Origin of the sequence: Bradyrhizobium australafricanum, from assembly GCF_020329495.1 — a bacterium.
Classification (GTDB): domain Bacteria; phylum Pseudomonadota; class Alphaproteobacteria; order Rhizobiales; family Xanthobacteraceae; genus Bradyrhizobium; species Bradyrhizobium australafricanum.
Window position 1 is genome coordinate 1 of the sequence record NZ_JAGKJL010000035.1, and the last position, 56,809, is coordinate 56,809.

General features: G+C 61.3%; 54 protein-coding genes and 2 pseudogenes (1 of these 56 cut by a window edge). 44 read left to right on the plus strand and 12 right to left on the minus strand.

Annotation, left to right across the window (positions count from 1 at the left end):
• On the minus strand, positions 1-179 hold a 179-nt coding region (locus J6525_RS27365; protein WP_225647044.1), incomplete at its 3' end, for an IS4/Tn5 family transposase DNA-binding protein.
• Positions 180-387: 208 nt separating this feature from the next.
• Between J6525_RS27365 and J6525_RS47010 the strand changes: the two genes are divergently transcribed.
• Complete coding sequence (locus tag J6525_RS47010) at positions 388-624, plus strand: transposase (RefSeq protein WP_225646972.1); 237 nt, start codon at positions 388-390, stop codon at positions 622-624.
• A gap of 34 nt (positions 625-658) precedes the next feature.
• On the opposite strand, the gene J6525_RS27375 is transcribed toward J6525_RS47010, so the two are convergent.
• Together J6525_RS27375 and J6525_RS27380 are read right to left on the minus strand one after the other, a co-directional pair.
• Entirely contained in the window at positions 659-1,369 is a 711-nt protein-coding gene (locus J6525_RS27375) for a molybdate ABC transporter substrate-binding protein (RefSeq protein WP_225646973.1), read from the minus strand.
• A 40-nt stretch (positions 1,370-1,409) separates the two neighbouring features.
• On the minus strand, positions 1,410-2,330 hold the full coding sequence (locus J6525_RS27380; protein WP_376708567.1) for a tripartite tricarboxylate transporter substrate binding protein: 921 nt from the start codon (positions 2,328-2,330) through the stop codon (positions 1,410-1,412).
• 205 nt (positions 2,331-2,535) lie between these two features.
• Here J6525_RS27380 and J6525_RS27385 point away from each other — a divergent pair, with 205 nt between their 5' ends.
• From J6525_RS27385 to J6525_RS27395, 3 genes are all read left to right on the plus strand, one after another.
• Positions 2,536-3,600, plus strand: coding sequence for an ABC transporter substrate-binding protein (locus J6525_RS27385; RefSeq protein WP_225646975.1), 1,065 nt, complete (start codon positions 2,536-2,538; stop codon positions 3,598-3,600).
• Between the two features lie 125 nt (positions 3,601-3,725).
• Positions 3,726-5,825, plus strand: a complete 2,100-nt coding sequence (locus J6525_RS27390; RefSeq protein ID WP_225646976.1) for a molybdopterin oxidoreductase family protein — start codon at positions 3,726-3,728, stop codon at positions 5,823-5,825.
• 80 nt (positions 5,826-5,905) lie between these two features.
• A complete protein-coding gene (locus tag J6525_RS27395; protein ID WP_225646977.1) occupies positions 5,906-6,685 on the plus strand; it encodes an enoyl-CoA hydratase/isomerase family protein in 780 nt (259 codons plus the stop codon).
• 59 nt (positions 6,686-6,744) lie between these two features.
• Here the strand turns inward: J6525_RS27395 and J6525_RS27400 are convergent, their stop codons facing one another.
• Positions 6,745-8,043: a hypothetical protein gene (locus J6525_RS27400; RefSeq protein ID WP_225646978.1), complete on the minus strand. Its 1,299-nt coding sequence runs from the start codon at positions 8,041-8,043 to the stop codon at positions 6,745-6,747.
• Between the two features lie 1,159 nt (positions 8,044-9,202).
• Here J6525_RS27400 and J6525_RS27405 point away from each other — a divergent pair.
• From J6525_RS27405 to J6525_RS27415, 3 genes are all read left to right on the plus strand, one after another.
• A complete protein-coding gene (locus J6525_RS27405) occupies positions 9,203-10,165 on the plus strand; it encodes an ArdC family protein (protein ID WP_225646979.1) in 963 nt (320 codons plus the stop codon).
• 99 nt (positions 10,166-10,264) lie between these two features.
• Positions 10,265-11,371: a DUF7146 domain-containing protein gene (locus tag J6525_RS27410; protein ID WP_376708568.1), complete on the plus strand. Its 1,107-nt coding sequence runs from the start codon at positions 10,265-10,267 to the stop codon at positions 11,369-11,371.
• Positions 11,372-11,687: 316 nt separating this feature from the next.
• Positions 11,688-12,626: a DUF2493 domain-containing protein gene (locus J6525_RS27415; protein ID WP_225646980.1), complete on the plus strand. Its 939-nt coding sequence runs from the start codon at positions 11,688-11,690 to the stop codon at positions 12,624-12,626.
• 427 nt (positions 12,627-13,053) lie between these two features.
• Here the strand turns inward: J6525_RS27415 and J6525_RS27420 are convergent, their stop codons facing one another.
• On the minus strand, positions 13,054-14,604 hold the full coding sequence (locus J6525_RS27420) for a Fic family protein (protein WP_225646981.1): 1,551 nt from the start codon (positions 14,602-14,604) through the stop codon (positions 13,054-13,056).
• A gap of 910 nt (positions 14,605-15,514) precedes the next feature.
• Here J6525_RS27420 and J6525_RS27425 point away from each other — a divergent pair.
• The gene (locus J6525_RS27425; protein WP_225646982.1) at positions 15,515-15,826 is read left to right on the plus strand and encodes a DUF736 domain-containing protein; all 312 of its coding nucleotides are present in this window, start codon (positions 15,515-15,517) and stop codon (positions 15,824-15,826) included.
• Between the two features lie 104 nt (positions 15,827-15,930).
• Positions 15,931-16,090, plus strand: a pseudogene (locus J6525_RS27430) (DUF932 domain-containing protein); the annotation flags it as partial.
• A gap of 172 nt (positions 16,091-16,262) precedes the next feature.
• On the opposite strand, the gene J6525_RS27435 reads toward J6525_RS27430, so the two are convergent.
• On the minus strand, positions 16,263-16,526 hold the full coding sequence (locus tag J6525_RS27435; RefSeq protein WP_312009864.1) for a helix-turn-helix domain-containing protein: 264 nt from the start codon (positions 16,524-16,526) through the stop codon (positions 16,263-16,265).
• A gap of 150 nt (positions 16,527-16,676) precedes the next feature.
• Here J6525_RS27435 and J6525_RS27440 point away from each other — a divergent pair, with 150 nt between their 5' ends.
• The 13 genes and pseudogenes from J6525_RS27440 (at position 16,677) to groL (ending at position 27,473) form a co-directional block, all read left to right on the plus strand.
• Positions 16,677-16,949, plus strand: a complete 273-nt coding sequence (locus J6525_RS27440; protein ID WP_225646983.1) for a DUF2285 domain-containing protein — start codon at positions 16,677-16,679, stop codon at positions 16,947-16,949.
• Between the two features lie 165 nt (positions 16,950-17,114).
• Positions 17,115-17,309, plus strand: a complete 195-nt coding sequence (locus tag J6525_RS27445; RefSeq protein WP_168855975.1) for a transcriptional regulator domain-containing protein — start codon at positions 17,115-17,117, stop codon at positions 17,307-17,309.
• A gap of 73 nt (positions 17,310-17,382) precedes the next feature.
• A complete protein-coding gene (locus J6525_RS27450) occupies positions 17,383-17,889 on the plus strand; it encodes a DUF2285 domain-containing protein (protein WP_225646984.1) in 507 nt (168 codons plus the stop codon).
• Positions 17,890-18,022: 133 nt separating this feature from the next.
• Positions 18,023-18,304: a helix-turn-helix transcriptional regulator gene (locus J6525_RS27455; RefSeq protein ID WP_168855973.1), complete on the plus strand. Its 282-nt coding sequence runs from the start codon at positions 18,023-18,025 to the stop codon at positions 18,302-18,304.
• 22 nt (positions 18,305-18,326) lie between these two features.
• A pseudogene (locus tag J6525_RS47980) lies at positions 18,327-18,692 on the plus strand (replication initiator protein A); the annotation flags it as partial.
• 51 nt (positions 18,693-18,743) lie between these two features.
• On the plus strand, positions 18,744-19,208 hold the full coding sequence (locus tag J6525_RS47985; protein ID WP_225647047.1) for a DUF2840 domain-containing protein: 465 nt from the start codon (positions 18,744-18,746) through the stop codon (positions 19,206-19,208).
• Positions 19,205-19,717 (plus strand): S26 family signal peptidase, encoded by a 513-nt coding sequence (locus tag J6525_RS27470; protein WP_225646985.1) that lies wholly within the window; start codon positions 19,205-19,207, stop codon positions 19,715-19,717. The genes J6525_RS47985 and J6525_RS27470 overlap by 4 nt, the downstream gene beginning before the upstream one ends.
• A 281-nt stretch (positions 19,718-19,998) precedes the next feature.
• Complete coding sequence (locus J6525_RS27475) at positions 19,999-20,616, plus strand: lytic transglycosylase domain-containing protein (RefSeq protein WP_225646986.1); 618 nt, start codon at positions 19,999-20,001, stop codon at positions 20,614-20,616.
• A 243-nt stretch (positions 20,617-20,859) separates the two neighbouring features.
• Positions 20,860-22,599 (plus strand): relaxase/mobilization nuclease domain-containing protein, encoded by a 1,740-nt coding sequence (locus tag J6525_RS27480; protein ID WP_225646987.1) that lies wholly within the window; start codon positions 20,860-20,862, stop codon positions 22,597-22,599.
• Between the two features lie 23 nt (positions 22,600-22,622).
• Positions 22,623-24,608 (plus strand): conjugal transfer protein TraG, encoded by a 1,986-nt coding sequence (locus J6525_RS27485; RefSeq protein ID WP_225646988.1) that lies wholly within the window; start codon positions 22,623-22,625, stop codon positions 24,606-24,608.
• 5 nt (positions 24,609-24,613) lie between these two features.
• Positions 24,614-25,060: a CopG family transcriptional regulator gene (locus J6525_RS27490; RefSeq protein ID WP_225646989.1), complete on the plus strand. Its 447-nt coding sequence runs from the start codon at positions 24,614-24,616 to the stop codon at positions 25,058-25,060.
• 305 nt (positions 25,061-25,365) lie between these two features.
• Complete coding sequence (locus tag J6525_RS27495) at positions 25,366-25,680, plus strand: co-chaperone GroES (protein ID WP_141341691.1); 315 nt, start codon at positions 25,366-25,368, stop codon at positions 25,678-25,680.
• Positions 25,681-25,826: 146 nt separating this feature from the next.
• Entirely contained in the window at positions 25,827-27,473 is a 1,647-nt protein-coding gene (gene groL, locus J6525_RS27500; protein WP_225646990.1) for a chaperonin GroEL, read from the plus strand.
• A 407-nt stretch (positions 27,474-27,880) separates the two neighbouring features.
• Here the strand turns inward: groL and J6525_RS27505 are convergent, their stop codons facing one another.
• Entirely contained in the window at positions 27,881-28,177 is a 297-nt protein-coding gene (locus tag J6525_RS27505; RefSeq protein WP_141341221.1) for a hypothetical protein, read from the minus strand.
• Between the two features lie 411 nt (positions 28,178-28,588).
• Between J6525_RS27505 and J6525_RS27510 the strand changes: the two genes are divergently transcribed.
• The gene (locus J6525_RS27510) at positions 28,589-28,885 is read left to right on the plus strand and encodes a cytosolic protein (protein ID WP_069275481.1); all 297 of its coding nucleotides are present in this window, start codon (positions 28,589-28,591) and stop codon (positions 28,883-28,885) included.
• An 825-nt stretch (positions 28,886-29,710) separates the two neighbouring features.
• Here J6525_RS27510 and J6525_RS27515 read toward each other — a convergent pair.
• Both J6525_RS27515 and bfr read right to left on the minus strand, forming a co-directional pair.
• Positions 29,711-30,514: a hypothetical protein gene (locus J6525_RS27515; protein WP_225646991.1), complete on the minus strand. Its 804-nt coding sequence runs from the start codon at positions 30,512-30,514 to the stop codon at positions 29,711-29,713.
• A 506-nt stretch (positions 30,515-31,020) separates the two neighbouring features.
• Complete coding sequence (gene bfr / locus J6525_RS27520; protein ID WP_225646992.1) at positions 31,021-31,503, minus strand: bacterioferritin; 483 nt, start codon at positions 31,501-31,503, stop codon at positions 31,021-31,023.
• A 1,201-nt stretch (positions 31,504-32,704) separates the two neighbouring features.
• On the opposite strand from bfr, the gene trbB reads away from it, so the two are divergent.
• From trbB to J6525_RS27575, 11 genes are all read left to right on the plus strand, one after another.
• Entirely contained in the window at positions 32,705-33,625 is a 921-nt protein-coding gene (trbB, locus tag J6525_RS27525) for a P-type conjugative transfer ATPase TrbB (protein WP_229161106.1), read from the plus strand.
• Positions 33,622-33,948 carry a TrbC/VirB2 family type IV secretion system protein gene (locus J6525_RS27530; RefSeq protein ID WP_225646994.1) on the plus strand — a complete coding sequence of 109 codons (327 nt, stop codon included), beginning with the start codon at positions 33,622-33,624 and terminating at the stop codon, positions 33,946-33,948. The genes trbB and J6525_RS27530 overlap by 4 nt, the downstream gene beginning before the upstream one ends.
• Positions 33,948-34,211 carry a VirB3 family type IV secretion system protein gene (locus J6525_RS27535; RefSeq protein ID WP_168859221.1) on the plus strand — a complete coding sequence of 88 codons (264 nt, stop codon included), beginning with the start codon at positions 33,948-33,950 and terminating at the stop codon, positions 34,209-34,211. Before J6525_RS27530 ends, J6525_RS27535 begins: the two co-directional genes overlap by 1 nt.
• Before the next feature lie 9 nt (positions 34,212-34,220).
• Positions 34,221-36,662, plus strand: coding sequence for a conjugal transfer protein TrbE (gene trbE, locus J6525_RS27540; RefSeq protein WP_225646995.1), 2,442 nt, complete (start codon positions 34,221-34,223; stop codon positions 36,660-36,662).
• Entirely contained in the window at positions 36,659-37,387 is a 729-nt protein-coding gene (gene trbJ / locus J6525_RS27545) for a P-type conjugative transfer protein TrbJ (protein ID WP_225646996.1), read from the plus strand. Before trbE ends, trbJ begins: the two co-directional genes overlap by 4 nt.
• Positions 37,387-37,764, plus strand: a complete 378-nt coding sequence (gene trbK-alt, locus J6525_RS27550; protein WP_225646997.1) for a putative entry exclusion protein TrbK-alt — start codon at positions 37,387-37,389, stop codon at positions 37,762-37,764. Before trbJ ends, trbK-alt begins: the two co-directional genes overlap by 1 nt.
• The gene (gene trbL / locus J6525_RS27555; protein ID WP_141341213.1) at positions 37,761-38,990 is read left to right on the plus strand and encodes a P-type conjugative transfer protein TrbL; all 1,230 of its coding nucleotides are present in this window, start codon (positions 37,761-37,763) and stop codon (positions 38,988-38,990) included. The genes trbK-alt and trbL overlap by 4 nt, the downstream gene beginning before the upstream one ends.
• Positions 38,991-39,057: 67 nt before the next feature.
• On the plus strand, positions 39,058-39,741 hold the full coding sequence (gene trbF, locus J6525_RS27560) for a conjugal transfer protein TrbF (RefSeq protein ID WP_141341212.1): 684 nt from the start codon (positions 39,058-39,060) through the stop codon (positions 39,739-39,741).
• A gap of 71 nt (positions 39,742-39,812) precedes the next feature.
• A complete protein-coding gene (gene trbG, locus J6525_RS27565; RefSeq protein ID WP_225647048.1) occupies positions 39,813-40,739 on the plus strand; it encodes a P-type conjugative transfer protein TrbG in 927 nt (308 codons plus the stop codon).
• A complete protein-coding gene (locus tag J6525_RS27570) occupies positions 40,739-41,944 on the plus strand; it encodes a TraB/TrbI/VirB10 family type IV secretion system protein (protein ID WP_376708569.1) in 1,206 nt (401 codons plus the stop codon). Before trbG ends, J6525_RS27570 begins: the two co-directional genes overlap by 1 nt.
• Positions 41,945-41,951: 7 nt before the next feature.
• Positions 41,952-42,194 carry a DUF2274 domain-containing protein gene (locus tag J6525_RS27575; protein WP_225646999.1) on the plus strand — a complete coding sequence of 81 codons (243 nt, stop codon included), beginning with the start codon at positions 41,952-41,954 and terminating at the stop codon, positions 42,192-42,194.
• On the opposite strand, the gene J6525_RS27580 is transcribed toward J6525_RS27575, so the two are convergent.
• Together J6525_RS27580 and J6525_RS27585 are read right to left on the minus strand one after the other, a co-directional pair.
• The gene (locus J6525_RS27580; RefSeq protein ID WP_225647000.1) at positions 42,164-43,123 is read right to left on the minus strand and encodes a LysR family transcriptional regulator; all 960 of its coding nucleotides are present in this window, start codon (positions 43,121-43,123) and stop codon (positions 42,164-42,166) included. The two genes, J6525_RS27575 and J6525_RS27580, sit on opposite strands and share 31 nt — an antisense overlap.
• Before the next feature lie 102 nt (positions 43,124-43,225).
• On the minus strand, positions 43,226-43,408 hold the full coding sequence (locus J6525_RS27585; RefSeq protein WP_225647001.1) for a hypothetical protein: 183 nt from the start codon (positions 43,406-43,408) through the stop codon (positions 43,226-43,228).
• Positions 43,409-43,468: 60 nt separating this feature from the next.
• Here J6525_RS27585 and J6525_RS27590 point away from each other — a divergent pair, with 60 nt between their 5' ends.
• Positions 43,469-44,155 (plus strand): GntR family transcriptional regulator, encoded by a 687-nt coding sequence (locus tag J6525_RS27590; RefSeq protein WP_225647002.1) that lies wholly within the window; start codon positions 43,469-43,471, stop codon positions 44,153-44,155.
• A 349-nt stretch (positions 44,156-44,504) separates the two neighbouring features.
• On the opposite strand, the gene J6525_RS27595 is transcribed toward J6525_RS27590, so the two are convergent.
• Entirely contained in the window at positions 44,505-44,786 is a 282-nt protein-coding gene (locus tag J6525_RS27595) for a hypothetical protein (RefSeq protein ID WP_225647003.1), read from the minus strand.
• Positions 44,787-44,831: 45 nt separating this feature from the next.
• On the opposite strand from J6525_RS27595, the gene J6525_RS27600 reads away from it, so the two are divergent.
• From J6525_RS27600 to J6525_RS27640, 9 genes are all read left to right on the plus strand, one after another.
• Entirely contained in the window at positions 44,832-46,376 is a 1,545-nt protein-coding gene (locus J6525_RS27600) for a sugar ABC transporter substrate-binding protein (RefSeq protein ID WP_225647004.1), read from the plus strand.
• Between the two features lie 663 nt (positions 46,377-47,039).
• On the plus strand, positions 47,040-48,485 hold the full coding sequence (locus tag J6525_RS27605; RefSeq protein WP_225647005.1) for an EAL domain-containing protein: 1,446 nt from the start codon (positions 47,040-47,042) through the stop codon (positions 48,483-48,485).
• A 190-nt stretch (positions 48,486-48,675) separates the two neighbouring features.
• Entirely contained in the window at positions 48,676-49,266 is a 591-nt protein-coding gene (locus J6525_RS27610) for a hypothetical protein (protein WP_225647006.1), read from the plus strand.
• A complete protein-coding gene (locus J6525_RS27615) occupies positions 49,266-49,979 on the plus strand; it encodes an invasion associated locus B family protein (RefSeq protein WP_225647007.1) in 714 nt (237 codons plus the stop codon). Before J6525_RS27610 ends, J6525_RS27615 begins: the two co-directional genes overlap by 1 nt.
• A 224-nt stretch (positions 49,980-50,203) precedes the next feature.
• Positions 50,204-50,863 carry a hypothetical protein gene (locus J6525_RS27620; protein WP_225647008.1) on the plus strand — a complete coding sequence of 220 codons (660 nt, stop codon included), beginning with the start codon at positions 50,204-50,206 and terminating at the stop codon, positions 50,861-50,863.
• An 89-nt stretch (positions 50,864-50,952) separates the two neighbouring features.
• Entirely contained in the window at positions 50,953-52,353 is a 1,401-nt protein-coding gene (locus J6525_RS27625) for a M20 family metallopeptidase (protein ID WP_225647009.1), read from the plus strand.
• Positions 52,354-52,375: 22 nt separating this feature from the next.
• Positions 52,376-53,692, plus strand: a complete 1,317-nt coding sequence (locus J6525_RS27630) for an MFS transporter (protein ID WP_225647010.1) — start codon at positions 52,376-52,378, stop codon at positions 53,690-53,692.
• Between the two features lie 55 nt (positions 53,693-53,747).
• Complete coding sequence (locus J6525_RS27635; protein WP_225647011.1) at positions 53,748-55,130, plus strand: MmgE/PrpD family protein; 1,383 nt, start codon at positions 53,748-53,750, stop codon at positions 55,128-55,130.
• Positions 55,131-55,687: 557 nt separating this feature from the next.
• Positions 55,688-56,809, plus strand: the 5' portion of a protein-coding gene (locus tag J6525_RS27640; RefSeq protein ID WP_225647012.1) for an MFS transporter. 201 nt of this gene lie beyond the right edge of the window; 1,122 of the gene's 1,323 nt are visible here — the first part of the coding sequence; it begins with the start codon at positions 55,688-55,690; its stop codon lies beyond the right edge, outside the window.

The window sequence follows — 56,809 nt, forward strand, 5'->3', positions numbered from 1 at the left end:
CAAACCAGCGGGATGCTTTGACCCATGTCGCTCCCGATTTGTGCGAGCAATTTGCAGAACCGGCGACCAAGCCGCTCATCCTTAAACTCGCATCCCGCAACTTCCCGATCAACCCACGTCTCGATACCAGTCGTCAATCGCTGAGCACGCGCCCCGGCACGTTCCTTCACCAAGCCCATCGAGCACCCCGCGCTTCCGAATCAGGTGCTCAACAACGAATCACAACAGATTCTACCGATTCAAGATTTCGCCCGCCGCGCCTCGCTCAAATCCGAGTCAAATGTGGGTAATTGAAAGCCGGTGAAGGCCGCCTTGCCGAGTGAGGCTTGTTGTTGAGAACTGTCCTTAGGCGCATGCCCACATGCCCAAGTCGAACGGCTCGAAGTAGTGGACACAGGCCGGCGGCGGCTCTGGTCCGAGGATGAGAAGCTCAAGATCATCCTGGAGAGCTTACAGGCGCCGCGCCAGGTCGCGGCGACGGCGCGGCGATATGGCGGTTCGCGCTCATTGCTGATCCGATGGCGACGGTCGCTTCGTCGCTTCGCCCCGAGCCGAAGGATGCCGCCGATCGAGGCGAGGACGCAGCGCGCTGGTGCACTCTGTCGACCTTGCGATAACGTTTGAACATTTTCATCGCACGTAGGTGGTCTGGTCTCATCTACGACGTCAAGCCAGAAACAAAGCCAGCCTGGCTGCGGCGTTCAGATGTTTCCGACGACGTCAGCAACGCGATCAGGCGTTGCGCCGGCGATGCCGACGATGCATGTGCGGGGATTGCAGCGGTGTACATGGTGGCGAGCCCGCATCCTGGCGGCAAGGGGCCGGACAGCACGACGCCTTTGGTGCTGATGATCTCGGTCGATTGCGTGCAGCCGATCGGCCGCCGGTCATTGGACTCGGCCAGATATCGCATGGCGGTCGCGCCGTTTGGAAAGACTCTCAACCGATCGGCGACGACATCAGCGATATCTATTTGTGCGAGCAACCTGGCGACATGAATTCCGGCGGTCGATGCCTTGGTATCCGGCACGAAGATCGCGTCAGCGGCGAGCAATGCCGCGCGCAGGCTGGCCGCGTCGTCGGCGCTGACCAATGGATCGCCGGCCCGAACGGCGAGGGCGGTTTCAACCCGGCCGATGTCCGTGATCGAGCTGCGCAAAACCAGCCCTTCGTCAGCCAGCTTCGCGATCAGAGCGGCGGTCAGGATGACGATGTCGGTCGGTACGCCGGCGCGCAATCTGTTGGCCATGGCGCCGACCGCGCCAAAATCGCCGGCAATGCCGAGGCCGGTCTCAGCTTCAAATGCTGGCGCGAGGCTGCGCACCAGGCTTTGCGCCGCCCCGCCGCTCAGGATGTTCAACGTCTTCATGCGCCATGTTCCCTTCGCCCGTGGACTCGCCGCCACGTGCCTATTGGAGCTTGTCCAATCTCTTGACGACGTCTGCCCACTTCACGATATCGGCGCGCAGGAATGCGTCGAACGCCTCCGGCGTCATGGTCATCGGCGCCGCGCCCTGCGCGGCCCAGAGCTTCTCGACCTCCGGCCGCCTGATCGCCGCGTTCACAGCCGCGTTGAGCTTGTCGACGATCGGCTTCGGCGTGCCCGCCGGGGCCATCAGGCCGAGCCAGATCGTTGCCTCATAGCCGGACACGCCCGCCTCGGTCACCGTCGGAACGTTGGGCAGCACCGTCGAACGAGTCTTGCCGGTCGTTGCGAGCACTCGCACCTGGTTTTCGGCGACATTCGGCGCCATCGCGGGAACGGCATCGATCATCATCTGGACCTGGCCGCCGATGACGCCGCCGCGGGCTTCGCCGCTATTGCGGTAGGGCACGTGCACGACGTCGATCCCGGCCATGGCTTTGAACTGCTCGCCCGCCATGTGATACGGCGTTCCCTGACCTGACGAGGCATAGTTCAGCTTTCCGGGCTGGGCCTTTGCGAGCGCGATGAATTCCTGCAAGGTCTTTGCCTGCACGGCGGGGTGGACCACGATCACGAGATCCGAAGTGTTCAACGACGCGATCGGTGTCAGGTCGCGCATCAGCTCATATTTGCGCTGCGGTACCAGCGATTCGTTCGCGGTCTGGGTGTTCGACATCATCAAGAGGGTGTAGCCGTCGGCCAGTGCCTTCGCGACCTCGAGCGTGCCGATCACGCCGCCGGCGCCGGTGCGGTTCTCCACCACGAAGGGCTGGCCGAGGCTTTCCTGCAAGATGCCGCCGATCTGTCGCGCGACGACGTCGGCCGGACCGCCGGGACCGAAGGGAACGATGATCCTGACCGGCCGTACGGGATAGTCTTCGGCGTCAGCATATGAGCCTGACATGGACACGGTCAGCAACGCCGCGACAAACATCAAAGCGTATCGCAGGCTCGCCATTGACTGAATCCCCCAACTTTAGTCTTGTTTCTTGATCAGAAGTCTAGCTGCAACCTGAAGTCTCTGTCGACGACAGACTCCGTTTTCGCGCATCGGAATAAGAGCGGGAGGACGGTGTACTCAAACTTCGCCATCGCGTGCGGGGAATCATATGAGGAAACATCCTGGGCTATCGCGCCGCGACATGCTGAAGGGCGCGGTGCTGGCTGGGGCCGCCCTTTCAACGCGCGTGCTGGCTGCTGCGCCGCCAGCCGAACCGGTGACGCCGACGTTGATCGAGGCGGCGAAGAAAGAGGGGCAGGTCGTCTATTACACCTCGACCGATCTGCCGGTTGCCGAGAAGCTGGCAAGGGCATTTGAAGCGAAATATCCCGATATCACCGTGCGCGTCGAACGCACCGGGGCGGAGCGTGTGTTCCAGCGGGTCGGCCAGGAATATTCCAGCAACATCCATGCCGTCGACGTCGTCAATTCCTCCGACGCCGCGCATTTCATCGTGTGGAAGCGCGACGGCATTCTCGCGCCCTATGTTCCGGAGGAGGTCGCGAAATACTACCCCGAGGAGCATCGCGACGCGGACGGGCAATTCGCAAGCTTCCGGGTCTGGCTTTCGATCATTGCCTACAACACCAATCTCGTGAAGGCCGAGGAGGCGCCCCAGAGCTTTGCCGATCTGCTCGATCCGAAATGGAAGGGCAAGATCGTCAAGGCGCATCCCGGCTATAGCGGCACCATCATGACCGCAACCTATCAGATGCAGCGCGATCTCGGCTGGAGCTTCTTCGAGAAGCTCGCCAAGCAGAATATCATGCAGGTGCAGTCCTCGACGGATCCACCCAAGAAGCTCGATCTCGGCGAGCGTGCTGTGATGGCCGACGGCAACGAATACAACATCTTTCAGATGAAGGAGGCCGGCCGCCCAGTCGAGCCGGTCTATGCCACCGAGGGGTCGCCGATCATCGTCGGCCCGAACGGGATCTTCAAGGACTGTCCGCATCCGAATGCCGCGAGGCTGTTCCAGTCGTTCGCGCTCGGGCGTGAGGGGCAGCAGCTCAATGTCGAGATCGGCGGCCTCAGATCCGTCCACGCGCAGGCCAAGGAGAAGGCTGGACGCAGGCCGCTAAAGGACATCAAGACGATGAAGGACGATCCGGTGGCGGTGGAGCGGGAAGGGGAATCGATCAAATCGCACTACACCCGCATCTTCCGCGTCTGATGCGACGGTTCAGGCCAACAGCTGCCCGTCCGGGCGCCTGCCGCATGGCACGTGCCCGGATTTCGCGCTGGCTGGGTCAATAATGCCCCTCGGCGGAGGCGACGTTTGATGTTACCAATTTGGCCATGAACCAGCATGCCAAGGTCGATATCCGCCATTCAACCTGTCCGCACGACTGCCCGTCGGCATGTGCGCTCGACGTCGAGGTGATCGAGGGACGCTCGATCGGCCGCGTCAGGGGCTCCAAACAGCAGACCTACACCGCCGGCGTGGTCTGCGCCAAGGTCGCCCGCTATGCCGAGCGGATTCACCATGCCGAACGGCTGATGTATCCGCTGCGCCGGACCGGGCCGAAGGGCTCCGGCCAGTTCGAGCCGATCTCTTGGGACGAGGCGCTGGACGAGATCGCGGCGCGCTTCGATGCGGCGGAGCGGGAGTTTGGCGCTGAGTCGGTCTGGCCCTATTACTACGCTGGCACCATGGGGCTGGTGATGCGCGACGGCCTCAACCGGCTGTCGCATGTGAAGAAGTATTCGCGCTTCTACGGCACGATCTGCGCAACCATCGCGCGTATCGGCTTTGCCGCCGGGACCGGCAAGATCGCCGGTGTCGATCCCCGCGAGATGGGCGTCTCCGACTTCGTCGTGATCTGGGGCACCAATCCGGTGAACACCCAGGTCAATGTGATGACGCATGCATCCCGCGCGCGGAAGGAGCGCGGCGCGAAGATCGCGGCGGTCGACGTCTACAACAACGAGACCATGAAGCAGGCCGACATCAAGATCCTGCTGCGGCCGGGCACCGATGGCGCGTTTGCCTGCGCCGTGATGCACGTGCTGTTCCGCGAGGGATTTGCCGATCGCGACTATCTCGCGCGCTATACCGATTGCCCCGACGAGCTGGAAGCGCATCTCAAGACCCGCACGCCGGAATGGGCCTCAGTGATCTCGGGCGTGCCAGTCGAGGAGATCGAAGCCTTCGCGCGGCTGGTCGGACAGACCAAACGCTCGTTCTTCCGTCTTGGCTACGGCTTCACCCGCAGCCGCAACGGCGCTGCCCAGATGCACGCGGCCTCGTGCATTCCCGCGGTGACCGGCGCCTGGCAATATGAGGGCGGCGGCGCGTTCTTCAACAACGCCGCAATCTGGCGCTTCGACGAGTCGATCATCGAAGGCCACGACGCGATCGATCCCTCGACGCGGGTGCTCGATCAGTCCAAGATCGGTCGCATTCTGACTGGCGATGCCGAGGCGCTCCGGGGCGGCGGGCCGGTCAAGGCGATGCTGATCCAGAACACCAACCCAATGACGGTGGCGCCCGAGCAGGCGCTGGTGCGCCAGGGCTTTGCCCGCGAGGATCTGTTCGTCGCGGTGCACGAGCAGTTCATGACCGAGACGGCCCAGATGGCCGATATCGTGCTCCCGGCGACGATGTTCATGGAGCACGACGACCTCTATTACGGCGGCGGTCATCAGCACATCTCGGTCGGCCCGAAGCTGATCGATGCGCCCGGCGAGTGCCGTTCCAATCACGAGGTGATGCAGGGGCTGGGCCGCCGGCTCAATGCCGTGCATGCCGGCTTCGACATGACGCCGCGCCAGCTGATCGATGCGACGCTGAAGAAGAGCGGGCACGGCGACATCGACACGCTCGAAGCCGAGCTGTGGCGCGACCTGCAGCCTGATTTCCGCACCTCGCATTATCTCGACGGCTTTGCCCATGCCGACAAGAAGTTCCACTTCAAGGTCGATTGGGGCAAGGTGCCCGTCGGCACCGGCGGGCTAATGGGGGCGTGGGACAAGATGCCCTCACTGCCCGACCACTGGACCATCATCGAGGAGGCGGACGCACAGCATCCGTTCCGGCTCGCGACGTCACCCTCGCGCAGCTTCCTGAACACCAGCTTCAACGAAACGCCGTCGTCGCAGGCCCGCGAGGGCGCGCCGACCGTGATGATTCATCCCGACGATGCGGCGACGCTCTTGATCGCCGATGGCGACGCGGTGACGCTTGGCAACATGCGCGGCGAGACCACATTGACCGCAAAACTGTTCGATGGCGTTCGCCGCGGCGTGCTGATCGCCGAGTCGATCCATCCGAACAAGTCCCATATCGGCGGGCGCGGCATCAACATGCTGACCGGGGCGGAGGCCGTGGCGCCGCTCGGCGGGGCCGCGTTCCACGACAACCAGGTCTGGATCCGGAAGGTATCGGTGGCCGCATAAATCCTGCTTGCAGTCGGCGCCGATCCTGCCGCAAATGTCGGCTGACACCGGCACATTGGCCAAGAAAACAGGCAGGAAACATGACCGACAACAGCGTTCTTCTCGAAAAGCGCGGGCAGGCGTTCTGGATCACCATCAACCGCCCGGACAAGCGCAACGCGCTCAATGCCAGCGTGATCGCCGGCATCGCGAAGGGCTATCGCGAGGCGCATGACGACAAGGACGTGCGCGTCATCGTGCTGACGGGCGCGGGCGACAAGGCGTTCTGCGCCGGTGCCGATCTGCAGAACAGCGGCGCGGCGTTCTCGATGGATTTCTCGCGCCCCAATGTCGACTACGCCGATCTGCTGCGGCTGTCGCAGAATGCGACTAAGCCCGCGATCGCGCGGGTCGGCGGCGTCTGCATGGCCGGCGGCATGGGACTGTTGTGCATGACCGACATGGCGGTCGCCGCCGATCAGGTGATCTTCGGTCTGCCTGAGGTGAAGGTCGGCGTGTTCCCGATGCAGGTGCTGAGCCTGCTGCAATCGATCGCCCCGCCGCGCCTCGTCAACGAATGGGCGCTGACCGGCGAGCCGTTCGACGCCGCGACGGCCAAGTCTGCGGGTCTTCTCAACTACGTCGTGCCGGCAGCCGAGCTCGATGCCAAGGTCGATTGGCTGATCGGCCGCATCGTCGACAAGTCGCCGACGGCGATCCGTCGCGGCAAATACGCGATGCGGGCGATCGCCTCGATGTCATTCGATGAAAGCATCGCCTACACCGAAAGCCAGATCGCGCTGCTCGCGATGACCGAGGACGCCAAGGAAGGCCTCAAGGCCTTCGGCGAGAAGCGCAAGCCGACATGGACCGGGCGTTAACGGAAACCCAATCGAGGGTTTTCCTTTTCGGAATCGCACGCCGACTTGAGTTTTGAGAATCAAGCGTGTCGATTGCTCGAAACGACTGAAGAATGAGGAGCGAGCACGCCTTCTGACAAGAGGGTCGTTCTGGCTCGCTCCTCGCGGCGCTTCTTGGCGGCCACGATCAATTGCTTCCGCGTGCGTTTGGCGTAGGTGGGTAGTTGTAGTCTCGAGCGATGTCGGCCGGCGGCACGCAGTTCAGCGTCCGTAAGATCGCTGTCTGCGCCTTCGGTGAAGCCGCCGTGGCGAAAGGACGTAAATGAGAGCTCGTTCCGAAGTCCCGCTGCTATGATTATCTTTTTAACGACATGCCGAAGGTAGCGCAGATCCTTGCGCTCGGTGATCCACGGCAGAGGAGTAGGCGACCTGCGATGAGCATGATCACGGCGAAACGCCCGTCCTGAAGCGACTGAGTCTTTGAGAGCATCAAGCTCCGCCATCAACTCGGGGAAGAGCAGCACACTGTTCTCATCGACCAAAGGCCACCAGGCTTCTTCGCCATTCTTTGGGTGCATAATCCTCACGCTGTTGGGGCGTTCTTTCGGTCGATAGTGCTCGATTTCGAAGACTCCGAATATATGTTCCTCGCGCTGCAGCCACTCCCAGGTCAGCAATGCGGCGGTTGCGATCGAGTGGTACCCCAGTCTCTTTGCGGCGTGCCTGAAGGCGACAAGCTCTTCCCAGGTCGCGGTAGGCGTCTCTCGCACGGCCTGACCAGGGGCGCGCGATTTTAAGCCCATCCGCGAGAATGGGTTGATGGCTGGCACTTTCGTTTCTTGCGCGCGCTGACCAACGAACCAGGCGCGCCTGCAGGCGGTCATGGCAGCGTTTGCGAAACGCCGACGTTCGCGCTTGACGATGTTTCCATCCGCGTCCTTGTATTGAACGACGAGCAGATTTGCATAAACCGCATCGACAAATGCTTTGGAAAAATCAGCAATCTGTTTCGAGCCCGCGCGGCTACCGTCGTTCAATTCGTGGTTGGCGAATAGCGCCAGGCCTTGGTCGTATAAGCGTTGGGTCTTGAAATCGATTTCACGCCATCGGTGGTTGGCTTTGAAAACGGCGACAAGCCAATCAAAAGTGCCAGGCACAGGAGACGCCGGGACCATGTCGGTCAATCCGCCCGAACGCCAGCTGTCGAAGGCAGGCAGCAGAATATTCTTGGTTCTGTTGAGAGCGGTTGCATAGTCTTCTCCCAGTGCTTCAGCTGTGACAGGGCAGCCTTCCTTGCGAGCCCACGTTGGCGGCTCGAAGAAATATCCGCGTCGACCATTCTTCAATGACTTTAGCCTGCAATAGCGCGGAAGCTTCATTGCAGCGCGACCTTAACGTCTTGCCAGGGAGGCCAAATCCTCGCCTTCTGATCTGTCCAAATTGGTAGTTCTACGGGGCGCGGCAAAATCATCAATCGCGGCTCTTGACCAGACCGGTTGCCGCGCCCGCCCAATTCCACGATGGCCGATTGGAGGCGGCGCCTCGCCGCGGCCTACGGCTCGCGCGAGTTCATGGGTATTTGCGAAATCCAAATAGGCGGCGGCCATGTCGGCAAGCATGAGTGCAGGCCAGGCGCCGATGAGTGGATAACGAGCAGGAAGAGCGGAGCGGGATGTCATAGGCGTTAGCTCGCGCGTCAATGCTGCAATGATCTCGGTGCCGAATTCAGTAGAATGGCGTCATCATCCCTGGATGAGGGTCCTTATTCGTGCGACGCCTCGGAAAGCACGGAACCGGATATCCAAAGTCAAATTCGCCGCTAGCTTGGGGCCTTCTGGCATGCTGCCCTCCAGTCACATGGATGCTCTCCCGGAGCACGAGAAGGCTGCGAGGAAAAGAGCCATCAACAATTGGTGCGGTAATCGGCGGGCCTTGAGTGCGAAAAAGTGCCGGGCATCGATTGATGCGAGTATTCAACGGTGCCTCAAGTCGTTGAGGCCCTGCTTGAGGTTTGAAATATTCGATGGCAATTCGTCGAGAGAAAGTTCGGCGGCGCGCGCGGATAATCCGCTCGTTGAGAGGCATATGATTCTTGCGGGCTGTCAGTTCGAATTCCGACAAGTCCTATCGCTGATCCGACGTTTGGGGGCTTAGCAAGCGCTCCTTTGTCGGAATGGCGGGGCCTCTGACGGTAGCTGCTCCAATCGACGAGATCCTTCTCGGGGGACAGATTGGAATGAGGGTCAGAGCATGAGTACCGAGCGCTACGTACTGCAGACTGACTGACGATGAATCCTCTTGTCGGTCCGGCTGGGCGTCGCCCTTTCGGGCCGGGCTGTCGGCTGCGCTGAAACCCCGGGCTTCGCCCGGTTTTCACCCTTCGGGCTTCCATCCCTGACGCGATGGAGGCACCGGAGACACCAACCTGCGCCGCGCAAGCGCGAAAACGAACATAGAGAGGGAGAGTGCGGTCGCTGGAGGCCGTGACGGGTTGAATGTTGCGAGAGAGGCTCGCGGCGCCCGTCGCGGAGACCCGCAATGTCCAAATATCATCCCTCGGTGCGCGCCAGCCAGAACCGGGTGAGCCTGCATGACGAAATTACCAACAGAATCATCGCCGAACTGGAGGCCGGCCATGTACCCTGGGTTCAGCCTTGGGACGCTGCGGCTGGGACGGCGCCGCTAGCCATGCCCGAGAATGCGGCGTCACATCGTCCCTATAGCGGAGTTAATATACTAATACTCTGGGGTGCAGCCCGGGAGCGCCGCTTTTCAAGCCAACGCTGGCTGACCTATCGTCAGGCGCTTGCAATCGGTGGCCATGTCCGCAAAGGCGAGCAGGGTACTACTGTCGTTTATGCCGATCGCTTCGTACCATCTGATGAAAAGCGCCGTGTATCCGAGACCGGCGAGGAGGCGCACGCTGTTCCATTCCTGAAGCGCTTTACCGTCTTCAATACCGATCAATGCGTACTCCCAGCGGAAATTGCGACCATTGCGCCGCCGTGGCGACCTGGCATGATCGAGCCGACGGTCGAGGCGTTGATCAGAGCGAGTGGTATCGATTTTCGCATCGGAGGCACTCGAGCGTTCTATGCACCGGTGGAGGACTACGTCCAGGTGCCGCCGCCAGCGGCCTTTTTCGAGCCGATCAACTGGCACCGCACGGCGCTCCACGAGCTTGGCCACGCTAGCGGCCATGCTTCCCGCCTCGATCGCGACCTTGGTGGTTCCTTTGACACCAAGAGATACGCCTTCGAGGAATTGATCGCCGAACTCTGTGCCGCATTCTGCTGCACATCACTTGGCATCGCGCCGACCGTGCGGCACGCTGATTATATCGGTTCGTGGCTCGAGGTTCTGCGTGAGGATAACCGCGCGATTCTGCGAGCAGCGTCGCAGGCGAGCAAGGCCGCTGACTATCTGCTCGGCTTCATTCCTGAAATCACGGCAGCCCCATCGACCAGCCAGGCCGGCGCGAATGAGGAGGTGGTGTCATGAAGCCCTGATGACGGACGAGAGGAAGAGGGACGCGAGAAACGCCATGACGGGTTGGAGGCCGAGAGAGAGGCTCTCGGTCGCTCGTCGTGGTGAACTCAGATGACAGAGACTTCCGAAAGAGCAAAGCCGTTTCGCTCCGGTGATATTTCCGAAGATAGAAGGTTGCCTGATGCTTCCGAGCTGGCGCATCGCCTGTCGCGTGATGCCGAGGCGGTTTGTCGACACTATCTCTCCAATGGCCGACGCCAAGGACGTTATTGGGTGGTGGGAGACTGCAGAAACACTCCCGGTCGATCCCTGTTCGTACGGCTGAACGAAACGCTCCAGGGACTTGCAGGCAAGTGGACGGATGCCGCCACCGGAGAGCATGGTGACCTTCTCGACATCATTCGGCAGAGCTGCGGATTGGTTCATTTTCGTGATGTGGCGAAAGAGGCGCGACGATTTCTCGGTATGCCGAGGCCCAATCCCCAACCGACATCGATTCCTGGTCGCGGGGCGATCCGAGCCAGATCCGCGGAGGCCGCTCGTCGCCTGTTTGCCAAGTCGCAGCCGATTGATCGGACCATCGCCCAACTTTACTTGCGAGAACGCGGTATCGAACCCGTCCATGACGAAGGCGCGCTCCGTTTCCATGCGCGATGCTATTATAGGCCCAACGAAGACTCGCAGATCGAGGTCGGCCCGGCGATGATTGCCCGAGTGACCGATCTCAAGGGGCAAATCACAGGCGTACACCGCACCTGGCTTCATCCCTCGGGGCGCAGCTTGGCACTCGTCGATACGCCGCGACGCGCATTAGGCAATCTCTTGGGCAACGCAGTGCGCTTTGGAGCGCTTGATGACGTCCTGGTGGCGGGCGAGGGGATCGAGACCATGCTGTCGCTTCGCTGCGTATTGCCGACCATGCCGATGGTGGCGGCCCTTTCGGCCAATCACCTTGCCGGCATCCTCCTCCCGCCGTCGCTGCGGCGGCTCTATATCGCTCGCGATGCGGACGCAGCCGGAAGGGCCGCGGCGATGACCTTGACGACCCGCGCAGAAGCCGCTGGCATCGAGGCGCGCACTTTGTCGCCGAGGCTCGACGATTTCAACGATGATCTACGCGCCATGGCCGCCGTGGAATTTCGAACAACGTTGTGCGAGCAACTCGTTCCAGAGGACGCCGTCCGCTTCTTGTCTTTAGCTGCGAGCAAGCGGGGATAGCGGCGGCGAGTTCGGTCCCGATACCTTCATGCCGATCGGCTCAAGCTCGGTGTCGCTGGAAGCGGTCGCACCCGGCCTTCTAGAGGGCGATCGGACAGCAAGCGCACCGACCCGGCAATGGCCGCGCCCGGCTATTTTCCGCCGGCCCTGTGGGCCTTTGCATCGCGAAGCAAAATAGCCGGGTTTTGGCCATCCTCCGCTCCGCTTCGGCGCCCTCGGCTTAGGCCTCCGGGGTTCTGGCTCGGTCCGCGTGCCGTCTGGTGATCGCCACGAAGGCCGCGATGGGTGCGGCCGATCCGGCAAAGGACCTCTCACTATGACGACCGACCATGACGACATCGAGTTCGAACCCCGACATAACGCGTCACCGACCGACCGCATTCTTAGTGAACTTCAGCTTTACGGGTACCGTCCGTTCCACGGCGAGCCCGACCCAAGGCCGTTGCCCGAAGGTAAAGCGATCGCTGGCGCCGTCGCCGATATCTTCGACGCCTTCGTGGCAACTTTAAGCGACACCCGACTTGAGCCCGATCTGGAAGGCCTGCTCTGGTCGACCGTCAATCTCTTACATCGCGCGGTGGGCCGTATCGAGCACGGGCTCGACGACAATGAGCAGGCGCAGCAGAGGAGCCAACGCGAGCAGAACGGCTCGGAAGTGCGATCCGTTGAGCTCGAAAGGTTGACCGCCGACGGCATTTCACTGGTCGAACGCCGCAACGCCATGGAGCTGTTCCGCGACCTGGCTACTGAGCAATTTGAGCTTCACACCGGCTCGCCCTGGCGTCCTCGCGCCGGATCACTGGTCAGCCATCGCACGCCCACTGCCGCGATGATCGACAGCCGCGACTTCCTAGCCGCCAAGCATCGCGCAGAAACCCAAGCGATGCTGCCATCGGGGCCCAAGATCGCCCTTACCGGCGGACTCGATTTCAACGACGTTTCGCTCGTCTGGGGCCGGCTCGACAAGGTCCACGCGAAGTATCCCGACATGGTGCTGCTTCACGGCGGCTCGCCGAAGGGTGCTGAATTGATCGCTGCAAAATGGGCCAGCAATCGCAGGGTGTCGCAGATCACCTTCAAACCGGACTGGACGAAGCATGCCAAGGCTGCACCATTCAAACGCAACGACGCCATGCTGGCAGTCATGCCGATGGGAATCTTGTGCTTTCCGGGGACCGGCATACAGGATAACCTCGCCGATAAGGCGAAGAAACTCGGGATTCCGGTCTGGAAATTCGGCAAGGACGGCGCGTGAGCGCCGTCTTACTCGACTCTAGCCGAAAATCGGTTCGCGCAAGCAACGCGAGAGGTCGGTAGCCCGCTCATCGAAGCGAACTTCATGCGAAATGGTTCTTGTCTCGCGTTTGGATCTATGTGTCGAAATGCGCAGTATGGTGGAAGGCATAATCGTCATCTTTGAGTGCGAGACCACCACCATGCTGCCCTTGGATTTATCCTCGAGGTTATTGGGCTCAGTGTTTTTCTGGCGGACCTTTGCTCTCGTGACCCTCTCATTCTTCGCTGCACTTATGATTGGCTCCATGAGATACCCGCCTCGACTCGGTGGACGAGTGTCTTCCTTTGCCAGCGCCAGATCGAGAGTCGCTCGGATCGAGATGTCGAGCTGGATAGAGATATTCTTCGCAAGCCGCGCCTCCGAATCTAATCTGATGTACCATCAGTTACTCTCCGGTTTGCCCGAACGAATCTACATATAGTTGTTCTATCTTTGAGACCTCGTCCTCAGTAAGCGCAGCGAATTCATCCTCTCTTGCGCGCTTCGACAGCTTGCCCTGATTTTGTCTGAGGAAGCCGAATAGATTGTTCAGAGTCCGCTCCGGCATGTCGATCATGTTCTCGATGCCGGCGCGGAACATATCGAAGCTGACAAGGAAGTTGGTTTCGTTCGGAAGATCCCGCTCAATCGTCTGACGCACGCAGGCGTACAGAAACTCCGCGTGCGGTGTCGCATCGAAGAATCGGTAGAAATCTGCCGTATCGTTGAGAACCCTGACGTTGCCCCTTGGCGTTGCCTCCCACTGGATGCAGGAAAGCAGCCTGCCCGAATAGCTCCCAAGCACGCTCTTGTACTCGGCCATCCGATCGAGGATGGCCGAGGACACAGGAAAATGCACGCCCGCCGGGTTGAACCCCCGACGTGCGAGAACATGATGCATCAGATAGCGATGAATGCGCCCGTTGCCGTCCTCAAATGGGTGGATATAGATGAACCCGAATGCGAGCACGGCCGCCGCGATAACGGCATCGAGGTCATTCTCGGCGCTGTGGTCCAAAGCGATCAATCCGGCCATGAGCGATGCGATGTCTTCATGCCGCGCGCTGATATGGTCCGGAATGGGGCGTTGCGTGTCGCGGTCGTGCTCGCCGACGAAGCCGCCATCCTTGCGGAAGCCGAGCTTGACGAAACGCTCGTCCCCGATCAGGAGGCGCTGCAGGCGATGAAACTCCTGCTCGTCGAGCGGTGCGCGACCAGCTTCGCCAATAGCGCGGCCCCATCGCTGGATTCGATCCTGCGGCGGCCTTTCGCCTTCTATCACGTAGCTGGACTTCGAGTCCTTCAGCAGAAGGAAGGCGGCCGTGCGGGCGAGCAGATCCTTCGGCACTTGGCTCACGACGGCGCGCGCGCGATCTTTCCAGTCCTGCGCGATGAATTCGTTCAGCGCAGATGTCTTGAAGACGAGCGGACAAAATTCCGGCGTGCCGGGAAGGTTGTTGCGGACGCGATGCCGGGCCGAATTCTGCGGCGCACCTGCGAATTGGATGTCGGTGTCGACAGCATCCACATACGAGACCTTGTCTGCGGCAGGCAACCTCAGCTCATGGCCGAGCAGCCATTCGTACAAGAACCAGATGCGGCGCGTGTAGACCCCTGTCGGCTTCTGCCGCACAATTTCGGCGACGTCTTCGTCCTTGACGGCGAGGAAAAGCCGCTTCAGGAGGGCGAGATCCAAGCCCTCGTATTTGAGCGCAAAGGTCAGATGCCCCTCAAGCGAGGCCTCGGGCGCGTGGCGCGGCGTATAGATGTGCCAGTGGTCCTTTTCAATAATGCGATGCTTGGTGCCGATCGCCGAAAGCGTCCGGGGAACCGGGACGGGCAGATCATAGGCGTCGATCAGGGCGGCATAGCCGGCCGGAACCGCTGTCTCGGGGAGCCGCCGCTCATGAAAAACGCTCACTTGCCCTGAAAATCGTGTATTTGCGCTAGAGCTCATGAAAAATACTCCCGATTCCTGAATTTTCTTCGCTGAAAGCTCGAAAATTATCAGAGTCCGAGCATTTCATGAAAAATACTCAAAAATTGTTGTTTTTGTGAAAATTATTCACTGGCTGCTCCGCTCGCCAATCTGGCGATTCAGTCCCTGCAGGCGATTGGCCGGCGATGCCGAGCGTGCCGCAGGTGCGCTGCTCTTTCGAAGGCGTCATCTCCAGAGCAGCCACTCCCCTGGAGTTTGAAGACGGCCAGATCGAAAGAACATGCGAACGACACGTTCCCACGACGGCGCTGTCGCCCGCGGCCCTTGCGGCACCGTCACTGCGACCCGGCGATAACCCCGCGAAGCTCCGCATAGGTACGCGGCAGGCCAAGGGAATGCAGTGTCGCGCTGGTCAATCAGCAGCATTGAGGTCGGATGCCTTGTTCGTGTGATGACTGCGAACATCGAGATCGCTTTCTGGCGACCTACTCCGCCTTTGCCTTCGATCCCGTACGCTGCGGATGCGATTGGGTTCGCTGGCGTTTTCCCAGGTGCGCCTTCCTTGCCGTTAATGCGTCACCGTCAGCATATGTCCGATCTCCAGCCTGAGTCCTTGTGCTGTGTCGGTGTCGGCCGCCATGGTTGTCTTCGTCAGTTCGTTCATGGCGCGCGTCCAACGCAACCTCGAATGGGCTGATCAGGCCCGAGGGACGGCCAAGGCCTCGATCGCCTTCCCGCAACGGCTTAAGCCTGCTTTTTTCCCCTGCCGCGAAGTGGGCGGCATTCCTCGCGGGAGACAAAAAAGCAGGCTTGTCGCCGTCCTCCGCTGGCGCTGCGGGCCTGACGGCTGCGGGCCGATCGCTCCCCGGGCCAGGGATCGCCATCGAGGCCGCGATGGGCGCGGCCCGAGCAACCAACGGAGAGTACCATGGCTACTATCGGCACCTTCACCGCTTCGGACAACGGCTACGTCGGCTTCATCAAGACGCTGACGCTGAACATCAAGGCACGGTTCGCCGCATCCGAGAAGGACAACGACAAGGCGCCCGACTACCGCATCTTTGCCGGTGTGACCGAGTTCGGTGCCGCGTGGAAGAAGACCGCCCGCGACAGCGATCGCGAATACCTCTCGGTCAAGCTCGACGATCCGAGCTTTCCGGCCCCGATCTACGCCTCGCTGGTGAAGGTCGAAGGCGACGAGGGCTTCACCCTGATCTGGTCCCGCCGCAACGGCGACTGATCCCATAGGGGTCATCGGCCCCGCCTCCTCCGAGGCGGGGCCTTTTCCATCTATGTTGCCGCTTTGCGGAAAGGCAGGAAGAGCATCCAAATCCGAGGCCTCGAAAAATCATCGAAACCGTTCTGGGCGAAGAAAATCGCAAGCCGGAAGGAATCCTCGATTTCGTACAGGGCATTACTGCGTTTGCGCGCGGTAAGGCTCACCAGGAGACTTCGTCTCGAGCTGGAGGACAATGCAAGGCGGTTGACGGAGCTCGCCATCTGAAGACATGGGCCGCGTAACCGGACGTCGGTTGCGCGGTCTTGATTCAGGCATGGTGCGCCGCCGGCGATCCGGCAAGCTGGATCGACGGCGGAAACGCGTGTCCGCGTCCGGCGTTCGCGGGACCTCCGGCCCGGCGAGCGAAAGTCAGGGTTCGCGATCCTTCAAGATGGTTTCACTGATTCAATTGCTTGCGCTTAGTAGATTTTGATCGTTCGTTTCGCGCGTCTTCGTCGGGGAGGACGAGATCAACATGACTGACGCCCAACGTGCTAGCGAGTTCGAAAAGGGTTACCACAGTTGGATTACGGCGGCCGCGCTCCAGGTCACTGATATATTGCTGGGTGAAGCCGGACATTTCGGCGAATTTCTCCTGCGTGAAGCGTTTCTGCTTCCGCAGTCTCGCGAAATTCCGGCCGACCAACTTGCGCATGTCCATCGGCGCAAGTTGCGTCTTTACATACTATGAGGTTTATCTCCTATAATATGTATTTCGTATCGTTCGCTGGCAGAATCGGAATGAGACTAAAATGAGACGTATAAGCAATCTCGGCCCTCTAAGGAGGTCAGAACGCTTGTTGGAGTTCTCATGACCAAACCCCAACTGGATCCTGACGTCGCGGATGTCGCGCCAAAAGAGTCGGTGCTAACAGTTTATGACGAGCAGCACGTCATTACGTATATTCGCCTTCTACAAGCCGAGGGTGAGGGCGCAGACTGGCGGGAAGTCGCTCGAATCGTCCTGCATATCGATCCGGAGTGTGAGCCGGACCGGGCGCGCAACGCATACCAGAGTCACCTCGCGCGCGCGAAGTGGATGACCGAACATGGACGTCTGTTGCGTGGCACTGGGTTGAACTAGAAGAAATCCATTGACCAAGGCATTCCTTGAGAAATCGCCTTCTCCCGCCGAAGCGTGGTCATCTGGGAGCACCACGTGGTGCCAAACTAGGGACTTCCTGCAACTCGCCCGTTCACGATTATTGCACCGCAATCCTTGTTAGCTGCGTGCATGCGGGTGGAAGCAATGCCTGAGTTCGACTGGCGGTCGCCGGAATCCTATAAGAGTCTTCGGGATACAGAGATCACCGACATCGCTTGGGAATGTCTTCGTCGCAACGCGGATTATAGACGCGAGTACGAAGCGATGATCGCCAACAGCCCGGATGGCGAGGTGACACCCGAGTTCAGGAGGAAATGGGGCATCTGCTTTCGCCCATGACCCGCTGAGGTCGTTTACGGAGCAGACGATCTTTTGGGCGCCCGAGGTTCTGCCGACCGTCGTTCCGATCGCAATGACCGCGTTGCCCATTGACCGGGACGCAGCGTCTCATCCGTTGATTGATCTCGCAGCTGGCAAGGTTCGCCGTGCAGCCGACGGCTGGCATGCGGTGCTGCGCATCGGCACCGTGGAACACCGCGTTTGGTCAAGAGAAGCGCCAACCGTAGCTGCCCACTACGTGGTCGAGTTGTCGTTAGATGGCGACTTCGACGCGCGGGCGTACGCTGCGCGACGGCTGTGGCGAACCATGAGCGGGCGTACGCCAGGTCCTGCCTTTCACGAGATATCCAAACAGCGACGCGAACGGTTGAGCGCGGCTCTTCGCGCGCTCGATGCGCGTGGGGACGGCGGCACGTATCGCAGCATCGCAGAAGCATTGTTCGGCAGGAAGCGTATCCCCGACCGTGCCTGGAAGACACACGATCTGCGCAACCGGACCGTCCGCCTGGTGCAAACCGGCCTCGCACTGGTGCGCGGCGGTTATCGCCAAATTCTGCGACGCGGGCGCACAGGCAAATAGCATAACCCGCCTGGGGTATCGAAAATCGCCCCCTCAATCTTCGGCATCCCCCTCCGACATCGCGCTTCTCCATGATGACCGCACACACGCCGGCACCGAAATCGGCTCCGTGCTGTCACCCTGGAGTTCTCAAATGCCCGATCCAATGGCCGGCCTGCCGCCGCGCTTCCTGCGTACACCGGAGGCCGCACGCTACCTTGGCCTCTCCGGTCGCACGCTGGAAAAGCACCGCACATACGGCACGGGGCCAATGTATCGGAAGATCGGCGGGCGCGTCGTTTACGCGTTGGACGACCTGAAAGCCTGGGCCGACCTCGGCGCCAAAACGTCGACGTCTGATCCGGGCAAAGGGACTGTACTGCCGGCCAAGAAGCACCCGACGCTGCGCCCGTATGCGGGCCAGGAACGTCGCTGATGTCAGCGCGAGGACAGTGACAATGCGGCGCACACATCGCTCCGAGCGCGACGAGCTTGAGCTCTTTCGGGCGCAGCCCGGCGATCTCGTGTCACGCGACGCGCAGGATCTGATGGCTTATCCGTTGTTCTCGCTCGCCAAAACAAAGCGCATCGTGCCAATCGATTTCCGCGCGGGCGCAATCTCCATTCGCGTCGAGGCCGTGCCGGAACACGGCATGGCGACCATCCGGGATACGGACGTCCTGATCTGGGCGGCTTCCCAGATCGTCGACAGATGCGACACAGGCTTGAAGACCTCACACCTGATGGCTGCAACGCCTTACGAGAGCCTGACGTTTGTCGGCCGCGGAACCGGTGCGCGAGACTATGACCGGCTGAAGGCTGGTCTCGACAGGTTTCCGATCAGAAACCCGGTTTGTGAATCACGGAGCGCGGGCATGAACGATCTCACCCAAGTCGAAGTCTTTTGGCTCGAAAAGCGTATCGAAAATCGGATTCGGTTCGGTCGCGCCGTCGAAGACAGGATGATCGACCGACACCGCCGCGTGCTGTCATTTGCTCCGGGCAGCATCTTCGCCCTCGTTCGCTGGACATCCAACGACTTCGGAACAGTCATTTCGCGCATCGACATCCTGCGCGCGGTCGCTCCAGGCGAGCGCTGCTCGACGGTCCCCTATGTCAAGCCAGGCGGCGAGAGTTTGCTGCGGTTGTCGGGCTGGCCCAAGGTCGAGCGCGTGCTGCAACTGATCGACGTTGTCGAGGGACTTGGGATCGATCCGGCGGATGCCGCCCCCGACCATTGGCATCACGTTCATAACCGCCTCTCTGTCAACGAGACGCCACGCGCGTACACAAAAGGGCGTCATCGGGCCTGGCTGCATCGGCAGAGGTTCGTGCGATGACGCCCAGCTCAAAGGCGCTGATCGCGACGGTTTGCGGTGTCGCCACACTTGTTGCTCCGGTCGCTCTGGGGTCGAATCCGCTCTACATCTGGAATGCTTCCACGAGCGTGCCGATCGGACTCTATCGCCTGGAGCCAGCGGGCGACTTCTTCGTCACGGAATTGGTTGCGGTTCGGCCGCCCGAGCCGCTTGCGACCTTTTTGGACCTGAATGGGTATCTGCCCGCAGGCGTCCCAATGCTCAAGCGGGTGCTGGCGCTTCCAGGGCAGACGGTCTGCAGAAGCGGGCTTGCAATTTCTGTCGACGAGATTGTGGTGGGCGAGGCGAGGGATCGTGACGGACGCGGGCGACCGCTGCCGAAGTGGGAAGGATGCGCCGTGGTCGGCGACGGTGAGCTCTTTCTCATGAATTGGCAGTCAAGCGACTCTCTGGACGGCCGATACTTCGGATTTTTGCCTGCGTCGGCGGTCATTGGCCGTGCACTGCCCGTGTGGACGTGGGAGGAGTGACCGTGCCTTGCTGGTGCTTCCGTTCTGCCACTGCTCTGTTCGATCAGTTGCCGGGCCATTGCTCCGTCCCGACCAAGGATCGCGCGGTTGTTGTTGCGCGCAGCGGCGGTCCAGGGCGGCCCAACGGCCGGCGCGAAGCAACTTTACCCTGGACGGGGGCGAGCACGACGGCGTGCTTCCGTCTGTCGGGAGCGTGTTTTCGGCCTGTCGGAACGCTGCTTTTCGCCCTGACGGTTTGGAGCTGTGCCGCTCTCGCCGCGGAGCAATCGGCGCTCCCGTCAGTGAACGATCATGGCGACAACGCATTTGCTCCCTTCATTGCACAGGCTTCGCAAAGATTCGTCGTGCCTGCGCGCTGGATCAGGTCAATCATCCGGCTGGAGAGCGCTGGAAACGTGCGCGCCAAATCGCCGAAGGGCGCAATGGGGCTGATGCAAATCATGCCGGGGACATGGGCTGACCTAAGCCATCGGTACAGCCTCGGCAACGATCCCTACGACGCGCGCGACAATATCCTGGCTGGCACGGCGTATCTGCATGAGCTGAGCGACCGCTACGGGGTGCCCGGCGCGTTTGCAGCATACAACGCCGGACCAGCACGTTACGAAAAGCACCTCGCCGGTGTTTCCTTGCCAGCCGAGACGCAAGCCTATGTCACGAATCTCGCGAGCTTGCTGGGAATTGGGTACGCTTCTGGTCGGTCCGGTGGCCAGTTCTCCTGGACCGCCGCACCGTTCTTCGTCGCGCGATCGGAACGCAATAGCATTCCAGATCGGCGGCAGGCTGGATTCGTCGCGAGCAGCGCTCTCGCTTCGTCGGGCGCTCGCGTCCTGTCGTCGATGATTCCTAGGGGGACTGGCCTGTTCATCGCGAAATCGGAAGCCGGAGACATGCGATGAGCATCTACGTGAACCGGCGAGCGCTGGGGTGCGCTAGAGGGGAGTTGGCGGAAACCCGGGAGCCGTGGGAAAGTACGACGGGACGACTGCGAGATAAAAGAGCGCAATGTGCGCCTCGGTCGGTTCGTCGTGTTGTTCGGAGTTCTCCGCCTTCCGCGCAAGGTGCTCGCGCCGACCGCAATGTGCGCCCCGCACGCAACTCTCTGACGTTCTGCGATCTTTCGCACATTGCCGAGGTCGACGATGGCCGATGATCGGGAGTTTCGCATCCGCACCGGCCGCATCCGCTCATCCACTTCGCAGCGGGCGCGGCCCTTTATTGCGCAGGCGATCGCAGCGGCGCAGAAGGCCGGCGGGCAGGTGTCCCGCTCGGGCCGAATCATCCCGGGCAACCGGTCGCGCTTTGGACGCGGCCGGGTCGCCAGCGTGCAGGCCAACCATCTGCTGACGGGACGCTCGCGCCTCGTCGTGATCAAGACCCGCGTCGTCCGTCATACCGCGCGCGCCGCGCCGCTCGCCGCGCACCTCAATTATCTCCGTCGTGAGGGGGTGACCCGCGACGGGGGCAAGGCGCGCCTGTTCGGGCCGCAGACCGAGGACGCTGATGGCCGTGGCTTCGCCGCGCGGTGCGAGGGCGACCGTCATCACTTCCGTTTCATCGTGTCGCCCGAGGACGCGGTGGACTTGGCGGACCTTAAATCCTTCGCCTGCGAGCTGATGGGCCAGGTGGCCACGGATCTCGGCACGAAGCTCGATTGGGTCGGTGTCGATCATTGGAACACCGACAATCCCCACGTCCACGTCATCCTCCGCGGCCGGGGTGACGATGGCCAGGACCTCGTGATCTCGCGCGACTACATCAAGGAGGGAATGCGTGCCCGCGCGCAGGATCTGGTCACCCAGGAACTCGGTCCGCGCACCGAGCTCGACATCCGTCGCAATCTCGAGCGCCAGGTTGAAGCCGAACGCTGGACCAAGCTGGATAGTCAGCTTGTGCGCGATGGTTGGTCCACCGGCGTCATCGATCTCGCGCCCCATCGCGAGCGGCAGCCGGACGAATATCACGCCTTGAAGGTCGGTCGCTTGCGCAAGCTCGAATCCCTCGGCCTCGCCGATCAGGTCGATCCAGGCCAGTGGGTGATCCGCGACCGGGCGGAGACCACGCTACGCGATTTGGAGGAGCGCGATGACATCATCAGGCGCATGCACCGGGCATTAGCCGAACGCGGCATTGAGCGCGGCGCGGCGAGTTATGTGCTCGCGGCTGAGAGCCTCGATGCGCCGATCATCGGCCGGCTGGTCGATCGCGGCCTCGACGACGAGCTGAAGGGCACGGCCTATGCCGTGGTCGACGGCGTGGACGGGCGAACCCATCACTTGAGGTTGCCCGATCTCGACGCCGCCGGCGACGGCGCGCCGGGCGCGATCGTCGAGCTGCGCAAGTTCGACGACCCGCAAGGACGTCGCCGCTTGGCGCTCGCCGTACGGTCGGATCTCAACCTTGCTGCGCAGGTCTCGGCATCGGGGGCGACCTGGCTCGACCGGCAGGCGGTCGCTCGCACGCCGGCCGCGCTTTCGGATGGCGCCTTCGGCGCCGAGGTGCGGCAGGCCATGGAGCGGCGTGCCGAGCATTTGCTCGAACGCGGTTATGCCGAGCGGCGGGGCCAGCGCATCATCTTCTCGCGCAACCTGATCGACACCTTGCGTTGCCGGGAGCTGGAGGCCTTGGGCGATAGGCTCGCGTCCCGAACCGGCCAGCCATTCCATCAAGCCGGCAGCGGCGACCATGTCGCCGGCAGCTACCGCCAGCGCTTCACGCTCGCCTCCGGTCGCTTCGCCATGATCGACGACGGACTCGGCTTCCAGCTCGTGCCCTGGACGCCCTCGCTCGAGAAACAGCTCGGCCGCCACGTCACCGGAACGATGCGCAACGACGGTGGCATCGACTGGAGCTTTGGCCGAAAGCGGGGACTTGGACTGTAGATCGCGCAGAAAGGACCAACGCCATGTCCGCCACCACCATCCTCTGGGGACAGATCCTGACCGTGCTCGCGATCGTGCTCCTGACGACCTGGGGTGCGACGGAATATGTCGCCTGGCAGCTCGGATTTCAGGGGCAGTTGGGCACCCCATGGTTCAGCGTCGTTGGCTGGCCGATCTATTATCCGCCGGCGTTTTTCTGGTGGTGGTTCTTCTACGACGCCTATGCGCCCGACATCTTCGTGCGCGGCGCATTCATCGCGGCCTCGGGCGGATTCATCTCGATCATGGCCGCGATCGGCATGTCGGTCTGGCGGGCGCGCGAGGCGAAGAACGTCGAGACCTACGGCTCGGCCCGCTGGGCCGAGACGGGAGAGGTGAACGCGGCCGGGCTCCTTGGCGCCGACGGGGTCGTGCTCGGCCGCTACGAGCGTGACTATCTCCGTCATGACGGTCCGGAGCATGTGCTGTGCTTCGCCCCGACCCGTTCGGGCAAGGGCGTCGGCCTGGTCGTGCCCTCGCTCCTGACCTGGCCGGGCTCGGCGATCGTTCACGATATCAAGGGCGAGAACTGGCAGCTGACCGCGGGCTTCCGCGCAAAACATGGGCGGGTCCTATTGTTCGACCCGACCAATCCGAAGTCAGCGGCGTATAATCCGCTGCTCGAGGTTCGCCGCGGCGAATGGGAGGTCCGCGACGTCCAGAACATCGCCGACATCCTGGTCGATCCCGAGGGGAGCCTGGAGAAGCGGAACCATTGGGAGAAGACCAGTCACGCGCTGCTGGTCGGCGCCATCCTCCATGTCCTCTATGCCGAAGAGGACAAGACGCTGGCGGGCGTCGCCGTGTTCCTCTCTAATCCGAAGCGGTCGATCGAATCGACGCTTGTCGCGATGATGAAGACCGCGCATCTCGGCGAAGCCGGTCCACATCCCGTCATCGCTAGCGCAGCGCGCGAGCTGCTCAACAAGTCCGACAACGAACGGTCGGGCGTGCTGTCGACCGCCATGTCGTTCCTCGGGCTCTACCGTGATCCCATCGTCGCCGCGGTGACCCGGCGCTGCGATTGGCGCATCACCGACATCGTGGGCGACCAGCAACCGGCGACCCTCTACCTCGTCGTGCCGCCCTCCGACATCAACCGGACCAAGCCGCTGATCCGTCTGATCCTCAACCAGATCGGCCGGCGTCTCACGGAGGACCTGCAGGCCAAGGCAAAGCGCCACCGGCTGCTCCTGATGCTCGATGAGTTTCCCGCGTTGGGGCGGCTGGATTTCTTCGAGTCGGCGCTGGCGTTCATGGCAGGATATGGACTGAAGGGCTTTCTGATTGCCCAATCGCTGAACCAGATCGAGAAGGCGTACGGCCCGAACAATTCGATCCTCGACAACTGCCATGTCCGCGTCAGCTTCGCCACCAACGATGAGCGCACCGCCAGACGTGTCTCCGATGCCTTGGGTACCGCGACCGAAATGCGCGCCATGAAGAACTATGCCGGCCACCGATTAAACCCGTGGCTTGGTCATTTGATGGTCTCCCGGCAGGAAACGGCCCGGCCGCTGCTCACCCCAGGCGAAGTCATGCAACTGCCACCGACGGACGAGATCGTCATGGTTGCGGGCGCTCGGCCGATCCGGGCGAAGAAGGCGCGCTATTACGACGACGCGCGTCTCCTGCAACGCATTCTGCCGGTGCCGGCACTCACTGTTCCCAACCAGGGGCGGCCGAATGATTGGACGGGCCGGCCATTGCCGCCGAAAGCGGAAATCGGCAATCCCGGCCCGATGACTGCGATCGAAGATGACGATCCGACCGGATCCGAACGCCGCCAGCAGCCCGAGCTCAGCCGCGTGCCGCTGGTCGAGAGGAGGGCGCCGATCGAGAACGAGTTCGAAGCCGATCCCGTCGATGATGCGGACGATGAGGCCGTCCGCAACAGCCGCATAGCCCGGATCATGCAAGGCGTAGCCCGGCAGGTCTCGCTGGACTCCGGCGATGGCATGGAGCTGTGACCGCCATGACCGTCCGCAAGAAGAAGGTCCAGATTTCGGTCTACCTCGACCCGGCCGTTATGACGGCGCTGACGGACTATGCCGCGCGCCGAGACCAACCTCAATCGCTGATCGCTGAGGCCGCGATCGCCTCCTTTCTGTCTCCGGATGCGGCCGAACGACGGGAAGCGGTGATCGCGAAGCGCCTCGACCAGCTCGATCGCCGCATGATCCGGCTTGAGCGCGACGTCGGCATCGCGGTCGAGACGCTTGCCGTATTCGTCCGGTTCTGGTTGACCACGACCCCGGCATTGCCGGAGCCGGCCGCACAAGCCGCGCGCGCCAAGGGAGGTGAACGCTACGATTCCTTCGTCACCGCACTTGGCCGCAGGCTCGCCAGGGGACCGAAGCTCCTGCAGGAGATTGCGGAGGATCTCGGTGGCGACGATCATTCGGGCCAGGCACACTCCTAGGTCTGTACCTGAGAATTTGTGGGGTGCGCGACGATGGCGTGTCCGTTTAGTCCCGTCCGCACCGAAGTCGTGTGGCGGTGCAATAAGTCGCGAGGGCCCAGATCGGACATAGACACTGCTGGCGGCCTATTGCTTCGCCCGGCAGCGATCGTCGCCGGCATTCCCCTCCGAGAGCAAAGTTGCAGCCAAATATCACGGGCCGAAGCTCTTGCGCCCAACTGTCACAGGTATAAGTGAACTGCGATTAGCACTCGCTCATTGTGGGTGCCAATCCCGAGATTGTGCACAAGGCCAGGGAGGATCACATGAAATTCCGTCCGCTTCACGACCGCGTCGTGGTCAAGCGCATCGACGCCGAAGAGAAGACCGCTGGCGGCATCATCGTTCCCGACACGGCCAAGGAAAAGCCCTCGCAGGGCGAAGTGATCGCCGTCGGCCCCGGCGGCCGCGACGAGAGCGGCAAGCTGATCCCGATTGACCTTCAGGTCGGCGACCGCGTGCTGTTCGGCAAATGGTCGGGCACCGAAGTCAAGATCGACGGCAAGGAGCTGTTGATCATGAAGGAGAGCGACATCATGGGTGTTCTTACTGGCACCTCCGCCAGCAAGAAGGCCGCTTAAGCCGTACGCCCGCTCCCTTGAGGAGCAGGCGCTGCCGGCGTCTCGAAAGATGAGGCCAAGACTGAATTGTCGCGTTCTTCGAGACGCCCGCTTCAAGAGCACGCACTTCAGGACGAGGAGCAGAGATCAACTCAGGGGAGACAGACATGTCAGCCAAAGAACTCAAATTCGGCGTCGATGCCCGCGACCGGATGCTGCGCGGCGTCGATATCCTCGCCAATGCGGTGAAGGTCACCCTCGGTCCGAAGGGCCGCAACGTGGTGCTCGAGAAGTCGTTCGGCGCTCCCCGCATCACGAAGGACGGCGTCGCTGTCGCCAAGGAGATCGAGCTCGAGGACAAGTTCGAGAACATGGGCGCCCAAATGGTGCGCGAAGTCGCCTCCAAGTCCGCTGACGCGGCCGGTGACGGCACCACCACGGCGACGGTGCTCGCGGCCGCGATCGTGAAGGAAGGCGCGAAGTCAGTCGCCGCCGGCATGAACCCGATGGACCTGAAGCGCGGTATCGACCTCGCGGTCGAGGCCGTCGTGGCCGACCTCCAGAAGAACTCGAAGAAGGTCACCTCGAACGAGGAGATCGCCCAGGTCGGCACCATCTCCGCCAATGGCGATGCCGAGATCGGCAAGTTCCTCGCCGACGCCATGAAGAAGGTCGGCAACGAGGGCGTGATCACGGTCGAGGAAGCCAAGTCGCTCGAGACCGAGCTCGACGTCGTCGAGGGCATGCAGTTCGACCGCGGCTACATCTCGCCCTACTTCGTCACAAACGCCGACAAGATGCGTGCCGAGTTGGACGATGCCTACATCCTCATCAACGAGAAGAAGCTCTCCTCGCTGAACGAGCTGCTGCCGCTGCTCGAGGCCGTGGTACAGAGCGGCAAGCCGCTGGTCATCGTCGCCGAAGACGTCGAAGGCGAAGCGCTCGCCACCCTCGTCGTCAACCGCCTGCGTGGCGGCCTGAAGGTCGCGGCCGTCAAGGCTCCGGGCTTCGGCGATCGCCGCAAGGCCATGCTGCAGGACATCGCGATCCTGACCGGCGGTCAGGCCATCTCGGAAGACCTCGGCATCAAGCTCGAGAACGTCACGCTGCAGATGCTCGGCCGCGCCAAGAAGGTGATGATCGACAAGGAGAACACCACGATTGTCAGCGGCGCCGGCAAGAAGGTCGACATCGATGCCCGCGTTGCCCAGATCAAGGCGCAGATCGAGGAGACCACCTCGGACTACGACCGTGAGAAGCTGCAGGAGCGTCTCGCCAAGCTCGCAGGCGGCGTCGCGGTGATCCGCGTCGGCGGCGCGACCGAGGTCGAGGTGAAGGAGCGCAAGGATCGCGTTGATGACGCGATGCATGCGACCCGTGCGGCTGTCGAGGAAGGCATCCTCCCGGGCGGCGGCGTCGCCCTGCTCCGTGCCTCCGAGCACCTGAAGGGCTTGCGCACCAAGAACGACGACCAGAAGACCGGCGTCGAGATCGTGCGCAAGGCGCTGTCGGCTCCGGCTCGCCAGATCGCGGTCAACGCAGGCGAGGACGGCTCCGTCATCGTCGGCAAGATCCTGGAGAACAAGACCTACAATTACGGCTTCGACGGCCAGACCGGCGACTATGCCGACCTCGTCAAGAAGGGCATCATCGACCCGACCAAGGTCGTGCGCACCGCGATCCAGAACGCCGCCTCCATCGCGGCACTCCTAATCACCACGGAAGCCATGGTCGCCGAGCTGCCGAAGAAGAACGCACCCGGCGGCATGCCAGGGGGTGGTGGCATGGGCGGCATGGGTGGTGTGGACTTCTAGGTCCAAAGTTCAGCGTTCAAAGAAAGAGAGGCCCAGCATCGCCGCCCGGCTTTTCTGTACTGGTTATATGTCGGACACGAATCGTGCCGGTCGCTGGGCGAACCACTTCCGGTCTGGCCCGATGACCGAACGACCTCAGAGGTGGTCCGGCCTTCGCGTTTGGGTCAGCAGCGGACGTGCCGACGCTCCCGCCTGACGAAAAAGACTAAGTCCGCGCGTGCTCGTCGACAACGACCTTTAGCACGTATGGCTTCTCGCGCCTTAGCTCCACATCGAACTCTGAGCGGCTCGTGCAATTGATATGCCGGCCATACATGTGCAGTGACATTGAAACGTTTTGCCGAACGCCAAAGCAGCTTCTTGACGCCATGCTCGCTCCCCCGCTGATTAGCGGCGCTTGCGATCAACTACGCATCAGATTCTATGTTCACCAAGACTTCCCCTGCGATAATTTCGGGCGCGCCAAGATGAAGGTCATGCATGCTTGCTTGAACAAACTGCAGGACCTTTTCGTTCGCCGCATTGGCGCTTTCGCGGTCCTCGAATATCATCACAGCGACACCAACGCCTTGGCCCCCATCCAATACATAATAAGATTTAAATCCGGGCGAATCCTTCAGGATCTGGCCGATGCCGCTCTTCGCGCGGCGGGCAGCATCCGCAACCGAACGAACCTTGGTGTACTTTCTAACGAACATATACATCTGGCCACCCTTGCATCTCAATTCCGGTCCTGCGCATCAAAGCATATAGGGCCGCTGCTGGACTAGGGCCTGCTTCCGCGATGGTCCAATCGCGTCATTCCAGGCATGCCACTTCCAGACGAGCTCAGTTAGACAACCTCGGAGGCGGTGGGGAGTTGGTATTCGGCCATCTCTGAAGCGAACGTAATCCTTCGATCGCTCGTCAGCGCCAGTGGGCAGGGAACGGCGGAATGGCAAGCCCTGGGCCGCGCGTCACCGGCCTCGATGCGACCGACCATCTCGGGACCCAGGACGGTCCAAACTGTGCAGATCACGTCCACTGTGGAATCGTTATGAGCGGTGAACCGGCTTATAGTGGGAGTATCCGGACTGGACATCCATGAAATCAGTCCAACCGCGAAGGAGGGTCCGATGAAAGCGCTTTTGCTGCTAACGGCGAGCGGTCCTCTGCTCATTCTCACGTCGCACGAGTCCGTACACGATCAGGAGCTTCTCGAGAAGCTCAAGCACAAGGGAATTGGCAAGTTCGTCGCATTTGAGGTTCCCGTGCCGCTCGCCAGGGAGCGCTACGGCGGGCATTTCCAAGCCGTCGAGAGCGATCTTCACGAGACCGATGATTTGAGAGTGCTCGACTTCAACGGTCAGCGGGCGTTTCAGCTCTTTCGTTTCGATGAACTCGGAGTACCGATTCTTCAAGAACAGCGGTGACCCGGCCTTGTCTCCATGCCTGATCCGAAAGTAGCCCGGGGATGGCTCGGCTACTCGACGGCGGTCGGCGCGTCGCTGCCGCCAAATGGCTGGTTCACCGCCTGCGGGCTGGCGCATTCGGAAGGGACTCCGTTGCTCCTCCACGAACTTCATTAGGTTGAACGATTTGTAGTTACCAACGCAGTGTTCCGTCAGTTGCCCGAGGGCCATTGTTTTCAGATCGGGACGTGTCGATCGCTGGAGAGACATCACGCAGGAGTTTGTGGGGAAGTTTCAAGCGACCGACTACTCGCAAATCCGGGACGTCAAATCCACCGCGGAAGCCATTCCGTTAAGGCGGCGAAGAACGGCTGGGAGGTATCCCTGGTCGTCGACAGCAGCGGTCAGGTCAAGGAGCACCACTAGACCAGCCACTTCGGCTAGCGCGTTTGTTCATGAACGCGCTCCGCAGTTGGGGGCAATGAGGTTCGCTGTGACCCTGATAGCGACGCAATCGAGGACCGCACTGCAGGTCCGAGTTGGGGCAATTCCAGACTCATGCACCGCGGCAGAGTGAGCCCCTCATTCGATAACCTCGTCGGCGCATTTTCGAACTTCGCAAATGCCTCCTCAAATGATCGGCGCTACGAAGTTCGAACCGGGACGAGGCTTAAAGCAGCCTGGGCAGCCGTCATACCCTTAGAACGGATCCCTCGGACGCTTAAACACTCTGGAAGCGTTCAACCCACAAAGCAGTCGAACCGCCAAGCGTTGAAAAAAGGACGGGTATTGGGGCGGCGGATAGATCCTACTGATCGGTGCAACAGCACCACTGCTTCCTCTCAATTATTGTTCAACGAAGGCCTTCCATCTGTTCAACTGGAGGGGCCTCAGGGCGGTCATTTCATCGTCCAGCTCGGCAATGCGTTTTGCAGCAGCGATCATTGCCGCCGCTGCACGATTGTAGTTGTCTGCAGTCATTTGAAACGGGAACACGAACTGACCGTCGTTCACTTTGTAGGTCCCAAATTCCCTCAGCAGGAGCGTTACACACTTGTCATAGGTCTTGTAATATTCGGCGCGTGCGGCCGACAATTTGGCCGCTAAGGTAATTGTTTCGGTGTGCTGCGCATCGATCATGCTCATGAATCTGCGAATTGTGTCGTTTCCAACAAGGAGTGAGCGGGCCTCGTCTTCCAGTTTGTCGCGCTCGGATTTTACCAGAGCGGTATAGCGGGGCTCAAAGGTAGCGATACGACCCTCGGCGGCCTTCAGATCGCGAAGAATTGCGTCTAGATCACTGCGGCTGGAAGCCGGATCGATTGCTTTCGGGAGTTCCTTTTGCTCGGCGCCGGTTAATAGCCTTCGAGCGGCAGCATTCATCTCGATCGCATCCAGATTTGCCAGTGCGATCATTTTCAGAAACACGTTCGAGGGATGTCGCTTTAGAGCTTGATCCAGTTGCTCAGGATTGCTCACGTCGCGCATGACAACATAAGCGTCACTTTTTGAGATAGCTTCCTGATATCTCGACAAATCGCCCACAAAGTACAGCCCGCTGAAGCCAAGAATCGTGAACGCAAACAGCAACAATAGACCGGGTTTCAGCCGTCTCGGCATCTTCGCACTTTGATGTACCGGCGATCCCACTACTCAGATTCCCGTCTGGGTTCGTTCATTTCATCGGTCGACTCCGGGGAGGTCATGGTGACCAATGAAGTGAACCCCAGTCAATATCATCGACTTCACCGGGAAAATACGGTCACGCATACGACCGAATAAGTTCGATGGATGGGTGGTCCGGACCGTAGCTGTCGGCAAACCGAGCGCCGCCTCCAACTGAGCGAGGCACGCGCGGCCCGACTTGAATGTCAGCGTCGTTCGGCTCGGAAGCGTGACATCGATCCTCACTGACTAAGCGATTACACAACTTGGCCGGACGGTCACCGAAGCGCTGGCGAAGCTGAGAGATTTCTCTTCCAGCGCAGGCCAAATGGCGCCTACCGCCCCCTCAGAAACAAGACGGTCGCCTTCAGCAAAGCCACAAAAGAAAATTGGCATAGCGCCGCTATGGGTCAAAAACGCCGAAGGGCAAGCGGCTTGTCATTTCCGGTCTAGCTCGAGATGCAGACTGTTTGGGGGGCGTCGTTAGCACCTCAGTCCTTGTCGAGTTCTCCGATGCGACGCTGGGCATATAGCTCGAGGCCGATCCTCGCGACGAGGTCGATCTGGGTTTCGAGAAAGTCGATGTGCTCTTCCTCATCGTGCATGAGTTCCTCAAACAGATTTCGTGTCACGTAGTCTTTGACCGAATGGCAATGGGTCGCGGCTTCAGCGTAAAGGGAGTGCGCCGACAACTCGGCTTGCAAGTCGCTATCGAGCACGGCCTTCACGCTCTTCCCGATATGAAGGGATTCCAGCGTCTGCATATTGGGAGATCCATCGAGGAAGATGATGCGTTCGATGAGCCTGTCGGCATGTTGCATCTCTCCAATTGATTCCTTGCGCCACGTCTTCGCCAGCACCTTGTAGCCCCAATTGTCGAGCAGGCGGTAATGTAGCCAGTACTGGTTCACCGCAGTGAGCTCGTGACGGAGCGCTCTATTGAGGTATTCGATAGCCGTCTTGTCGCCCTTCATGCTCAGCTCCTTTCGCGGATGTCGAACCGCCTGGTGGTGTGGGCGGCTGGAACTTAATGCCTGACCAGGACGAGGAGAGTTTAGCGCGTCTGTGCTTGCGGTTCGAGCAGTTTGGGTTACCTACGGTTCGCGGTCGGTGGAGTCCCGCCACGGTTCGCTACTGTGCATGACCCAATGTGAAGCTGAACACCGATAACAAGGGCGCGCTTGCGCAACTCTCTTCCGTGGGCTGGCTATGACGCTATCGACGGCTCGACTCGAGCTGTGTCACCACCGTCTGCTTGGTGTAGAAACCTGCCCGGAGCGCAAACGGCGTCACTCGCGCACCCAATATCGAATAATCGCCGAGGTAGCGCTAGGCGCGGCGACCGGAGCCAGTTTGGTCCTGATTTGATCGGTAAGTACCCGTATTTGATCAACCGCCCGCTTTCGTAAGCAAGTAGTCTCGCTCCCTTGGCATCCGCCACGTTCCGAGCGTGGTGGTCCCGCCTGATGTGCTGTCCAGACCTCTAGCTAGCCCCGGCTGGCGCACGTCAGGCGGGTTCTTTTGTTAATGGTCAGGTTCCACAGACGGCGGCCCTGACTGCAGACGCCGTCGATCAAACGGCGGCAGACGGCTCAGGCTCTCTACTCGATCGCCCCGTGCCCCTGGCTTGGGTTATGTGCGGGCCTTGCGTCTGCTGAAGTCTTCGGCTTGCCAGCTCTTTCCCGATTCAATACGGAGCGCGTCGTCGCAGCCTTTGCCGGGCGATTACCTGACCGGGGCGAACTCTCGTAGACTTAGTCATGTCTCTCTCTATACGTTGAGGCGGCGCACGCGTGATCCTCGCGATGACGCTTGCGGAGTTCAGGGGCAAGAGCTTGCTTCGGCGCCGGCAATGCTGGCGGGTATCCGGTGGTGCAACGATTGCCGCCTGCCGCGATCGCCCGACCTGCGTCGATCAGGTTGTGGCTCCGCGCCAATGCGTCCGCCCTTGGGTTGGAGTGCATGGTCCCGTCTCCGATCGACCTCATGGCCTCCGCAGAGTTTTCTTTTTCCACGCTACGCTACGATCGTCGTGAGCGCCTTGTTGCACGAAGAGAGTTGGTGGCTCTTCTATCCATCCCCATCTGAGGGCGCGGTCTGATCCGCCCTCGATAGATGGGGGCAGCAGTGACATTCCAGTCCTTTCAGTCTGAGGCGGTTTCGCGCGGCGCACGCATGCTCCGCAGCGCGCTGGGGCCCGCGATCGCGCGCTATCTCGACGACACTGCGGTCATCGAGGTGATGTTGAACCCGGATGGTCGGCTATGGATCGACCGGCTGGCGAGCGGACTGTCGGAAACCGGCGAGCAGCTCTCGGCCGCCGATGGCGAGCGCATCATTCGCCTGGTGGCGCACCATGTCGGCAGCGAGGTCCACGCCGCATCGCCGCGCATTTCTGCAGAATTGCCTGAAACTGGAGAACGGTTTGAAGGTCTGTTGCCGCCTGTCGTGGCTGCGCCCGCCTTCGCAATTCGCAAACCTGCAGTCGCCGTATTTACACTCGATGACTATGCGGCCTCGCGCATCATGACCTCAGACCAGGCCGAAGCACTGCGGCGGGCGGTGGCCGCGCGGAGGAACATCCTGGTCGCGGGCGGCACCTCAACGGGCAAAACGACGCTCACCAATGCGCTTCTTGCGGAAGTCGCCAAGACCAGCGATCGCGTGGTGCTGATCGAGGATACTCGGGAACTGCAGTGCAAGGCGCCGAATTTGGTTGCGCTGCGCACCAAGGACGGGGTGGTCTCGCTCTCGGATCTCGTGCGGTCGTCGCTCCGCTTGCGGCCGGATCGCATTCCGATAGGCGAGGTCCGCGGCGCCGAAGCGCTCGACCTACTCAAGGCCTGGGGCACTGGTCACCCCGGCGGCATTGGCACCATTCACGCCGGTACCGCGCTCGGCGCGCTGCGGCGACTGGAGCAGCTGATCCAGGAAGCTGTCGTCACGGTACCGCGCGCCCTGATTGCCGAGACCATCAACATCATTGCCGTGCTTTCCGGCCGCGGCGCCGACCGTCGCCTCGCCGAGCTCGCGCGCGTCGACGGGCTCGGAGCAACCGGCGACTACAGCCTCTCACCAGCAGGAGATCTCATATGAGCTTTCGAATCTCGCTTCCACGGCGTGCGCTCCCGGTGGCTGTAACGGCAACGGTCCTGTTCGCGACTGCGCCAGCCTGGGCAGCCGGCTCCAACATGCCCTGGGAGCAGCCGCTTAATCAGATCCTGCAATCGGTGGAGGGACCGGTCGCGAAGATCATCGCCGTGATCATCATCATCGTCACGGGGCTGACGCTTGCTTTTGGCGATACGTCCGGCGGTTTTCGCAGGATGATCCAGATCGTATTCGGGCTGTCGATCGCCTTTGCGGCATCGAGCTTCTTCCTCTCGTTCTTCTCCTTTGGCGGCGGGCTGGTGGTCTGATGGATCAACTCGTCGCAGGCTTTGTCGCGCCCGTGCATCGCTCGCTGACCGAACCGATCCTGATGGGCGGTGCACCGCGGTCGGTTGCGATCGTGAATGGAACGCTTGCCGTCGCAGTTGGGCTTGGCCTGCGGCTCTGGATTGCCGGCCTTCTCCTCTGGTTCATCGGCCACTTGGCAGCGGTCTGGGCCGCCAAACGCGATCCGGCCTTCGTTGAGGTCGTGCGCCGCCACCTTCGTGTTCCCGGACATCTTTGCGTTTGAGCTCGCTCCATGATGAATCTTTCCGAGTATCGCCGGTCCAGCACCCGTCTTGCCGATTTCCTGCCCTGGGCAGCTCTGGTCGGCGAGAGCGTCATCCTGAACAAGGACGGCTCGTTGCAGCGGACCGCCGGATTCCGCGGGCCGGATCTCGAAAGCGCCGTACCCGCCGAACTCGTGGCTATCGCCGGCCGCCTCAACAACGCCTTGCGCCGCCTGGGCTCGGGCTGGGCCGTCTTCGTCGAGGCGCAGCGCCATGCGGCCGGAGCCTATCCCTCATGCACGTTTCCGGATGTGGCATCCGCGCTGGTTGATGCCGAGCGCCGGGCACAGTTCGAGGAGGAGGGCGTTCACTACGAATCCGGCTACTTCCTGACGTTCGTGTATCTGCCCCCGCCAGAGGATGCAGCGCGTGCCGAGCGATTTCTGTATGAGGGGCGCGATCCCGCCGAAACAGCTGACGCGCGCGAGGTGCTGCGGGCTTTTGTCGATCGCACCGACCGGGTGCTGCAACTCCTCGAAGGATTTATGCCGGACTGCGGCTGGCTCGATGATGCCGGGACGTTGACCTACCTCCATTCAACCATCTCGACCAATCGGCATCGGGTCCGCGTGCCCGAAATCCCGATGTATCTCGATGCGTTGCTCGCAGACCAGCCGCTGACCGCAGGTCTCGAGCTGACGCTGGGGGAAGCCAGCTTGCGCGTTCTGACCGTGGTTGGATTTCCGACAGCGACCACGCCCGGGATTCTCGACGACCTGAACCGCCTCGCGTTCCCGTATCGCTGGTCGACCCGGGCCATCATGCTCGACAGGCTGGAGGCCACAAGGCTCCTGACCAGGATCCGGCGTCAGTGGTTCGCCAAACGGAAATCGATTGCCGCAATCCTGAACGAGGTGATGACCAACGAGGCGTCATCGCTGCTCGACACCGATGCCCACAACAAGGCAATGGATGCCGACGCCGCGCTTCAGGATCTGGGGTCAGATCAGATCGGCCAGGCCTTTGTCACGGCGTCGGTAACGGTCTGGGACACCGATCCGCGCGCGGCCGACGAGAAACTTCGTTTGGTCGAAAAGATCATCCAGGGCCGCGATTTTACCTGCATGACCGAGACGGTCAATGCGGCCGAAGCGTGGCTCGGCAGCCTGCCTGGACATGTCTACGCCAACGTCCGGCAGCCGCCGGTCTCGACGCTCAACCTCGCGCACATGATTCCGCTATCGGCAGTGTGGGCGGGAGAGGCGAGGGATCATCACCTCGATGCGCCACCGCTGCTCCATGGCAAGACCGAAGGCGCGACCCCGTTCCGGTTCTCGCTTCATGTCGGGGACGTCGGCCATACGCTTGTGGTCGGGCCGACCGGCGCCGGCAAGTCGGTGCTGCTGGCACTGATGGCATTGCAATTTCGCCGTTACCGCAATTCCCGGGTGTTCGCGTTTGATTTCGGCGGCTCCATTCGCGCGGCCGCGATCGCAATGGGCGGCGACTGGCACGATCTGGGCGGAGCCCTGTCTCATGATGCGGCCGAGCGTGTCGCCCTGCAGCCGCTGCTCTGGATCGACGACCCATCGGAGAGGGCCTGGGCTACGGAATGGGTAGCGGCCATCCTGGCGCGGGAAAAGGTCGAGATCACACCGGATGCGAAGGACTATCTGTGGTCGGCGCTGACGTCCCTTGCGTCGGCGCCTGTCCAGGAGCGGACGCTGACGGGCCTGTCGGTTCTGCTCCAGTCGACGGCTCTCAAGCGCGCCCTGCAACCCTATTGTCTGGGCGGACCTTATGGCGGCCTGCTCGATGCCGAGTTCGAGCGCCCTGGCGAAGCTTCTGTCCAGGCGTTCGAGACCGAAGGATTGATCGGCACCGGTGCCGCGCCAGCTGTGCTGACGTATCTCTTTCACCGGATTGGTGATCGTCTCGACGGCCGGCCCACGCTCATCATTGTCGATGAAGGCTGGCTTGCGCTGGATGATGCGGATTTCGCCGGTCAGCTTCGCGAATGGCTGAAGACGCTGCGGAAGAAGAATGCCTCCGTTGTGTTCGCCACCCAGTCGCTGTCGGACATCGACGGCTCGGCAATCGCGCCCGCCATCATCGAGAGCTGCCCGACGCGCCTGCTGCTGCCAAATGAACGGGCGCTCGAACCCCAGATCACGGCGATCTATCGCCGCTTCGGGCTCAATGATCGGCAGATCGAGCTCTTGAGCCGCGCCACCCCGAAGCGCGACTACTACTGCCAGTCCCGCCGGGGCAAGCGGATGTTCGAGCTCGGCCTTGGCGAGGTCGCGCTCGCCTTTGCCGCTGTCTCCACCAGGTCCGACCAGGCCGCAATCGACCGGGTGCTCGCCGAGCATGGTCGCGAGGATTTTGTGTTGGCCTGGCTGCACCACCGCGGCGTGGGTTGGGCCGCGGATCTCATTCCCAACCTCAAGAATCTGGAGAAGTCGCAATGAGCCGTTATCGCCCGTTCCTGGCCGCCAGTATCGTTGCCTTGTCACTGGTGGCCAGCAGGCCAGCGCTGGCACTGATCGTCTTCGATCCCAACAACTACGTTCAGAATGTTCTGACCGCTGCGCGCGAGCTGCAGCAGATCAACAATCAGATCACCTCGTTGCAGAACGAGGCGCAGATGCTGGTCAATCAGACAAGGAACCTGGCGAGCCTGCCATACTCCTCGCTCCAGCAGCTTCAGGCATCGATCCAGCGCACCCAGCAGCTCCTGGCTCAGGCCCAGCGCATCGCCTATGACGTGCAGCAGATCGATCGGGCCTTCGCCACCAGCTATGCGCCGGCAACAGGGAGCCAGGCCAATGCTGCGCTGATCGCCGGTGCGCAAGGACGTTGGCAGAACTCGGTGGCAGCCCTTCAGGACGCCCTTCGCGTGCAAGCCGGCGTCGTCGGCAATCTCGATACCAACCGGATCCAGAGCGCGGCCCTGGTGACCTCAAGCCAGAGTGCGAGCGGCGCCCTTCAGGCAACCCAGGCCGGCAATCAGATCCTTGCGCTTCAGGCACAGCAGCTTGCCGATCTCACTGCAACTATCGCATCGCAGGGCAGGGCCCAGGCTCTGGAGTCCGCCCAACGCGCCGCCGCGCAGGACCAGGGGCGTGAGCAGCTCCGGCGCTTCCTGACGCCGGGCCAGGGTTATCAATCCTCCAATGTGCAGATGTTTCACTGATGGGCATCCGTGTCACCAAGTGGCTTCCGGCCTCCATGGCACTGGGAGCAACGCTCGTCGCTGCCGCCTGTGCGATTCAATTGCGCGGAGCCGACAAGGACGCAGCGCAGACGCAGGCGGATGCGCAGATGACAGGAGCCTTCTCTCCTGATCTCGCCCGTTGCCGTACCGTGACGCCAGAGCAAGCGACGGAGTTTGAGCGTTGCCGAAGACTTTGGGCTGAAAACCGCCGGCGGTTCTTCGGTCAAAAGGCCGGGCCGGTGCGTGGCGCGGGTGGGGATCCGGGCGGTTCGTCACAGCAATTGGCGCCCAAGGACCAGGGTCGGATTCCACAAGCCTATCCCTCCATCGGGATATCGGGAGAGGGCGATCAATGACGGGCACCGGAGTTATCGACCAGTTCCTCGAAACCTTCACCCGCTATATCGACAACGGCTTTGGCCTTGTCGGCGGCGAGGTCGGATATCTTGCGACCACGCTGGCTGCGATCGACATTACGATTGCAGCCCTGTTCTGGAGCTGGGGCGCGGAGGACGACGTCATCGCGCGGCTGGTCAAGAAGACGCTGTTCGTCGGTGTCTTCGCCTATCTGATCGGCAACTGGAACAATCTGGCTCGCATCGTTTTCGAAAGCTTCGCCGGCCTTGGGCTGAAGGTCTCAGGCACGAGCCTTTCCGCAGGCGATTTCGTTCGCCCTGGCAAGATCGCGCAGGTGGGTCTCGATGCGGGCCGGCCGATCCTCGAGTCGATCTCGAATCTGATGGGCTACATCAGCTTCTTCGAAAATTTCGTCCAGATCGTCGTTCTGCTGTTCGCCTGGGCGGTCGTCCTGCTCGCTTTCTTCATTCTGGCAATCCAGCTGTTTGTCACCTTGATCGAGTTCAAGCTGACGACGCTGGCTGGCTTTGTGCTGATCCCGTTCGGCCTGTTCGGCAAGACCGCGTTTGCCGCCGAACGGGTTCTCGGCAATATCGTCTCATCAGGCATCAAGGTCCTGGTACTGGCCGTCATTGTCGGCATCGGCTCGACCCTGTTCGCGCAGTTCACCTCCGGCTTCAACGGCGGGCAGCCGACCATCGAAGATGCCATGACGCTGGTGCTGGCGGCGTTGTCGCTCCTGGGTCTTGGCATCTTTGGACCCGGTATTGCCAACGGGCTCGTATCTGGCGGGCCGCAACTCGGAGCCGGCGCTGCGGTTGGGACCGGTCTTGCTGCCGGCGGCATCGCTGCCGCTGGAGCAGGCCTCGCCGCGGGCGGAGCCGGGCTTGCCGGGGGAGCGGTCGCAGGCGCTGTGCGCGGTGGCAGCGCGATCGCAAGCGGCGCAGCTGCGGCCTACCGCAGCGGCGGCGTGGCCGGCGTTGCCGAGGCTGGCCTATCGGCTGCCGCGAGTCCGCTGCGTCGGGTCGCGGGCGCAGCTGGCGGCGGCGCTCAGTCCGGCTCTCAGGCATCGCAGGGCTTGACCGAGCATCCGCCCGCATGGGCACAGCGCATGAAGCGGGCGCAAACCATCAGCCACGGCGTATCCGCCGCGAGCCACGCTGTTCGATCCGGCGATCACGGCGGTGCCGGGAGCTCGGTCGATGTCTCCGAGGGAGGGCGGTGAACGACCGCCGACTTCGGTTCAGCAGGGGGCCGGAATCTGAATTCTGTTTCTTTCGGGGAAAGTGGTGATGTTCAAACGATCTTCCGTTCATTACGGGCGCACACCCGAGCCGGTGACACCGTATCAGAAGGCGGCGCAGGTCTGGGACGAGCGAATCGGGACGGCGCGCGTCCAGGCCAGGAACTGGAGGATGATGGCCTTTGGCTGTCTCATTCTGTCGTGTGGCCTTGGCGGAGGCCTGATCTGGCAGTCGACGCAGGGCACAATCACGCCCTGGATCGTAGAGGTCGATCAACTCGGTCAGGCCCAGAGAGTTGCTCCGGCCAATTCGGAGTACGACCCGACCGATCCGCAGATCGCCTATCATCTGGCACGCTTCATCGAGGACGTTCGTGGCCTGCCATCCGACGCAATCGTCCTGCGGCAGAATTGGCTCCGCGCCTATGACTTCACGACTGATCGCGGCGCCGTGGCACTCAACGAATATGCGCGGAGCAACGATCCCTTCGCGAAGCTCGGCAAGGCGCAGGTCTCAATCGAGGTCTCAAGCGTCATCCGCGCATCACCGGACAGTTTTCGGGTGGCGTGGGTGCAGCGCGCTTACGACAACGGATCGCTAGCCTCGACCGAGCGGTGGACCGCCATTCTGTCGGTGGTCATCCGGACGCCGCACGATGCCGATCGGCTGCGCAAAAACCCGCTCGGTATCTACGTGAATTCGATCAACTGGTCGAAGGAGCTGGGGCAATGAGCTGGAAAATCGTCGATACTCAGGCAACCGGTTTCAGAGCCGCATTGCAAACAAGCGGTCTCGTCTCCGTGATGGTTATTCTCAGCTGCATGCTGGGTGGTTGCTCGACATTCATCCCGCCCGAAATCACCTACGACGCCGATGTGCCGCCATTACCTGCAGCGCCAGCACCGAACAGTGAGCGGCCCTGGCCGCTCCACGTTCCGCCATCCTGGAAGCCGGCGCTTGGCGGCAAGTCAGGGGCGAAGGAAGAGGCCGAGCCGGTCAGCAGAATCGAGACGGCGAACAGCGCGGCCCGGGTTGAACCCCGCAGGACGGGGTATTTCAATGCGGCGCAGATTTACAGCTTTAGTCCCGGGGCGCTCTACCAGGTCTACGCAGCACCGGGACAGATTACCGACATCGCGCTGGAGGAGGGGGAGCTGCTGACAGGCAGCGGGCCAATCGCCGCAGGCGACACGGTGCGCTGGGTGGTCGGCGACACGGAGAGCGGCAGCGGGGAAACGCGACGTGTTCACGTCCTCGTCAAACCGACGCGCGCCTCGATCGAAACGAACCTCGTCATCAATACCGACCGGCGGACGTATTTGATCGAACTCCGCTCCCGAGAAAAACCCTATATGCCCTCGGTTGCCTGGTACTATCCGGAAGACAGGCAAGGCAAGGCGCGATCGGCACCGCCGACGCCGGTTCTGCCCGACGCGTCGCAACGCCGCTTTCGCTACGCCATCGAAGGTGACAGCCCGCCCTGGCGTCCCCTTGTGGCTTACGACGACGGCCGGAAAGTCTATGTCGAGTTCCCGCGGGGGATCGTTCAGGGCGAGATGCCGCCGCTGTTTGTGCTCGGTGCCGACGGCAACACCGAAATCGTCAACTACCGCGCTTACAATAACGTGTTGATCGTCGATCGGCTGTTCGCGGCTGCTGAATTGCGTTTGGGAGGCGAGCACCAGCAGAAGGTCAGAATTGTCCGGACTGAGGGGAGGCCGTCGTCATGATGACCCAGAATCAGGACGGTGCATCATCCGCCGGGGAACGAACGTCAGATGAACTGGTGAGGGGTTTCCGACTGAGGCCCGAATACCCGCGCGTCACGCGGCTTTCGCGAAAAGTCCTGGCGACAGCAAGTGCGCTCGGGCTGGCCATCATTGGCGGGGCTACAGTGTGGGCACTTCAGAAGAACAGATCCGTTAGCCCAACGTCCGATGAGCCTTATGGCACCGAGCACCACAACGTTGCCGAAGGTCTTGGGACGCTGCCGCGCGATTATTCGGCCGTTCAGCGCCAGGTGCCGCAACTCGGCCCGCCTCTCCCCGGCGATCTCGGCAGGCCGATCCTTTCCGCTCAGGGGCAATTGCCAGTAACCGCGGCGGCCGTGCCTGACCAGGAGCAGCAGCGCCGGGAGCAGGAGACCGAGGCGGCGCGCGTTAGCCGTCTGTTTGCGTCAACCAATATCCAGCCAGCCACCACTTCGGTACAGGCAGACGGCCGCGGCACCGCACCGACGACGACAGCATTCAACAATGACGAGGCAGGCCCGCGGAACGAGCAGGAGCGAAAGCTCACCTTCGTCAATGCTCCAGTCGATCGCCGCACCACGAGCCCGGATCGGGTCACGAGGGCAGCGTCACCCTACGTGGTCCAGGCCGGGACAGTCATTCCCGGCGCCCTCATCACGGGTATTCGCTCGGATCTGCCAGGCCAGATCACGGCACAGGTAACCGAAAATGTCTTTGATACGCCGACCGGGCGCTTCCTGCTGATCCCCCAGGGAGCAAAGCTTGTCGGGATCTATGATAGCCAGGTTACCTTCGGACAGTCGCGCGTCCTGCTTGTGTGGACACGACTCATCATGCCGACTGGTCGGTCCATCGTTCTTGAGCGGCAACCCGGTACGGATACCGCCGGCTATGCAGGCTTGGAAGATCAGGTCGACAATCATTGGGGCGCGCTGTTCAAGGCCGCCGCACTTTCGACGTTGCTGGCTGTCGGCACGGAGGTGGGGGCCGGCTCCGACACAAACGGCAGTAACAGTGCGATCATCCAGGCATTGCGGCATGGCGCGGCGGACTCGCTAAGCCACGCTGGCCAGCAAGTCGTTCGGCGTAGCCTGAACATTCAGCCGACTTTGACCGTCCGACCAGGCTTTCCCGTTCGTGTGATCGTAAATCGTGATCTTGTTCTCGAGCCTTACGGGAGGTGATTGCCAAATGGCCAGGCTCAAGATTTCAGCGCTTCCCGATGAAAAGCCGGTAAAGCTAATTACCGAACTTCCTGCGTCCGTGCATCGAAATCTCACTGCGTATGCCGAAGCACTCGCGCGTCAGTCCGGGCAGCCGGTTGATCCAGTCAAACTGATCGCTCCCATGCTGGCGCGGTTTATGGCGACTGATCGCGAATTCGCAAAGCTGCGGCGTTCAGCTCATTCGCCGAGAGGCGGAACTGAAGGATAGCGCTCCTTCAAGAGATTGAGGAAATGTCTCAGAGCTGGATTTCCATTGTCAGGACGCCAATGAGCGCAGAAACCGACCTCCATCTGACCCCGATCGTCGTGCAACTCACGGCTCACGACGTCATTTCCAATAGCCCCAATATCAGAATCCAGCGCAAAGCTTATGCCTAGTCCAATACCTGTGAGGCCATAAATCAGATGTCGGCTTGCGTGATGCCGCCGAATATTTTCGGTGATCCCCTGCATCAGGAGCTTTGCTTCAACCATGTCCTCCAGACCGCCTGCTTTCACAGGCGCTGCAAGCAAAATGCTCTGGTCGAGCAGATCGGTCCAACAGATCGTTTGGCGCGCCGCCAGAACATGATCGGTCGGCAGCAAGACTGAAATGCGCTCGTGCCAGAGCGCCCGGGCTTCAAGGTCCGTCGAACTGGCTCTTCCGGGCAGAATGATGATATCTGCAGCCCCACTCCTGAGTGCTTTGTTCAACTCTGTCGGCGACCGCTCAATTGCGGCCACCTCGATGCGCTGGAAACGGTGCACAAACTCGCTCAAGATCGAACGCAGATTGCCCCCTGAGACTGAGGTGCATAGGCCAACGGAAAGGGCGCCGGAGCAGCCACGCGCAACATCGCCTGCTGCTTCGACCAGGGCGTCAATTTCCTCCAGGATCGTGTTAACACGACGCAGGAAATTGTGGCCCGCGCGAGTAGGCCGAATTCCTGCCGGTGATCGCTCGAACAAAGGAGTGCCGACAAGGTGCTCCAGTTGGGCCACGGATCTACTCAATGCCGAATGCCGAACACAAAGTAGATCCGCTGCCTTCCGCAGGCTGCCTGAGGAACATGCAAGCACTGCACATCGGAGCTGCTTCAGCTCGATCGTGCGCGCCGGGGAGGGGCGGTTCGATTTGGTTGAGAGCTGCGCATCCATTTCCGGGACCCTGGCAATGAAGCCGATGCGCGAAGCGTATGGTGGCTCGACTGTGAGCACACCCTGTAGGATTCAACAGGCTCCCTAAACCTCTTCAGAGCGCTACGAACGCCAGACGTTTGCTCGATTCGTCAGCGCAGGAACCGGACGCGTTGACAGCGCGCCCGTTACGTTGAAGGGCAGGGTCACGGGATAGAGCTTGACCACTAGGCTGGAACCCTGGCGCAAAAGTTTCAGGTCGGTGAATTTATCCGATCGTGGATCATGCACGATATTGTCCGTCATTAGACACGCTATTTCAGTCGCTTACGTAAAATTGACAAACGCACTAGGATAAGATAAATCATGCACGATCCACGATTATTAGGAGCGTTGCCGGCTTTGGGGCGCAAGATTGAGCGGGTCGTGCTGCTGGACCAAGTCTACGAGGTTCTGAAGGAGCGGATTCTCGACCGTACCTATGAGCCGGACGCGCGGCTGAACATTGATGCTCTGAAGCGAGAGCTCAACGTTAGTTCAACGCCGCTGCGTGAGGCGTTGGCTCGTCTCACCGCCGAAGGACTCGTTTCGTCCACGCCGTTTGTCGGCTTTGCGGTCGCTCCCGTACCATCGCCCGAGTACTTCAAGCAATTGTACGCATTTCGTCTCGTCATTGAGCCCTGGGCCGCGGGTGAGACTGCGCGGCGCCGCCCCTTGGAGAATTTGCAAGAACTCGCTGATGCCGTGGCGGCGATGGGGGCAGCATCGCTGTCGCGACGCTATCGGCGCTATCGCGATTTCTCTCAGGCCGACGGCGCCTTTCATCAGGCCATTATGGATGGGTCCGGAAATGAGCCTGCGTCCAAGATATTCGCGGACCTGCGGGTACATCTTCACCTGTCAAGGCTCTACATCCACCACGAGCAGGACACCGAGGCCATACGCGCGCAGCATCTCGCCATTCTCGATGAGATTCGCGCTGGAAATGCTGCGGAAGCGGCCGAGCGAATGCGCAAGCATTTGCTGATCTCCGAGCGGGAGCTGCTGGGCTGACGCGCTTTACCCGCCTGCCCAATTCACCCGACGAGAGCAGGTAAACCCTCAAGGCATAAGATGCCTGGTTGAGGCGAGCTGACAGCGGCAAGAGAACGAAAGGCAAGTTGCTCACTGCTGGACTGACATGCGGAGGAACGGAGGCCCCCGCGCCAGCACCGTGCTCGCGAGACAGCGAGTTTATTTTGGACCCCGGTTTGGCAGGTATCGCTCTCGAAGGTTTCGTGGCGGCGGGTCCGTAGGTTCTTTGATGTGTCGTTTCATAGGGAAGGTCGCAAACGTGCTGATGGGAGACCAGACTGATCGCAACGCCCCCTACAATCTATCGCGACTGTCAGGTGAGTTGTTATCAGCCGCCGCCGAGACCAGCAGGAACCCCCGCTTCAGGGAAGCTGTCAGGGTATTCGCGCGCCACTACGTTGATACGTTCAGCGGCAATCGTCTTCTCAACAAGATCGCGACCGGAGAAGCGCGCCATCTGCTGTGCGGGCACATGGTTGCTCTTCATTATAGACGGGACAAGGACGATCCCCAGTGCGGAATTGTCCTCCATCGACTGCAGGAGTTCGCCAGAGCGCATGATCTTTGCAGCAAGAACCGCGTTGCTGCGCTCGTATGCCTTCTGAAACACACGCGATATTTGCAACCCGTTCGTAGCGATGGCGATAGACGCGTGATGAGGCTCGAGCCGTCCGATCTCGCCAGCGACGCATTGCGGAGGTTTATTGTCGCGTTTCTGAAAGCATTGGACATTCTGAATGGCGATGACAGCCTTCAGTCGCAATTCGAACGTGATAAAGGTCTTCCGCAAGCGATCGTCGCTAACGCGATCGAGTTGTACCTTGATGATTGTCAGCTTCTCGATGCTGTACCGCAAATGCGTATCTTCAGCGGGCGAGAAGCGGGGTACGAGATTCTGCTCCGGCTCTGGTCGATGTATGATGCGACGCGGTCATTGCCCGATCGAAAGATATCATTTCCTTACGGGACCGTCGCGAAGTTGTTCGGTGTGTCAAGAGCGCACGTGCGCCGCCTGATCGAGAGTGCGGCGCGAGAGGGGTATTTCGAGCTGCGGGCGGAGGGCGGACGCTCCATTGAGATTTGTCCTTCCCTGGTTGATGTCGTTGAGACGTTCCTGTCGCTAAAGTTTTCCCTTTATCAGATTGCAGTCAATCGCGTGAATGCGGAGAGGCGCGGCGATTCTCCGGGCAATTCTGGCGGGTCCCCCTCGGCCATCGGCGGAGAGCAGGCTCGAGCGAGCCCGATGCCGAAAATACCAGAGTTGCTGAAAGCGCCTGGAAGGACGCTCATGAGAGGGACGAAGGATCTCGCCTTCTGTCTCTCCGTTCCCTTTACTGGTCAGGATTCCTTTAGCCGGATCATCACCGCCTACAAGGATGTGGTGTCGGAAATGGGCGGCACGCTTACGATCGTCGACGCGAAGTGGGATCCTGGTAGACAGTGTGACCAGATCGCATCGCTTGTCGCATCGAGGCCGGACGCCTTGTTCGTTCTGCCAACCGACCCGGTGACGATCTCGAAGGCGGTTCAAGCAGCCAAGGCAGCAGGTATTCCGACCTTGATGTGCGATAGTTCCGCTCCAGGCACGACCGTACATTCCACCTCCATGCACAACCATTTTGGCATGGGTGCCGCCTCTGCGGACTACATCTGCAAGCGACTCAAGGGGAAAGGAAAAATAGCTGCAATCCACCTCTATTCCAACGAAGCGTGGAGCGCGCGGTCAGATGGAATGAGGTTCGTGCTCTCCGGTTATCCCGAGATTCGGATCATTGCGGAGACAGCATATTCACTGACAGGTTCAGCGACGCCTCAACAGGCGGTCGAGAAAATGCTGAGGGAGCACCCGGACATCAATGCGATCTGGAGCGCGTGGGACGGCGGAGCGATCGGCGCTGCAGCTGCGATCCGGGCACTTGGTCGGAGCAGCATTTTCGCAACAGGTATTGATGGCGGCAACGAAGCGTTCGAATACATCAAGGGTGGCTCTGCATTCTGTTTCACAGTCGCGCAATGTTTTTATGAACAAGTCTATTGGAACGTCTACTACGCGCACGAAGTGCTCGCTGACCGGCGCTCGCCACGCATGATCATCAATCCCGCATACGCCATCGATGAAAGAGACTTGTCACGAAATGTTCCGGACAACTATGACCATCGTGGCGTGGCCGATCGTCTTGGTTGGCGACGCATCCCCTAGGAATCGCGCGGAGTGGTTCGGCCGGTCGGCCAATTAGCACCTGAATTGATCGGAAAGAGCACCAATTTGATCAATGCGTCGTGCCGACATCCGGATATTCTGGCCTCTTGAGGTTGGCTCAGATCGGAAGAAATCAGGGCTCCCTCATCCCCCAAAGCATGGCGAAAACTCACACACCCCGCCTGACGCGCTCCGTCAGGCGGTTTTTTCTTTCTGCTGTGTCACTGTCCACGTCGATCGCTCCTGCTGCCCGTGAGCGGTTTCTCTGCGCGGTGCAGGATGCGTTCCTCCTGGAGACCGGTGAGCTTCATTGCTGCCATTTGGAAGCGCATCTGCCTGCCGGTTTGACGTTTGATGCATCCGAAAATGATCAATTCGCGCCCGGAAATGATCAGCGGTGCAAATCGCGATTGCTGTTACAGCTGGTTCTACGCAGGGGCACGCTCGCGCCACATCAGGCCGCCGGCGCAGCGAAAATTGACTTCGACGTTTGCTTTTGAAGATGCGAGGCAGGAAGCGAGATGGGGCTGAACAATCGGAGCGGAGTCGCATTGCGAAGTCCTCAAGGAGGACGGCGGCTCGTTGCCTGCGATCGGAGACATTGCATCGCGAGATCTCCCGATGGTGCGCCTGCTCCGCGTCGAGCCCTAGTGGAGGGTGCGGATGCGTGAGTGTTCGATCGCCGCCAATCGCGACGACCCGCAAGATCCCGCGGCGGACACTGTCTTCCTCCTCGTCGTAATCAATAATTTTGACAAGCTTGCCGCGGCCTATGATCAATCACTGGCATCGGTGGTCAGCGACGTCTTGCACAGGCGCGCTCTGTCCTTCTGCGGCGAAAGTGCCGGGATTGTGCGCCTTGCAGCCGGCCGATTTGTGATCGTGATGAGGTGGGCGTCGCGTTTTGCAAACGTCGCGAGCTTGGCAGACGGCGCGACCGCTGCGATTGGTGGCGAACCAATTCGTTTCGCCGGGGCGGCCGTGCTCGCCGCCGTTTCAGTCCGCGTCCTACCGCCCAATCTGGGTCGCTCTGATGTATTCGGGAAAGCTGCGTCCTCCGGTAGAATTGTGGAACCGGTGCGAGAAGATGCCGCCTGGAGCCTGCAGTATCGGACCGACATGGCGGCGGCGGTTGCGACTGTCGATGCGCTTCGTGAGGGATGTTTGTCGCCGGCCTGGCAGCCCGTCTGTCACGCGAGCCAGCCGGAATGTGTCCTCTACTGGGAGCGGCTGCTGCGGGTCAGCACCCACGATGGTCCCGCTCAGTCGGCCAGTGCAGCCATTCTGGCTATGGAACGGCTAGGTCTGATCCGTCGAATGGATCACTGGGTCATCAACCGCGTCATCAGCGAGCTGCGCTCTACGCCGAAGATCTGTATAGGTTGCAATATCTCCGCGCGAAGCGCTGTTCTCGACCATGGCTGGATGTCTGTGATCGCCAGGCTTCGGCAGCTTCCAGATGTTGCATCGCGCCTGATCGTGGAAGTCACCGAGACGGCGCGGTTGCCACCCAGGATGATAGTTCGCGAGTTTGTCGACGCACTGCGTTCGGTCGGATGCCGGATCGCCGTCGACGATTTCGGTGCTGGTAACGGCTGCCGCAAGGCGCTGACCTCGTTGAGGCCGGATCTTGTGAAGATTGACGCCACCTTCTTACATCGCGCGCGCAACGATCGGATCGGGCGATCGCGCCTGTTGCAGTTGGTCCGCTTCGCGTCGCGTCTCGGCGGCATCCTCGTTGTCGAGGGGGTGGAGACGTTGCCTGATGCGCATCTTGCTCAGGAGGTCGGAGCCACATGGCTCCAAGGCTATCTGTTCGGTGAGCGGTCTCGCGAGCTGCCGCGATCGGCTTGTCCCGACGATGGCAAGGGTTGCGCGGCGCCGGCGGCGACAAATCACGACGTGGTGGTCGGGATTGAGGACCGGCGTGCGTCGGCGCCGGGAAGTTCGATCGGGGTCGGATGCAACTGCGGCAGGACAGTGGGGTCCAGCGTTACGGGCCCCGCGCTGGCACTTCTCGCGGGGCACCTCGTCAGTGGTCTAAAGCAGCCGGTTATTGATTTGCCGCACACGCTGCTGGCCGGCGGCGTTGGCTGCTGGTTCGCTTAGCGGGGGAGGGGGACGCATGAGAGAATCGACACGCTCCCCGGCTTCGGCTCTCAGCGCACTCTGCCGGGGAATGCATTTGGCCAACGACCAGGCGCAGCTCCTTCGCCGAACCCTTGGACGTATCGCAGCTCCAAAGACTCACGATCTGGCGGAGACGCGACCGATCCTGCCGTTGCTGTTGGGAGGGACGATGATCGTCTTCTCCAGCAGCATGATGGTGATGTTTGATGCCCCGACCGCGGTCGCGGCGACCGCATGCGCATTATCGGTGCTCGGGTCGGTTGCGTATGAGCTCCGGTTCAGCTGCACTCGGCGCACGTGCAGGGCATCTTCCCGGGCCATAGATCTGCAGGCGCATCCAGTTCCCGATGACCGGACCTCGCCCGCGCTCCTGGAAGCGGTAACCCGGTTTGCGCCTCGACTGCGCCGACTGACGCGCCTGGTTCATGGGCGGTTCTCGCAGCTGGACGACGTCGGACACTGGCAGTCGGACGTCATGTTGACGGCCTATGTGATGGGGCTCGTCGACCGGCGCGACGAGCGTGGCCGTTCGTCCGAGGCGCCACACAACCTGCTTGCGCATTTGATCGGCGCTAGCCGTGCCGAGGCGGCCATTGCGCGCCTTTGCAGCGGCGCTGCGCCCTGGACGAACGGTCTGTTCGAAGTGATCGAGGCAATCGGGCACATGGATCGCCTCAGGCTTCGGGCCGAGCAACTGTCGACCCGCATCGGAGCGACTGGGCCACACCGAAGGCCTGTGGATGCAGTCCGTGAACTGTGATGAACCTGTTCATGTGCTGGCACATTAAGCGAGATCCCTTGTTGGCGAAGTCTTGCCACCTGTTGCCAAGGCTGGGTTTCGTGCTTGTCGCTGCCATGTGGGTCAGCGTGTCGGCGATCGCCCAGACAAGCGTGACCTCCGGCGCCGCGACGACTCGACTAGCGACAGTCGCCGAGCCAAACGAGAGCATCGCGGCGGGCGACCTCGTCCGGGTAATTTCCTATTTCGGCGCCTGGACACTTGTCTGTGACAACCGCCTTTCGACGCGCAGGCGGGTCTGTGCAATCGAGCAGAACCTCGCAGAAGGGGACGTCTCTCTGTGGTGGCGCATTGGGCTGACAAATGATGGCAAGCCGGCTCTTGCTATCGATGTGTCCAAGACAGTCGATCAGATGGCGGGCCTTACATTCAGGGTTGGCAAGTTCGTCACCACCATTCCTTTTGAAAGCTGCGTTACGACCTGTCGAGCGGTCATTCCCTTTGACGGCTTCATTCAACAGGGTGTGCTCGACAGCGAGCTCGTGGGGTTTGCTTTCACTCTGGCCGGAAACGCTATTGCGATTGTCGCCGACATGAAGGGATTCAAACAGGTAATGGCGGCGGCGCAGCGTCCGCTCGACCTGACCTCCGTAAACGCGGCACGTCCGTCACGGCCGGTGCGAACCGCACCAAAATCCAAGGCCAAGGCCGCGGTCGCTGAGGTCAATCCATGAGTTCGAAATGGCTGCAAATGTCCTGAAGGGGGCGTGCACGCCATCAATACTGCGTCACCTGTTCTCAGAATGCGGGACCGCAGACATGAGAGGCCGCTCAATTGTACATCGCATCATGACTAACGATGTCCGAGATGCTCCGACGGATCTGCCAACGGTGGCGCCCTTCAGGGACGCCACCATCCGACACAATCTCATCCCACGGTAGGAGCTCGTTCATAGACATGGCAAGGTCCGAATTCTTCTATCCCGTGTTGGCGGGCGTTGTTGTTTGCAGTCTCGCCGGTGGTGTGGCCATGGTGCTTGCACAAGGAAGCACCCCGCTCGCGATGCAGAGACCGAAGGCGCGCTCGGCCTTGGCGAAGTCTCCGCTTGCTGCACAAAAGCCGGCTCAGCCTGCCCTGCAGGGAGCTGCTCAGGCTGCGCCGGCGGGTTCGGATCCACAGGGCGCACCAAAGCCTTCAGCCTTCGACGAGAATATCAGTCGGTCCGGAATTAAGACCTGCGCGAAGGGATATGTGGGGCTTGGGCAGGGCGTGATCCCTGCACAGTCCGAGTTTGCGGCGCTGTTTCAGTGGAACAAGGAGAATGCAGACACGCATTCCGTGCAATCACTCGTCGGCATCCGATCGTCGGACCAGAACGTTGCCGGCGTGATCTTTGCTGCGCCGGTCGGTGGCGCTTGCGAGGGGCAGTTCGTGCGCGTGACGCCGGTTGCCAGCAGCTGCAGTGCGTTTGCGCGAGAGATTAACCCCAAGAGTACGGTTCAGGCGAACCTTGGCCAAATCCCCGTCATCGCGACAACCGATGGGCCTCAGGTTTTGCTTGTGCCCGCAGGGGAGACGGCCTGCACCGTCGTTTTGGTCGGACGTGTGACTCTGTGACGATGAAGATGAGGCCGGGCGCGAAGTGTTTTGGAAAAGTCAGTGACGGGTCAGCAAAAGAAGAACAGAAAATAACGGGAGGACGGTGGATGTTCCCACCATCGGGGTTGCGCAAGCTGGCCGTCGATATGGCGGTCGATTCCATTCGGTCTGGCGCGCTTCAGGACGCGATCGACCGTCGTGTTCGGCTGCGAACTGAAAGCCAGTCTGACGATGGCGCGGAAGCACTCCGGGATTATCTGACCGGGGAAATGTCCACGACATTGAAACGGCTGGGCTTCACCTGCCGAATTGTTGAAAACACCCTCCACGCCTGCGCCCCCTTTCTGATCGCAGAACGACACGAGGATGATCTGTTGCCGACAGTACTGCTTTATGGCCACGGCGATGTGGTTCACGGCAAGGAGGAGGCATGGCGAACGGGTCTCAGTCCATGGCGTCTGACGATTGATGGTGATCGTTGGTACGGGCGGGGGACGGCGGACAATAAGGGGCAGCACTCGATCAATCTGGCGGCCCTGGAGTCTGTGCTCGATGTCCGCGCGGGCCGGCTGGGATGCAATGTGAAATGGGTCTTTGAGACCGGCGAAGAGATCGGGTCTCCGGGATTGCGCGAGCTCTGTCGGGCCGAAAAAGGGACGCTTGCGGCTGACGTGTTCATCGCGTCCGATGGCCCCCGTCTCACGGACGATCGACCGACGATCTTCCTTGGATCTCGAGGCAGCGTCTCGTTCAGCTTGAGCGTGACGCTGCGCGAGACGGGCTTGCACTCAGGAAACTGGGGCGGTCTGAAGCGGAATCCGGCGACGCTCCTCGCCGCTGCTCTCGCGACCATGGTGGATCAGCGGGGCCGGATACAGCTGGACGGCTTGAAGCCGTCGGGGATTCCGGAGCAGATCCGTCAGGCGATCATTCGCTTGCGGATCGATGAAGATGTCCTTGGCGAGCCTATCGATACCAGGTGGGGCGAAGAGGGAATGAGCGCGGCGGAGCGGCTCCTCGGCTGGAATGCGCTCGAAGTGCTCACGTTGAGCGCCAGCGATCCACAGAAACCGGTCAATGCCATCCCGCCATCCGCAACCGCCCGATGCCAGCTGCGCTTTGTCGTGGGTACGCCGTGGCGCGAGGTAACGGCAGCGCTGCGCAATCATTTCGACAGGAACGGTTTCGAGGATGTCGAAATCACGTTGCACCGGTGCACGCCCGCGACCCGCGGAGATCCAGGCGCGCCCTGGGTGAAATGGGCCGAGGCTTCGCTGCGGGCCACGACCGGCAAGGATATCGCCGTGATGCCGAATCTCGGCGGGACCCTTCCCAATGACATCTTCGTCGATGTGCTGGAGTTGCCGACGATCTGGATTCCGCACTCCCATCCCGGCTGTCGCCAGCACGCGAGCGATGAACATCTGTTGGCCTCGGTTGCGGCAGAGGGGCTTCAGGTCATGGCTGGCATTTTCTGGGACCTGGGCGATGGACAGCGTGCCAGCTAGAGCACTGCGTCGGGAGAAAAGCATGCAGTCGCAAGCAGAAGGGCCCGCCTCGATTGCGGACTCGAGCAGGCGCCACACGCAGGCGCCTCGATGGCGCGAACCGGTCGCCGCGCTCATCGGCAACACGCTCGAGTGGTTCGACGTCGGCGTGTATGCCCTGTTCGCCGCCACGATTGGACGGGTGTTCTTTCCGTCCAGCGACCCGAACGTCTCGCTCATGCTGGCGTTCGGCACGTTCGGTGCGACTTACCTGATCCGGCCCGTCGGTGCAGTCGTCCTCGGAGCCTATGCCGACCGGGCCGGGCGCAAGAAGTCGATGACGCTGTCGCTGAGCTTGATGGCGATCGGTACACTCATGATGGCGGGGATGCCGTCATATGCTGCGGTCGGCGTTCTGGCGCCGGTCGGGGTCGTCGTAGCGCGGCTGATCCAGGGCTTCTCCGCTGGTGGCGAGTTTGGAAGCGCCACGGCCTTTCTCACAGAGCACGCGCCGCGCAGGATGCGCGCGCTGTTTGGCAGCCTGCAGTTTGCCAGCCAGGGGCTCGGCACAATCCTTGGCTCGCTGTTCGGCTACTACCTGACGGTCTCGCTGTCGGCCAGCGAGATGCAGGCCTGGGGCTGGCGGATCCCCTTCCTGTTCGGTCTTCTGATCGTGCCGGCCGGGCTTTACGTCCGACATGCCGTGGATGAGACACCGGAGTTCGAGCAATTCCGCGCAGGTCGTGAAGGTCCGCAAGTCAATCCGTTCATTGAATTGCTCAGGACACAGAAGACACTCGTGTTGATTGCGGTCGGCAGTATCGTCGTTTCGACTGCGTCGACCTTCATCATCAAGTATATGCCGTCCTATGCGGCCGGCAGGCTCGGGCTTGCGGAGTCGGACGGCTTTGTTGCCACTTTGCTTGCCGGTTGCATCCTGACCTTCGCCACGCCGATCGCGGGCTATCTCGCAGACCGCGTTGGGCGCATCAGGTTGATGACGGTTGCGGCGGCTTTCTATCTCATTGCCAGCTACCCGTTGTTCTGTCTGCTCGCCGCCCGACCGAGCGTGACCGTGCTGCTGGTGATCGTCGGCGCAATTGCCATCATCAAGGTCGTCTATTATGCGCCGCTGCCTTCGATCATGGCCGACATCTTTCCGGTGACGACGCGTGGGACCGGGCTCAACCTCAGCTACAATGTCGGCGTGACGGCTTTTGGTGGCTTTGCGCCACTGATCTCGACAGCTCTCATCGGTTTGACGGGATCGTCCGCCGCGCCCGGCCTCTATCTCGTGTTCGTGTCCGCCATCAGCATAGCGGCGCTGGCGGCCGTGACGTTCTCTCTCAAGCTCAGGTAGGCAAGCGGTCGCGCCATCGAAGACTTTGGCAGCGGCGGATCACGGAGGTTGGCAAATGACTGTGCTGGAGACACTCGCGAACTGGTGCCACGATCGCGATGCAGTCTGGACGGAGACGGCACTTTCGCGCGCGGAGCACGCGATTTCCGACACCATCGCGTGCATCGTTGCAGGTAGCCAGGATGCAGTCAGCAAACGCGTAGCCGGGAGCCTTTTAGGATGGGACGGCGCCGGCACATCGACGGTGATCGGGACATCGCGATGTTCGGCCGCGCCCTGGGCCGCCCTGATCAACGGCACAGCCGCCCACGTGCTCGAAATCGACGACAACTACTATCCGGGCCTGACCCACGCCTCTGCGATCCTGGTGCCGGCCCTGCTTGCGGTCGCCGAGGAAATCGATGCGAGCGGAGCCAGTCTCGTTGACGCTTATATTGTCGGTCTCGAGCTCCATGCCGCGCTGGGGCGGGGCGTCAATCGGTCCCATTATTTTGCCGGCTGGCATCCTACAGCGACGGTCGGTTGTATTGGCACCGCGGGGGCCTGTGCGCGCCTTATGGGGCTGTCGCGCGAGGCGACGCTTCATGCGATGAGTCTTGCGACGAGCATGGCGGCCGGCAACAAGGCGCAATTCGGGACGCAGGCCAAGTCGGTTCAATGCGGGCTGGGAGCGCAACACGCCGTGATGGCTGCCCGGCTCGGCGCCGCCGGGGTGCAGGGTAATCCGGCCGTGCTGGAGCACCCCCAGGGATTCCTTGCACTTTACGGCGGGCCCGATCCGCAGGGATGGGAGGCGCCCCTGAAGATTCTCGGCAATCCACTGGCCATCGATGAGTTCGGCCTCGCGCCGAAGCGGCATGCGTGTTGCGGATCGGCGCACAACACGTTGGATTGCATTCTCGATCTTCGAGCCCAGCATCCGTTCAATGCAGATGAGGACAGGAGCATTGAGGTTTTGATCGGGGCAAGCAATCGCCGCAACTTGCAATACGACAATCCGGAAGACGCTTTCCAGGCGCGCTTCTCCATGCACTACAATGTCGCGCTCATCCTGTTGTATGGCCGCGTAAGCGTATCGGATTTCACGGACGAGGCGGTTCGGCGGCCGGAGGTGCGCGCACTGCTTGATCTGACGCACATATCGGCGCGTCGTTTTGATGACGAACCGAAGGATCCGGACATCCGTCTGCCACATCTCGTCAAGCTCACCCTCAAGGATGGACGGGTCTTGCGGACAGAGCGTGCTTATGCGCGGGGACTACTCCAGGATCCATTCACCGATGCGGAGCGTGCAGACAAGATAGCCGACTGCTGTCGTCCCGTCTTGCCGGGCAATCGACTGCCGGCTTTGTTCGATCAACTGCGTTCAGTCCGAACCGTCGCGAAGGTTCGCTCGTTGATGGACCTGCTTGCTTTTCGGTCGGACCGGCGGATCTGATTTCGGCTCGAGCGCAAGGAAAGCAGGGAGGGGCTGACCCACGGTGCACAGCCATTTACGTCGGGCGCAGAAAAGGACCAGACGGTCAGGTCTTAAAGGTAGCGATCAGGGTGTGCGGAATTGACTCGTGCACGATCCACGATGCCCGAAATTGAGGGAGATGTCATGTTGCTGACTTCCGGGCGAAAGGTCGAGCGCCTTGTTCTCTTCGACCGGGTCTACAGTCCTGAAGGAGCGCATTTTTCGACGTGCAGCATGGCAGGCACCGGCAAATGAACCGGTTTGCAAGGCCTTCGAGGCATGTGGGGCCATCTTCATACGTCACGGCTCGAGCGGGACGCCAACGTTTGTACGCGCAGCAGTTCGCCATCCTCGAGGCAATTAACGCCGGCGCCGCCGAGCGCGTGCGCGAGGACTCGGTTCTGTCGGAGGAAAAGCCGCCGGGCTGACGCCATGACGAAAGTTCTAGCTCTACTCTGCTCAAAAGAACCACGGCGCTCATCCTGTCAGGGGCGCAGGCTGGCCATAACGACAGGACAGACGAGGAGGAGCCGTTCGTGACCTTTTCTCTCGCAGCCGATCATGCACCCGCCGAACGTGCCAACATCCAGCGCGCGATCATTGCGGCGACGATCGGTACGATCATTGAGTGGTTCGACTATGCACTCTACGGCGCGGCGTCGGGTTTGGTCATAAACCGGCTTTTCTTTCCGCAGTTTTCCACCTCTGCAGGAATCCTGGCGGCGTTTGCGACATTTGCCGTCGGCTTTTTCAGCCGGCCGCTCGGCGGAATTCTGATTTCGCATTTCGGTGATCGCTTTGGTCGCAAACCTGCCCTCATTTTCACGATCTCGCTGATGGGAGTGTCCACAGTCGCCATGGGCCTGCTGCCGACCTATGCCGAGGTCGGGATTCTCGCACCCATTCTCCTCATCATCTGCCGCCTTCTCCAGGGGTTCGGTGCCGGCGCAGAATATGCGGGCGCCGTCACGCTTGTGGCTGAATATGTCCCTTCCTCTCGCAAGGCATATTTCACGGCTTACCTGCAGGCCGGGGCCGTCGCTGGCATTATGCTCGCCACGCTGCTCTTTCTCTTTGTCGCCTATCTTCCGGAAGACGTCTTGTTCGCCTGGGCGTGGCGAATTCCCTTCCTCGTCTCGGCTTTGCTGCTCGGCGTAGCGCTCTATATTCGCAAAAGACTTGATGAGACGTCGGAATATGTCGAAGCAATGGAGCGGGCCGTAGCTCAACGAGAGGAGACGCGAGCACCAATTCTTGAGCTCTTTCGCAACAGTCCGCGTGAAGTCGTATGCGGCTTCCTCACGCTTACGGGGCACAATGCGAACGTCTACATTCTGAACACATTCAGCCTGAGCTATATGACGAATACTCTCGGCATGGCTCGGACTGACGCATTGACCGCCGTCATCATTGCGACTTCGACGGGCATCGTCCTGACGCCGCCGATGGGCGCGCTGGCTGACCGGGTGGGTCACGCGCGCGTCTATCTCTTTGGCGCGATCTTCACCCTGCTGTTTGCTTTTCCGATGTTCGCGATGCTCGATTCGAAGAGCCTAGTCCTTGCGTCCCTGGCGCTGAGCATCGCTTTCGGTATCGGCTTTGGCGGGCTTGCGAGCGCGCAAGGCGCATTTCTCGCAAATCTGTTCCCGACGCGATGT

What these genes read in the sequence shown, in the direction of transcription:
- J6525_RS27425 (WP_225646982.1), top strand. Translation starts at nt 15,515, where the DNA reads ATGGCTACTATCGGCACCTTCACCGCTTCGGACAACGGCTACGTCGGC.
- J6525_RS27450 (WP_225646984.1), top strand. Translation starts at nt 17,383, where the DNA reads ATGACCGCGTTGCCCATTGACCGGGACGCAGCGTCTCATCCGTTGATT.
- J6525_RS27585 (WP_225647001.1), bottom strand. Translation starts at nt 43,408, where the DNA reads ATGACGGACAATATCGTGCATGATCCACGATCGGATAAATTCACCGAC.
- J6525_RS27580 (WP_225647000.1), bottom strand. Translation starts at nt 43,123, where the DNA reads ATGGATGCGCAGCTCTCAACCAAATCGAACCGCCCCTCCCCGGCGCGC.
- trbE (WP_225646995.1), top strand. Translation starts at nt 34,221, where the DNA reads ATGATGAATCTTTCCGAGTATCGCCGGTCCAGCACCCGTCTTGCCGAT.
- J6525_RS27495 (WP_141341691.1), top strand. Translation starts at nt 25,366, where the DNA reads ATGAAATTCCGTCCGCTTCACGACCGCGTCGTGGTCAAGCGCATCGAC.
- J6525_RS27530 (WP_225646994.1), top strand. Translation starts at nt 33,622, where the DNA reads ATGAGCTTTCGAATCTCGCTTCCACGGCGTGCGCTCCCGGTGGCTGTA.
- J6525_RS27455 (WP_168855973.1), top strand. Translation starts at nt 18,023, where the DNA reads ATGCCCGATCCAATGGCCGGCCTGCCGCCGCGCTTCCTGCGTACACCG.
- J6525_RS27570 (WP_376708569.1), top strand. Translation starts at nt 40,739, where the DNA reads ATGACCCAGAATCAGGACGGTGCATCATCCGCCGGGGAACGAACGTCA.
- J6525_RS27620 (WP_225647008.1), top strand. Translation starts at nt 50,204, where the DNA reads ATGGCAAGGTCCGAATTCTTCTATCCCGTGTTGGCGGGCGTTGTTGTT.
- J6525_RS27445 (WP_168855975.1), top strand. Translation starts at nt 17,115, where the DNA reads ATGCCTGAGTTCGACTGGCGGTCGCCGGAATCCTATAAGAGTCTTCGG.
- J6525_RS27630 (WP_225647010.1), top strand. Translation starts at nt 52,376, where the DNA reads ATGCAGTCGCAAGCAGAAGGGCCCGCCTCGATTGCGGACTCGAGCAGG.
- J6525_RS27405 (WP_225646979.1), top strand. Translation starts at nt 9,203, where the DNA reads ATGTCCAAATATCATCCCTCGGTGCGCGCCAGCCAGAACCGGGTGAGC.
- J6525_RS27400 (WP_225646978.1), bottom strand. Translation starts at nt 8,043, where the DNA reads ATGAAGCTTCCGCGCTATTGCAGGCTAAAGTCATTGAAGAATGGTCGA.
- J6525_RS47985 (WP_225647047.1), top strand. Translation starts at nt 18,744, where the DNA reads ATGAACGATCTCACCCAAGTCGAAGTCTTTTGGCTCGAAAAGCGTATC.
- J6525_RS27575 (WP_225646999.1), top strand. Translation starts at nt 41,952, where the DNA reads ATGGCCAGGCTCAAGATTTCAGCGCTTCCCGATGAAAAGCCGGTAAAG.
- J6525_RS27535 (WP_168859221.1), top strand. Translation starts at nt 33,948, where the DNA reads ATGGATCAACTCGTCGCAGGCTTTGTCGCGCCCGTGCATCGCTCGCTG.
- J6525_RS27385 (WP_225646975.1), top strand. Translation starts at nt 2,536, where the DNA reads ATGAGGAAACATCCTGGGCTATCGCGCCGCGACATGCTGAAGGGCGCG.
- J6525_RS27380 (WP_376708567.1), bottom strand. Translation starts at nt 2,330, where the DNA reads ATGTCAGGCTCATATGCTGACGCCGAAGACTATCCCGTACGGCCGGTC.
- J6525_RS27435 (WP_312009864.1), bottom strand. Translation starts at nt 16,526, where the DNA reads ATGGACATGCGCAAGTTGGTCGGCCGGAATTTCGCGAGACTGCGGAAG.
- bfr (WP_225646992.1), bottom strand. Translation starts at nt 31,503, where the DNA reads ATGAAGGGCGACAAGACGGCTATCGAATACCTCAATAGAGCGCTCCGT.
- J6525_RS27615 (WP_225647007.1), top strand. Translation starts at nt 49,266, where the DNA reads ATGAACCTGTTCATGTGCTGGCACATTAAGCGAGATCCCTTGTTGGCG.
- J6525_RS27605 (WP_225647005.1), top strand. Translation starts at nt 47,040, where the DNA reads ATGCGTGAGTGTTCGATCGCCGCCAATCGCGACGACCCGCAAGATCCC.
- J6525_RS27420 (WP_225646981.1), bottom strand. Translation starts at nt 14,604, where the DNA reads ATGAGCTCTAGCGCAAATACACGATTTTCAGGGCAAGTGAGCGTTTTT.
- trbJ (WP_225646996.1), top strand. Translation starts at nt 36,659, where the DNA reads ATGAGCCGTTATCGCCCGTTCCTGGCCGCCAGTATCGTTGCCTTGTCA.
- J6525_RS27480 (WP_225646987.1), top strand. Translation starts at nt 20,860, where the DNA reads ATGGCCGATGATCGGGAGTTTCGCATCCGCACCGGCCGCATCCGCTCA.
- groL (WP_225646990.1), top strand. Translation starts at nt 25,827, where the DNA reads ATGTCAGCCAAAGAACTCAAATTCGGCGTCGATGCCCGCGACCGGATG.
- J6525_RS27505 (WP_141341221.1), bottom strand. Translation starts at nt 28,177, where the DNA reads ATGTATATGTTCGTTAGAAAGTACACCAAGGTTCGTTCGGTTGCGGAT.
- trbL (WP_141341213.1), top strand. Translation starts at nt 37,761, where the DNA reads ATGACGGGCACCGGAGTTATCGACCAGTTCCTCGAAACCTTCACCCGC.
- J6525_RS27490 (WP_225646989.1), top strand. Translation starts at nt 24,614, where the DNA reads ATGACCGTCCGCAAGAAGAAGGTCCAGATTTCGGTCTACCTCGACCCG.
- trbG (WP_225647048.1), top strand. Translation starts at nt 39,813, where the DNA reads ATGGTTATTCTCAGCTGCATGCTGGGTGGTTGCTCGACATTCATCCCG.
- J6525_RS27625 (WP_225647009.1), top strand. Translation starts at nt 50,953, where the DNA reads ATGTTCCCACCATCGGGGTTGCGCAAGCTGGCCGTCGATATGGCGGTC.
- J6525_RS27610 (WP_225647006.1), top strand. Translation starts at nt 48,676, where the DNA reads ATGATCGTCTTCTCCAGCAGCATGATGGTGATGTTTGATGCCCCGACC.
- J6525_RS27485 (WP_225646988.1), top strand. Translation starts at nt 22,623, where the DNA reads ATGTCCGCCACCACCATCCTCTGGGGACAGATCCTGACCGTGCTCGCG.
- J6525_RS27410 (WP_376708568.1), top strand. Translation starts at nt 10,265, where the DNA reads ATGACAGAGACTTCCGAAAGAGCAAAGCCGTTTCGCTCCGGTGATATT.
- J6525_RS27600 (WP_225647004.1), top strand. Translation starts at nt 44,832, where the DNA reads ATGAGGCTCGAGCCGTCCGATCTCGCCAGCGACGCATTGCGGAGGTTT.
- J6525_RS27440 (WP_225646983.1), top strand. Translation starts at nt 16,677, where the DNA reads ATGACCAAACCCCAACTGGATCCTGACGTCGCGGATGTCGCGCCAAAA.
- J6525_RS27375 (WP_225646973.1), bottom strand. Translation starts at nt 1,369, where the DNA reads ATGAAGACGTTGAACATCCTGAGCGGCGGGGCGGCGCAAAGCCTGGTG.
- J6525_RS27415 (WP_225646980.1), top strand. Translation starts at nt 11,688, where the DNA reads ATGACGACCGACCATGACGACATCGAGTTCGAACCCCGACATAACGCG.
- trbK-alt (WP_225646997.1), top strand. Translation starts at nt 37,387, where the DNA reads ATGGGCATCCGTGTCACCAAGTGGCTTCCGGCCTCCATGGCACTGGGA.
- J6525_RS27390 (WP_225646976.1), top strand. Translation starts at nt 3,726, where the DNA reads ATGAACCAGCATGCCAAGGTCGATATCCGCCATTCAACCTGTCCGCAC.
- J6525_RS27395 (WP_225646977.1), top strand. Translation starts at nt 5,906, where the DNA reads ATGACCGACAACAGCGTTCTTCTCGAAAAGCGCGGGCAGGCGTTCTGG.
- J6525_RS27590 (WP_225647002.1), top strand. Translation starts at nt 43,469, where the DNA reads ATGCACGATCCACGATTATTAGGAGCGTTGCCGGCTTTGGGGCGCAAG.
- J6525_RS27635 (WP_225647011.1), top strand. Translation starts at nt 53,748, where the DNA reads ATGACTGTGCTGGAGACACTCGCGAACTGGTGCCACGATCGCGATGCA.
- J6525_RS27510 (WP_069275481.1), top strand. Translation starts at nt 28,589, where the DNA reads ATGAAAGCGCTTTTGCTGCTAACGGCGAGCGGTCCTCTGCTCATTCTC.
- J6525_RS27470 (WP_225646985.1), top strand. Translation starts at nt 19,205, where the DNA reads ATGACGCCCAGCTCAAAGGCGCTGATCGCGACGGTTTGCGGTGTCGCC.
- trbB (WP_229161106.1), top strand. Translation starts at nt 32,705, where the DNA reads ATGCTCCGCAGCGCGCTGGGGCCCGCGATCGCGCGCTATCTCGACGAC.
- trbF (WP_141341212.1), top strand. Translation starts at nt 39,058, where the DNA reads ATGTTCAAACGATCTTCCGTTCATTACGGGCGCACACCCGAGCCGGTG.